Raw genomic sequence first — 56,875 nt, forward strand, 5'->3', positions numbered from 1 at the left:
GCAACCTGGCCGAGAGGCGCTACCCGTCCTGACGGACCCGGGGACCCTCCCGGACGACGGGCGCGTCCGTGACCGGACCGCCCGGTGCGTCGCGCGACGCACCGGGCGGTCCTGTCTGTCAGCGGGCGGCGGGCGACAGGGACGCGCCGAGCCGGACGAAGCCCTGCTCCCGCCCGTCGGCCGTCACCGTCAGCCGTGCCCCCTCGCGCAGCCGGTGCAGCTCGGCGCCGGTCGGGCCGGCGATCGCGCCGTGAACCGTGTAGGAACCCTCGCCGAGGTTGACCGCGGCCACCTCGAAGTCGAACGACGCACGTCCGGTGGTGGGGGGCATCGTGACACCCAGCATCTCGCTGTTGGTGCCGAAGAGGTTCTGGCCGACCGAGGACTCGAAGCCGAAGCCCAGCACCCAGCTCTCGAGGCGCTGCTGCGCGTCCACCGTGACCCGCACCGTCACCGGGGCGCCGGCCGCGACGCTGCCGACGGGACGACCCTGCTGGAGCAGTTCGACGGCCTCGACCTCTGCCTCGGGCCGGCTCTCGGGGACGGTGGTCGCCTGCTGCCGTTCGATGTCGGCGGCGCGGATCTGGTCGAACTCCGAACGCAGGACCCGCAGCGCGTCGCGCGGCTCGCCGTCGGCCTTGATCTGGCCGTGCTCCAGCACCACGGCGCGGTCGCAGACGTCGGCGACCTGGTCGAGCCCGTGGGTCACGAGGACGATCGTGCGGCCCTCGTGCTGGAACGTGCGGATGCGGTCCATGCACTTGCGCTGGAACGGTTCGTCACCCACTGCGAGCACCTCGTCGACCAGCAGGACGTCCGGGTCCACGTGCACGGCGACCGCGAACGCCAGCCGGACGTACATGCCCGACGAGTAGAACTTCACCTGCGTGTCGATGAACGGCTCGATGCCCGAGAAGTCGACGATCGCGTCGAAGTAGCGCTGGGTCTCGGCGTTCGTCAGCCCGAGGATCGAGGCGTTGAGGAAGACGTTCTCGCGGCCCGTCAGGTCCGGGTGGAAGCCGGCGCCGAGCTCGAGCAGCGCCGCCATCCGCCCGCGGGTCCGGACGCTGCCCGTCGTCGGCTGCAGGATGCCTCCGATGGTCTTGAGCAACGTGCTCTTGCCCGAGCCGTTGGGGCCGATGAGGCCGACCGACGTCCCGGTCTCGATCTCGAGGTCGATGTCCCGCAGCGCCCAGAAGTCCTCCTTGTGGAGGTTGGAGCGGCCGAAGTTGACGATGCGCTCCTTGAGCGACTTCTCCTTGCGGATCACGAAGCGCTTGGACACGCCCTTGACCTCGACGACGGTGGGCTTGCCCATCAGAGCTCCTGCGCGAAGTTGCCCTGGAGGCGCGCGAACACGCGCTGCCCGATCAGGGTGAAGAGGACGCCGATACCCAGCCAGATCCACAGACGGGTGTCGATGTCGGGCGGGTACGGCTGGTCGCTGCCCGCGACCCAGAACGTCTTCTGGAACCCCATGATCGCGATCGTGACCGGGTTCGTCAGGTACAGCTGCTTGAGCGCCTCGTTGCCGACCTCGCCGCTGACCAGAGCCCACGAGTACGCGATCGGGGACGCCCAGAAGAAGATCATCATCGCGATCTCGACCAGGTACTGGATGTCGCGCAGGTAGACGTTGACCGCGGACAGCAGCAGGGCCCAGCCCAGCGCGGTCACGATGATCACGGCCAGCGACAGCGGGAGGTAGCCCCAGCGCGTCCCGGTGGGCACCTTGCCGACCGCGACGGTGGCGGCGAAGAGGATGACCAGCTGGATCGCGAAGTTGAACAGCGCGGAGCCCAGCGCGGCGAGCGGGAAGATCTCGCGCGGCAGGTACACCTTCTTGATCAGCCCGGCATTGCCCACGATCGAGCCCGTCCCGGTGCTCACGGCCTCGGAGAACAGACCCCAGGCGGTCAGGCCGGTGTAGATGTAGATCGCGAAGTCGGGGATCGCCCGCGCCGCACCCAGGAACTTGCCCAGAGCGATGTAGTAGATGAGCAGCATCGCGATCGGCCGCATGAGGCTCCACAGGAAGCCCAGGGCGCTGTCCTTGTAGCGCGCTTTGAGCTCTCGGCGGATCAGCATGTCGAGCAGCTCGCGGTGGGACCAGATGTCCTTGACCTGTCCGGCGAGGCCCCGGGCGATGCCCGGCTTCGGCCCGGTCGTGCGCAGCGGCTCCTGCTCGAGGCGCGCGGCCCGCGCGTCACTGATGGTGGTCATGCGATGCAAGCTCCCGGTGTCGACGGCCGACCGCTGGATCGGCCCGGACAGACTACTCGTGCGAGGTGGGCGACCCTGCGCCCGGGTCGCCGGCGCCGTGCAGCACCGACCAGACCCGGCGGGCGTAGTCGTCCCAGCCGGTCTCCGGGACCGCGGCCGCCTCGGCGGCGAGACGCGCGTGGAGGGCGTCGTCCACGAGCAGACGGGCGAGCCCGTCGGCGATCGCGTGGTCGTCCCGCGGGTCGACCAGCAGGACCCCGCCGTGGGCGGCGATCTCACGCATGCTGCCGAAGTCCGAGGCGAGCGCGGGCGTGCCGGCGGAGACCGACTCCGCGACCGGCAGGCCGTAGCCCTCGTTGAGCGACGGGAACACGGTGCACCGCGCGACGCGGTACGCCGCCCAGAGCAGGCGGTCGTCCAGCCGGCTGACGGACTCGACGGGACGGCCGGAGGCCGCGAGCTCCTCCAGGCGGCGGGTGAACGCCGCGCCGTTCCACGAGTTCCCGCCGACGAACGTCAGGCTGAACTGCAGCCCACGGCGCCAGAGCAGCTCGGCCGCGTGCAGCACCGCCAGGTGGTTCTTCCGTGGCTCGTGGCTGCCCACGCAGAGCACGAGCGGCAGGCCGCCGACCTCGAACCGGTCCCGGGCCTCGGCCAGGTCGTCGGGCGTGGCGGCCGGGGCGTGCGCGGGGAGCGGCACCTCCTCGATGGCCGGGCCGGTCAGCCCCGTCCCGCCGAGCATCCGCCGCCAGCCTGCGTACTCCGTCGCGGCGGCCCGTGAGATGGGGGCGACCGTGTCGAAGTGCGCGACGGCCGCGAGGTTGAGGGCGAACACGGCGGCGAACCCCTCGGCGGACGTCTCCGCGGACGTGACGGGCACCAGGTCGAACCCGATCACGCCGCAGCGCGTCGGGGCGAACCGCGCGAGCGCGTTCAGCGCCGAGCATCGCCGGGGCTGGATCGCGAGCTCGGGCAGCAGGTACGTCCCGCCCCAGGGGACCACCACCGTGCTGCGGGCGTCGGCCCGGGCCTCCAGGACGGACACCGTCGGCGTCGCCGTGGTCCCGGCGAGGGCGTGGTCGCGCTCGGCGTCGTCGAGGAGGCGCAGGGCGTCCAGCTCGGCGGTCCAGGCGACGGCCGTCGCGTCGTGCGTGTCCCGCCACGCGCGTCCGACGTGGCGCGCGACCCGCTGGATGCCGGTGCCGAGCGGGTAGAGCACGAGGTCGCCCATGTCCACGAGGTCGCTGCCTCGCAGCACGCGGACCTCCCGGAGCGCGGACGCGTCCGTGCCGGCGCTCCGTGCCGCGGCCAGAACCGCCCCGGGCCCCTCCCGCCGGGCGGCCCGTCGCGCGGCGACGACCTCCCCGGGCTCGGGGAGCCGGGCGGACAGCACCGCGAGAGCGAGCCACACGACAGCGTCCGGCGCGTCCGCGAGCAGGGCGAGCGCGCGATCCTCGACGGTGACGCCGGCGACCTGCACCGGGCGGGGCGCGTCGCCCGCGTCCTCCTCGAGCGTCGTGACGAGCGTCCGCATCCGACGCTCCCACGTCTCGGCGGGAAGGCCGGTCTCCGTGACCTGGGCGATCGCCCGGCGCGTGCGCCCCAGCACCCTGTCGACCAGCTGTGTCATGCCGTCCCCTCCACGAGAGCCACCCAGAGCTCGGCGGCGTAGTCGTCCCAGTCGCGCGCCGGCCGGCGGGACGCCTCGGCCCGGAGCTCTTCGCGCAGCCCGGGCTCGGTCACGATGCGCCGGAGCCCGTCGAGCACGTCGTCGTCGTCGCGCGGGTCCACGACGACGCAACCGCCGTCCCGCGCGATCTGGCCCTGGCTGCCGTACCGCGTCGTCAGGACCGGGGTGCCGCAGGCCAGCGACTCCGCGACCGGCAGGCCGTAGCCCTCGTGCAGCGAGACGAACGCCGTGCACGACGCGCTGCGGATCAGGTCCCACATCTCCGCGTCACCGACCCCACGGCGCCAGGTCAGCGGCCGGCCGGCGGCCTGCAGCCGTGCCATGTCGGCCTCCACGGCGGACGAGTCCCAGCCGGGTCCACCGACCAGGCACAGCTCGAAGTCGGCGCCCTCGGACCACAGTCGCTCGGCCGCCTGGAGCAGCGCCCCGTGGTTCTTGTGCGGCTCGAGCCTGCCGACGCTGAGCACGAGGGGCCGGGCCGGCTCCCGCCGCACCCACCCCTCCGGTGCGGGGGGCACGGTGGTGGGCAGCACCACCTCCGTGACGACGGGACCCGCGAGCCCCTGGGCGTCGAGGGCCCCGGAGAACCCGCGGAACTCCTCCGCGGCCGACTCGCTGATGCCCGCGACCCGGCGGACGTGCTTCACGGCGGTGAGGTAGGTGACGAACCCGTTCGGCTCGCCGAGCGGCCGGATGTCCGCGCTGATGAGCGGGATCGCGTCGTAGCCGATCGCCGAGACGGCGGAGCCCGACAGCTCGGCCAGAGTCGCGAGCCGGCTGCTGCGCAGGTCAGGGAGCGGCACCTCGAGCAGCACCACGCGGGACCGCCACGGGATCACGAGCGGCTGCCGCGCGGCGTCCCCGTCCTCCTCCTCGACGAGCCCGAGCGCCGCCGCGCCGGTGTCCCGCCACCGCGTCGCGCGTTCGGTCTCCCGCGCGGTGAGGGCGCGCGTCGCGCCGGCCGACTCGGTCCAGGCCACGAACGTCACGGCCCGGTCCGCCCAGCGCCGCGCGACCTCGCGGGCGACCCGCTGGATCCCGTTGTGGAAGTCGAACCGCGCGCACATGTCCACGTCGACCACGACGTCCGAGGTGACGACGGCCTCGCGGTCGTGACCTCGGTGCGCCGCGGCGATCGCGTGGGCGCGCTCGAGCAGCCGGAGCGTGAGTCCGTCCCCGTCCTCCAGATCCGCCGCCCGGCGGATCTCCCGGACGTCGTCCGCGCCGGGGTACGCACCGGCGAGCAGGGTGAGGACGAGCCAGGCCACCTCCGGGGCGCGCGACCCGACGAGGAGCCCGACCAGGGCCTGCAGGCACGCGTCCGCGTCGCGCGCCGCGTCCGCCTCGCGCGCCGGGGGGTCGGCCAGGGCGGCCTCGGCGCCGGCGCGCAGCCGCTGGGCGAGCAGGCGCGTGACCTCGGCGTCCCGATCCGCGGCGGGGGCCGTCACCGGCCCGCCCGGGCGGACCGGCGGACGGCACGCAGGGGCGCCGTGATCCGCCAGGAGAGCGTGCGGCGGGTGGCGTCCAGCTCCTGCTCCAGGTGCGCCGCGCGTGCCGCGGCCGCGGGGTCCACGTGGCTGGTGACGACGGGTGCGGCAGCCGCGGCCCAGCGGGTGAGCGCGGTCGTGCGCCACCGCACGGTCTCGGCGCGGGTGCGCTCCACCAGCTGCTCGGCGTCCTCGAGCGCGCGCTGCTGCCGGTCGATCTGCTCTCGGCGCTGCCGGTCCAGGTCGGTGTCGAACTCGTCGAGCGGGCAGGCCGGGTACGACAGGAGCTCGACGAGCTCGGGGTGGTCGGGCGACGCGTAGAACCGCGACAGCCCGTCGAACAGGCAGGGGACGTAGCCCGCCTCGAGCAGCCTGGGCTCCCAGGCGTGATGCGTCTGCTCGGTGCTGCGCGGCGCGGTCGACTCGACGACGAGGATCCAGGGTCGCCAGCGCGTGAGGTCGAACGAGCGCAGGACCTCCGGCTCGGCGCCCTCCACGTCCACCGAGACGAAGTGGATGTCGCGGCCCTCCCAGCCCGCGCTCTCCAGGATCTCGTCCAGCGTCCGGGCCGGGACGGCCACGTCCCGGCTCTCCCAGCCGTCCTGGCGGTGCCGCTCGCTGACGTCGTCGACGAGCGTGGACAGGCCGGTGTCGCCGATGACGTGCAGCGTGACGCTGTCGATCGGCTGGTCGGTGACCGCCGCCTCGACGAGGGTGTCGCGGGGGCGCTCCCGGCGGTGCGCCTCGGCGAAGACCGGGACGGGCTCGACCGTGATGCCGCTCCAGCCCTGGTCGTAGAACCCGCGCGTCAGCGAGTAGAGCCTGGGGTCGTTCGCGCCGACGTCCACGTACGAGCCGGCGGTCACGTCCCGGAGCGCCCGGCGGAGGACGACGTCCTCGCGGTTCTGTCCGTACGACACGAAGGTCTGCGCAGTCACCCCGGCATCGTAGGCGACCACGCCCTGGGCCAGGGCGCCCCCGCGGTTCGGGTGCCGATATGCTCGACCGACCGCATCCCGACCGTCGACAGGAACCCGAGAGCCATGCCCCGCGCACTCATCACCGGCATCACCGGCCAGGACGGCCTCTACCTCAGCGAGCTCCTCCTCTCCAAGGGCTACGAGGTGTACGGCCTGATCCGGGGTCAGAACAACCCGAAGCTGGACCTCGTCCGTCGCACGGTGCCGGATGTGAAGCTGCTGACCGGTGACCTGACCGACATGTCGAGCCTGATCCGTGCTCTCAACGCGTCCCAGCCCGACGAGGTGTACAACCTCGGCGCCATCTCGTTCGTCGCCTACTCCTGGGAGAACGCCGCGCTCACGAGCGACGTGACCGGCAAGGGCGTGCTGAACATCCTGGAGGCCGTGCGCCTGTACGCCGGTGACGACGTGAGCAAGGTGCGCTTCTACCAGGCGTCCTCCTCGGAGATGTTCGGCAAGGTGCAGGAGGTCCCGCAGCGCGAGTCGACGCTGCTGTGGCCCCGGTCGCCGTACGGCGTGGCCAAGGTCTTCGGCCACTACATGACGATCAACTACCGCGAGTCCTACGGGATGCACGCGTCCTCCGGCATCCTGTTCAACCACGAGTCGCCGCGCCGCGGTCCGGAGTTCGTCACGCGCAAGGTCTCCCAGGCCGTGGCGCGCATCTCGCTGGGCCTGCAGGACCACGTGACGCTGGGCAACCTCGACGCGAAGCGCGACTGGGGCTTCGCCGGCGACTACGTCGAGGCGATGTGGCGGATGCTGCAGCAGGACCAGGCGGACGACTACGTCGTCGCCACGGGCGAGACCCACTCGATCGGCGAGCTGCTCGACGCGGCGTTCGCGCACGTCGGCATCACCGACTGGGCGCCGTACGTGAAGCAGGACCCGGCGTTCATGCGCCCGGCCGAGGTCGACCTGCTCATCGGCGACCCCGCGAAGGCCAAGGACGAGCTCGGCTGGGAGCCGCAGGTCGGCTTCGCCCAGCTCGTCGGGATGATGGTCGAGAACGACCTCGCGGAGCAGCGCGCGCTCGACGGGCGGTGAGCCGGTGACGACGACGTTCGTCACCGGCATCACGGGGCAGGACGGGACCTACCTGGTCGAGCGGCTGCTCGACGAGGGCACCGAGGTGCACGGGCTCGTCCGCCCCGGTGACGGCGGGCAGTCGGCGCTCCGCGCCCGGCACCCCGGCGTCGTGCTGCACGAGGGCGACCTCGGCGACCCCGACCGGCTGGCCGCGATCGTCGCCGACGTGGCGCCGGACGAGGTGGTCAACCTCGCGGGGATCAGCTCGGTCGCGCTGTCGTGGCAGGAGCCGGTCCTGACGGCGCGCCTGTCGGGCCTGGCCGTCGCGGTCCTGCTCGAGGCCGCGCACGAGGTGCAGGAGTCGGCGGGCCGCCCGGTGCGGTTCCTGCAGGCGTCGAGCTCGGAGATCTTCGGCCAGCCCGAGTCGGAGCCGCAGGACGAGCGCACCCCCGTCCGGCCGGTCTCGCCCTACGGCTCGGCGAAGGCGTTCGCGCACCACCAGGTGGGCGTGTACCGGGGCCGTGGCCTGCACGCGGCGACGGCGATCCTGTTCAACCACGAGTCGCCGCTGCGTCCGACCACGTTCGTCACGCGGAAGATCACGGCCGCCGCGGCGGCGATCGGCCGGACCGGGACCGGAACGATCGCCCTCGGCAACCTCGACGCGCGGCGCGACTGGGGCTGGGCGCCGGACTACGTCGACGCCATGCTGCGCGCGCTGCGGCACGGCGTCCCGGACGACTTCGTCGTGGCCACCGGCCGGACCCGCTCGGTCCGCGACTTCGCGGAGGCTGCCCTGCGCCGCGCCGGGGTCGGGGACGACTGGGAGCGTTTCGTCGAGGTGGACCCGCGGTTCTTCCGGCCGGCGGACGCCGCGGTCATGGTCGGCGACCCGTCCAAGGCGGAGCGCGAGCTGGGGTGGCGCCGCACGGTGGAGTTCGAGGAGGTCGTCGGTCGCATGGTCGACCACGACCTGGAGCTGGCGGAGAGGGGAGCCGGGGCGTGAGCAGCGGCAAGGAGAAGCGGCCGCAGGTCCGGCCGGGCGTCGTGTCGGTGGTCCTCGTGAACTACCGCGGGGCGGACGACACGATCACCTGCCTCCGCGCGTTCGACGACGTGGACTGGCCCGCTGCCGACCTCGAGCTGATCGTGGTGGACAACGACTCGGGCGACGAGAGCGTGGAGCGGATCCGCGCTGCGGTGCCCGGCGCGGTCGTCGTGGACGCCGGCTCGAACACCGGTTTCGCCGGCGGCTGCAACCTGGGCGTCGCGCACGCGACCGGCGAGTTCGTCGCGTTCATCAACAACGACGCGCGGCCGGACCGCGACTGGGTGCGCGCCGCGGTCGAGGCCATGCGCGCCGACCCGGAGGTCGGCTCCGTCGCATCCAAGGTGCTGGACTGGGAGGGCGGCCTGATCGACTACGTCGACGGCTCCCTCACCTGGTTCGGGATGGGCTACAAGCGCGAGGTGGAGAAGCCCGACACCGGGCAGTGGGACACCGCGCACGACGTGCTCTTCGGCACCGGCGCGGCCATGTTCGTGCGTGCTGAGCTGTACCGCGAGGTCGGTGGGTTCGACGAGCGGTTCTTCATGTTCTACGAGGACGTGGACCTCGGCTGGCGGCTCAACCTGCTCGGCCACCGGGTGCGGTACGTCCCCGGCTCGGTCGCGTTCCACAAGCACCACGTGACCATGAAGAAGTTCGGCAACTTCCGCGAGAGCTACCTGCTCGAGCGCAACGCGTTGCTCGCGATGTACAAGAACTACGACGACGAGTCGCTGGCGCGGGCGCTGCCCGCGGCGATGGCCCTGGCCGTGCGCCGGTCGCTCGCCCGGGCGGACGTCGACGCCACGTCGCTGGACCTGCAGCGGTCGCCCGGCGGGGACGACGTGGGCACGCTCGAGCTGCCCAAGATGGCGCTCACCGGCACCTACGCCATCGACTACTTCGTGGAGCAGCTCCCGACGCTGCTCGAGACCCGCCGCGAGCTGCAGGCGACCCGCCGGCGCAGCGACCGCGACCTGTTCCCGCTGTTCCGGAAGGCGCTCGAGCCGGCCTACGGCATGCCGTCCTACCTGGCTGCGCACGACGTGCTGGTCGAGGCGTTCGGCATCGCGGAGCACGTCAACAGCCGGCACCGCGTGCTCGTGGTGACGGGGGAGCCGCTGCTCGAGCGGATGGCCGGCCCGGCGATCCGCGCCTGGGAGGTCGCCAGCGCGCTGTCGGCCGAGCACGACGTGCGGCTGGTCTCGACGGGCGGGGCGCGGCGGACGTCGTCGGCGTTCGCGGTGGAGTACCTGCACGGGGCCGCGCTGGTCGAGGTCACGCGGTGGGCCGACGTGATCATCTTCCAGGGCTTCCTGCTGGAGCAGGCGCCCTGGCTGAAGGACAGCGACAAGATCGTCGTCGCGGACATCTACGACCCGATGCACCTCGAGCAGCTGGAGCAGGCGAAGGACCTCGGCCCCGACGGGCGCGAGCGCGCCGTCCGCGCGACCACGGAGCTCCTCAACGCGCAGATCCGTCGTGCGGACTTCCTGCTCTGCGCGTCCGAGAAGCAGCGCGACTTCTGGCTCGGCCACCTGGCCGCGCAGGGCCGCGTCAACCCGTCGGTCTACGACGAGCACGCGAACCTGGACAACCTGCTCGCGGTCGTCCCCTTCGGCGTCGCGGACGAGGCGCCGGTCCAGCGCCGGCACGGGATCAAGGGCGCCGTCGACGGGATCGGGCCGGACGACAAGGTCATCCTGTGGGGCGGCGGCGTCTACAACTGGTTCGACCCGCTGACCCTGGTACGAGCGGTGGCCCGGCTCGCCGAGCGGCACCCGGAGGTGCGGCTCTACTTCCTCGGGATGAAGCACCCCAACCCCGGGGTCCCGGACATGGAGGTCGCCTGGCGCACGCAGGAGCTGGCTCGCGAGCTCGGCCTCACCGGCCGGCACGTGTTCTTCAACGAGGGCTGGGTGCCCTACGAGGAGCGTGCGGACTACCTGCTCGACGCGGACGTGGGCGTGTCCACCCACTTCCAGCACGTCGAGACCGCGTTCAGCTTCCGGACACGGATCCTCGACTACCTGTGGGCGTCGCTGCCGATCGTCGCGACCGACGGCGACACCTTCGGGACGCTGATCCGGGAGCACGGCCTCGGCCGGGTCGTCCCGGCCGAGGACGTCGAGGCGCTCGAGGCGGCGCTCGAGGAGATGCTGTTCGACGACGCCGCGGCCGATGCCGCCCGGTCCGCCGTGCGCGCGTTCGCCGGGGACTACGCCTGGTCGCGCGTGCTCGCCCCGCTCGTCGAGTTCTGCCGCGCGCCCCGGCGGGCGGTGGACGTCGCGCTGCGCGGACCCGCGGAGCGGTCGGAGCGCCTGCCCGACATCCGGCCCCGCACGAGCGTCCGGGCGGACCTGGCCCTCGCGCGGGACTACCTGCGTGCGGGTGGCCTCGGGGAGGTCACCCGGCGCGCTGCGGGCCGGGTGCGCCGGATCGCCGGCGGCGCCTGACCGCGTACCGGCACGACCACGGACCCGGTCCGGGCACCAGCCCGGGCCGGGTCGCGTCGACTCAGCCGCGCCCGGACCGCAGCCGCCCGAGCAGCCGGCGCGGTGCCGACGCGGGCGCGGCCACGGGGCGGTCCGCGATCTCGGCCAGCCGGGCGGCGATCGCCGCCCCGGCGGCGGCGGGGGAGTGCAGCTCCGCGATGTCCCGGGCGGCCCGGGCGCCGCGCGCCGCGGCGCCGGCCGGGTCCGCGACGACCTCGCGCATCAGCCGAACGGCGTGCGCCAGGTCGGGGTCGGCCCAGGTCGAGCCGGCCGGGTACGGCGCGGCGTCCGCGGGGACGGGCGCGGGGGTCCAGTCCACCAGATAGCTGTTCGCGTCCGTCATGAACTGCAGGTTCCCGCTGTACCGCGTCGCGATCACCGGCTTCCCCCACGCCATCGCCTCCGCCATCGTGAGCCCGAGGCCCTCGCTGCGGTGGAGCGACACGTAGCAGTCGCACGCGGCGACGAGGGCGTCTCGCGCGTCGGCGTCCAGGTACTCCTCGACGAGGCGGACGTGCGGGAGCCCGGCGACCCGCAGCCGCAGCCGCTCGGCCTCCGAGGGGCGCCGGTCGGCGTTGATCGACTTCACGACGAGCACCGGGCCGTCCTCGGGTCCGAACGCGGCGCAGAACGCGTCGACCAGGCCGAGCGGGTTCTTGCGCTCCGCGGTGCTGAGGAAGTCGAAGGCGAACAGGAACACGGGTGCGTCGGGGAGCCCGAGCTCCGCGCGCGTCCGGGCCGGGCCGGACGCCGGCCGCTGCGGCAGCGGCGGCGTGAGGGTGCGCACGGGCAGCGCGGTGTGCGGCGCGATCGCGGCGCGGACGAAGTCGGTGGCGACCCACACCTCGTCGACGGTCGCGAGGCCGCCGTGCTGGGAGGCCGGGAAGTCCTCCACCTCCCAGTACCACATGCCGATCCGGTAGGTCCCGTCGTACGCCACGGGGAGGGCGGACGCGACGGTCGGCGTCAGGTCGGAGTTGACGCACAGCACCGTGGTGGCCAACGGCGGCCTGCGGACCGCCGGGGCGTCGTCGGCGGGCCGCTGGCGGCTGCTCAGGTGGGTGTCCACCGGCACCGTCGACCGGGGCACCCCCGCGGCGTCCAGGGCCTGGACGAGCAGCCGCGCGGACTCCCCGATGCCGAGCTCGCCCCGCAGGAAGCCGACGACGTTCACGCCGGGCTCGTAGGCCGCGGGCGGCGCCGGCGGGACCGTCCACCGGCGGACGGACTCCGCCACCAGGTCGCCGTCGAAGCCCTCCGCGACCGCGTGCTCCACCGCCCAGGAGACGTACGCCTCCTCGTCGCGCCCGGGCACGCCGGCGAAGACCCCGGCCAGGTCCGGGCGGCCGGCGCGCACGGCGCGCAGGTACCGGCTCAGGCCGCCGTCCGGAGCCGGCTCCGTGAGCCAGTCGAGCAGCGCGGTGCGCTCCGCCGGGTCGAACGGGTCGGGGGCGTCCGGCGTGGCGGCGTACAGCGTGCGCAGCGGCGCGTCGACCAGGCCGCCGAGCGACGTGCGCGCCCAGGTCTCGCCGCTGGTCGGCAGGCCGGCCTCGTCCTCGGCGAGCGTCTCCAGCGCGGCGGCGACCCGCGCGGCGAGGACGGGGTGGTCGCTCAGCCGGGCCCGCGGGTCGCCCGTGGCACCCGCGTCGAGCAGCCACGGCACCGCGGGGTCCGCACGGGTCAGGTCCAGGGCGACCACGGGTCGACCGTCCAGCAGCAGGGCTCCCGGCTCGTCTGCCGGCGTCAGGGCGTGCCCCGGCGCGAGCGACCACGCGGAGACCAGGACGGCCGGGTCGCGCAGCAGGGCGTGCGGGACCGTGCCGGCGAGCAACGTCGTCCACCCGGTGGCGTCCTCGGTCGCGCGCAGCCCCGTCGCCCAGGCGGTGAGGGCGTCGGCGCGGTCGGCGCGCACCGCGAGGAGCGCGGGGCTGACGGCGCCCGACCGGAGCAGGTCGGCGGGGGTCGGGTCACGCCGGTCGTCGGCGACCACGCCGGTGCGGGAGACGAGGGCCAGCCCGGCCTCCGCCGCGGCGGCCACGAGGCCGTCCAGGGCGGACAGCAGCAGCACGCCCGGCTCGACCACCACGACCGGCCCGTCGGAGTCCCGGTGCGCGAGGTGGTGCTGCGCCGCCAGGGACCGCACCACGGCCAGCGGGTACCGCACCGCCCACCGGTGCAGCCGCGTCGTGGCGAGCGGGATCCCGGCCGGGGCGAGGACCCGCTCGGTCCCGACGGGCCGGTACCCGGCGTCGAGGTCCAGCACGGTGACGGTGCCGAACGGCAGCGCGGACCGCACGGTGGACCGTGCGCGTGCGGCGGTGCCGGAGGTCGTGACGACGAGGATGTCCATGGGCGCTCGCTCTCGTGCCGGGGTCGGGTCGGGCCGGTGCGTCGGGGTCAGCGGGCGGCGTCCCGGTAGACGGCGGCGTGCTGCTCGGCCGCATCGGCCCAACGGAACTGCGCGGACCGGGCGCGCCCGGCCGCACCGAGCGTCGTCCCGTCCGACGACAGGGCGCGCTCGAGCCCGTCGGCCACGTCCGCCGGGTCCGCCGGGTCCACGAGGACTCCGGCGGCTCCGACGACCTCGGCCATCGACGTGCCGCGCGACGTGACCACCGGGGTGCCGACCGACATCGCCTCCAGCACCGGCAGGCCGAACCCCTCCCAGGTCGACGGGAAGCAGAACGCGGACGCGGCGGCGTAGGCGGCGTGCAGATCGGCCGCACTCAGCCTGCCGAGCGACACGACCCGGGACTCCCACGGCCCGGCGGGCGGGCGGGTCGGCAGCTCGCCCCAGCCGGGCGGGCCGACGAGCACCAGGTGCACGTCCGGGTCCCGCGCCGCCAGCTCCGCGAACGCCGCGAGCAGCCCGCCGACGTTCTTGCGCGGCTCCAGGGTGCCGCACCACAGCACGAACCGCTCCGGGAGGCCGAACCGGGCGCGGAACGCCGCCACGTCGTCCGGGCCGACGGTCCAGCGCGGGGCGCCGTGCGGGACGACGTGCACGCGGTCGACCTCGATCCCGGCGGCGACGCAGTCGTCGGCGGTGGCCCGGGACGGCACGACCACGGCGGCGGCCTCGCGGCGGGTCCGCTCGAGCGCCCGGGTGAAGAAGGAGACCCCGCGGGGCGTGAAGTGCGCGGGGTCGCGGAGGAACGCCACGTCGTGCACGGTCACGACCAGCGGGCGCGAGGTCGGGGGGATGGCCCAGGTGGAGGCGTGCACGACGTCGAGCCCCCGCACCGCCCACTCGGGACGCGGGGCGCCGAGCCAGTTCCAGGCCCGGTAGAGGGGGTACCGGGGTAGGCCCATCGACCGGACGGGGACCGGGGGCCGGTACTCCTGGGGCGCGGGGTGCCGGTGGGCGGCCGCGAGCCCGGTCAGGGTCACGTCGTCGCGCGCGCGGAGCGCCTCGAGGAGCTCCGTCGTGTACGCGGCCGACCCACCGGGCACCCGCTGCCACGACTGCTCGACGGTGACGCCGACGTGCACGGCTGCGGTCACGGTCGCACCCCGTCCGGGACCAGGAGCGCCGCGACCTCGGAGCGGGGGACGCGCGCGGCGCGGTCCACGGCGCGGCGCCGACGCAGCGCGCCCGGTGCGCGGCGCAGCACGGTCGCGAGCGCGGCCGCGCGGCGGCGTCGCTCCGGGCCGAGGCAGGCGCGGACCGCGGAGCGCGCGAGGGCTCGCGCGACGACCGTCGCGGGTGCGTGCACCAGCGCGACGACGAGGCGGTTGCGCTCGTTGTGGTCACGGAAGAACGCGGACCCCGCGTCGGACGACCCCGCGTGGTCGTGGACGGTGACGGCGTCGTGGACGTGGGCCACGGTCCAGCCCCGGCGGCGCAGCCGCCACGACAGCTCGGTGTCCTCGTAGTACATGAACAGGGACTCGTCGAGCGGCCCGACGTCCTCGAGCGCGGCGCGCGCGAGCGCTGCGCTGCCTCCGTTGAAACCGAACACGTCCGCCGCCGCGGCGGGTCCGGCCGCGTCCGCCAGCCAGTCCCGGTCGCGGCCGTTCCCGGAGCGGGTGACCTCGTTGCCGGTGCTGTTGAGCAGGCGCGCGCCCGCCTCGTCGTCGGTGCGCGCCCAGGTGCGTCCGGCGTGGTCGACCAGTCCCTGCTCCCCGGGGAGCGCGGGCCGGAACCGCCCGCTGAGGACGACCCGCCCGGTGGTGGCGCCCAGGCGTGGGCCCGCCGGTCCCGGATCCGCGTCGAACGGCGCGACGAGGCGGTCGAGGAACCCGGGCTCGGCGACGGCGTCGTTGTTCAGCAGGACGACGACGTCCCCGGAGGAGGCGGCGACGCCGGCGTTCACCCCGCCGGCGAACCCCGTGTTGCGACCCAGCGCGACGACCCGCACGTCGGCGCGCCCGCGCAGCGCGGCGACGGTGCCGTCCGTGGAGCCGTTGTCCACCACGACCACCTCGACGTCCCGGCCGCCCGCGTCCTGGCGCGCGAGCGAGTCCAGGCACCGCCGGGTCAGCTCGAGACCGTTCCAGGTCACCACGACGACGCTGACGGAGCGCACGGTCACCTGCGGGTGCCGACGGGTCCCACCGCGGTGCGGCCGGGGCCCGCGGTCCCGGACTCGCCGGCTGCGGCGGACCCGACGCCGCCGTCGCCCCGCGCGTGGTCGCCGTCGCCCGTGTCGGCCGGCGCGGGCGTGGCCAGCCACGCGCTCCAGGCGATGACAGCGCCGTAGGCGACCGTCGCGACCAGTCCGAGCGGCAGCAGGAGCGCGAGCGGGACCGGCGGCAGCCACGCGTCGGGGGCGAGGGAGAACCAGCCGCCGCGCTCGCCGTTGACGTACCGGTGCAGGTTCTCCAGGAACGCGGCGAGCTGGACGAACGCGAGCAGGGAGCCCAGGACGACGGCGACCTTGGCACCGATCCGGCGGACGGCCGCCGCCCAGGCAGCCGGCACGTCGTGCGAGCGGCGGTGCAGCACGTAGGCGGCGACCACGGGCACGCCGATCGCGACCGGCAGGATGTAGCGGCCCTGCCAGATGAAGCCGAGGAAGTGCGCCTGCGAGGCGTGCACGACGACCGGCAGCGCGAAGGTCGCGGCGGCGACGGCGACGATGCCGGCCCGCTCGCGCCACCGGCCCACGGCCAGCGCCGCCAGCACGACGAACGCGGACCCGGCGGCGAAGGCCATCAGCACCCAGCCCTCGAGCGGCGTGTCCATCCAGCCGAACTGGCCCACCATGTTGAGCACGAACCCGTCCCACGCGAAGAACGTCAGCTTGGCGGCGGGGACGAAGGTCAGGTCGGGGTGGTTGACGGCGTCCCCGGACCCCAGCGAGTTGGTGCCGAACACCCAGCCGGCGGCGGCGACGCACGCGAGCACGACGACCGCGAGCGGCGGCCAGGCGGCACGGGTGCGCACCACGTCGAGGAACGACCGCCACGGCGAGACCAGCAGGACGACGGCGACCAGCACGGCGCAGTACAGCAGCGACAGCCCGCGGGCGTTGACGAAGAACGTCGTCGCGAGCGCGACCCACCACATCCGGCTCCGCACCAGAGCGGGGTCCGGGTGGCGCAGCAGCGCGAGCAGCAGGCTCCACAGGGCGAAGGCCGCGGTGATCTCGATGGCGGCGGGGTTCACGGTGGAGGTGAGGAACACCACCATCGGGGTCAGCGCGCCCGCCAGGCCCGGCACCGCCCACGGCGCGGGCCCCGTCTGGGCGAGAGCGCGCAGGCCGAGGGCGACGAAGAAGGTGGTCAGCGCGGCGGAGAGGAGGCGCATGGCGTACAGCGCGCCGTCGCCCTCCGGGAGCAGCGTGGGCAGCCCGACGATCGAGTAGTAGAGCGGGTTGTACCGGCCGGCCGGCGTGACGGCGCCCGTCGGCGCGTCGAGCTCCTCCGTCGGCACGAGGTCGCAGCCGGCGGGCTCGTCGGGGACGAACATGTAGCACGTGGGGTAGGCCGTGACGAGGTTGTAGAAGTACGGGACGTCGACGGCCGTGCCACCCGGGGTGTCCTCGCCGAGCAGCTGGCCGCGCGCGACCGCGGCGGCCTTGACGGTGTGCGCGGGCTCGTCCGGCGACGCCATGAGCGGATTCGCCAGCGCCCAGAGGGACGACAGCAGGAACAGGACGGCCCACCAGCCCCAGAAGACCTTGTCGTGCGACCTCACCGGGCGTCCTCCTGGCGTGGCTGGTCGCCGGGCCGCTCGGCCGGCGGGGTGGTGTCCGCGCGCGGAAGCTGCTCTTGGACCCGGACCAGGTGCTGACGGACGTCCAGGCGGAGCAGGGCGACCTCCTCGGCGAGCGTGCGGGTCTCCTCCTCCAGCGACGAGACCTCGGTGCTCAGCTGGATGCACACGGCGAGCAGCACGAGGCACGCCATGGCGAACAGGAGGTTGGCCGGCGTCTGGACGCCCACGAGGTCCGACAGCCAGAACGCCAGACCCGGGAAGACGCCGATCGCCACCACCGCGAGGGTCAGCAGGATCCAGACGGCGGCGTACTTCTCGCGGATGCGGCGCGTGCGGAGCAGGTGGAGCAGCGCGACGACGAGTGCGAGGCACACGACGATCGCGGCGATGGTGAGCCTCATGCGGGTGCCTCGATGTCGAGCGCGGGCTGGGCGGGGACCGTCGGCCGGGACAGGGCGATGACGAGCGCCAGCGCCGCGCGGCCCAGGAAGACCGCGGCCCGCACAGGGGAGTGCGAGGGCGTCCCGCCCGCGCGCGGCCGCATCGCGACGCCCACCTGGCGCACGACGAGGCCGGCGCGCGCGGCGATGACGAGCGACTCGACGGTGTCGCCCAGGTACTCCGCCGGGTAGTTGCCGGAGAACAGGGTGATCGCGCGGCGGTTGCTCAGCTTGAACCCCGACGTGGCGTCGGTCAGCCGGGTGCGGCAGACGCGGGACAGTACCGCGGCGAGCATCCGCATCGACCAGCGTCGGGGGCCGCGGGCCTCGTAGCTCCCGACGCCCGCGAAGCGGGCGCCGATGACGATGTCCGCCTGCTCCTCGTCCATCCGCGCGAGCAGGTTCGGGATCTCCCGCGGGTCGTGCTGCCCGTCGGCGTCCACCTGGACGGCGAGGTCGTACCCGTGCCGCATGGCGTAGGTGTAGCCGGCGCGCATCGCGCCGCCCACGCCGAGGTTGATCGGCAGCTCGAGCACCAGGGCGCCGGCGCGGTCGGCCTCCTCGGCGGTGCGGTCGGCCGATCCGTCGTCGACGACCAGGACGTCGGCGCCCGGGACGGCGGATCGGAGCTCGGACACGACGCCGGCCACGGTCTCCTGCTCGTTCCAGGCCGGCACGATGACGAGCATCCGCGCGCTGCTGGCGGAAAGCATGGCCGTCATCCTAGCGGTGCCCGGCGGTCGAACGGCGCACCGCCACGGCGTGCACGACCACGCCGACCAGCGGGCCCGCCGCGAGGCTGGCGACCGCACGCGCCTCGAGCGACCAGGGTGCGAGCAGGACGGCGGCGGACACCGCGGTCGCGACGAGCCAGCCCGCGGCATACGCCCGGTGCCGGCCCAGGGCGAGCACCGCAGCGCCGGTCAGCGTGAGCAGTGCCAGCGCGCACGCGCTCGCCGTGAGGCCGGCGAGGACCGCACCGGGCACGCGGTAGTCCGGCCCGAGCACGACGACCATGAGCCACGGCCCCACGAGCGCCGCGGCGCCCGCGCCGACCGCGCCGACCGCCAGCACGACGGCGGAGACCTGCAGCAGCGGACGCGCGCCCCGGTCCCGGTGCGCGAGGAAGTGCGTGATCGCCACGCCCTGGTAGGCGTTGAGCGGGATCAGCAGGGGGGCCCGGGTGAGCGTGACCGCCATCAGCAGCGGGGCCGCGAGGGCGTACACGTCGGCCGGGGTGGTGACCCGGAGCAGGACGGGGAACCCGACGACCAGGGCGGCGCTGGCCGCGGTACCGGCCATCGCCTGCACGGTGGCGCCGGCGAACGCCCGCCCGGGGACGCCCACCCGCCGGCTGCGCGCCGCGCGCACCGCCGGGGCGGCGGAGAACCCGAGCCACGTCGCGGCCGCGAGGCCGGCGCCGGCGGCCAGGCCGGCGGTGCCGAGCCCCACGGCCGCCGCGGCTCCGGTGAGGGCGAGCCGCACCACCGACTCGGTGCCGACCAGCCGGGCGTAGGCCGGCCACGCGCCGCCGCCCGCGAGCGAGCCGGCGACCGCGGCGTGCCCGGCGAACGCGAGAACGGAGAACGCGACCACGGCGACCAGCAGCCAGGGCTCGGGCCCGAGCACGGCCCGGCCCCACAGCGGTGCCGTCACGACCAGCGCGAGCGCGAGCGCCGCGCCGACCAGCAGCCCGGCGCGGAGCGCGCGGGGACCGCGTGCCGGGATGTCGCCGGGCGTGGCGAGGGCCACGTGCACCGCGCGCGTCGTCTCGTTCTGCAGCCCGCCCAGGACCCCGAAGAAGAAGAACAGCAGGCCCCAGAACGCCAGGAAGTCGGCGTTCTGCGCCGGGGTCAGCACCCGTGCCGCCACCAGCAGGACCAGGTACCCCGCCGCGGCGGCCACCAGGGACGCCAGCCCCACGCCGCCGATCCGCGCCGCGCGCCCGGTCGTCGGGCCCGCCCCGGCGTCGGCGGTCACGCCCGGCCCCGGGCCGCGGCGAGGTAGGCGTCCTCGTGCGCGGCCGCGCAGGCGGACCAGGTGAACAGCCGGGCGCGCTCCAGCCCGCGGCGCTGGAGGGCCGCCGCGTCGGCGAGCGCGGCGCGCACGCCGTCCGCGATCGCCCGCGGGTCGGTCGGGTCGAACACCACGGCCGCGTCGCCGCACACCTCGGCCAGGGCCCCCGCCGAGGACGAGGCGACCGGGCAGCCCGAGGCCATCGCCTCGATCGGCGGCATGCCGAAGCCCTCGTACAGGCTCGGGAAGACCAGGGCGGCCGCCGTCCGGTAGAGCTCGAGCAGCTCGGCGCGGGGGACGTTGCCCCGCGACTCCACGCCGTCCGGGAGCGGGCCGAGCGTCTCGTGCCCGCCGCCGGTCAGGACCAGCCGCAGGTCCGGGTCGGCCCGCCGCAGCAGCGCGAACGCCTCCAGCAGCCGGGCGTGGTTCTTGTGCGCCCACCCCCGCGCCGGGTAGAGCAGGAAGTTCTCGCGCGGCCCGAGCTGCGGCGTGAAGGCGGACGTGTCGACCGCGAGGTGCGCGACGGTGATCCGTTCCGCCGGGACGCCCAGGTGGTGCACGATCCGCTGCTTCGTGAACTCGCTGATCGTGATGACGTGGTCGGCACGGCGGGCGGCGCGGTCGTAGTAGAGCCGCCGGTACAGCCGCTCAGCCCGCGGGAACAGGTGCGGCATGTCGAGGTGCTGGACGTCGTGCAGCGACTGCACGACGCGGTCACCGCGGCGGGGCAGCGGGACGGTCGCGGTGAACGGGTAGTGCACGACGGAGCCCGCGGGCGCCCGGCCCAGCAGCCGGTCGCGGTGCCGCAGCGAGGTCGCGAGCGTCCGGACCCGCGCCGCGGTCGACGGCCCCGGCGTGATCTCCGGCGCGAGCGACTCCGGCAGGTCCGGGACGAAGCCCGCGGCCGCGGCCGGCAGCAGGACGGACGCCCGCACCCGGGTCGAGCCCGCCAGCTCGCGACCGAGCTCGCGCGCGTACGTCTCCGTTCCGCCCATCCCCCCGGGGACCAGCGTCAGCATCGAGAGCGCGACGCGCGGCAGCGCGGTGGACGAGTCGGTCACGGGGGTGTTCCTCCGGGTCGGGGTCGGCCGCCGGGCGCGGCGGCTCTAGTCTGGCCCATGTCACCCGCCCGACCCGGAAGGTCATGCATGCCGCTCGACATCTTCGTCCCGTACTGGGGCGACCCCGCCCTCCTCCGCGAGACGGTGGCGAGCGTGCTGGCCCAGCGCAACGGCGACTGGCTGCTCACCGTGGTCGACGACGCCTACCCGGACGAGTCCGTCCCGGCGTGGTTCGCGACGATCGACGACCCGCGGGTCACGTACGTGCGCAAGCCGGTGAACGAGGGGATCACGGCGAACTACCGCACCTGCGTGTCGATGGCGACCCAGGAGTCCGTGGTGATCCTCGGCTGCGACGACGTGCTGCTGCCGAACTTCGTCGACGTGGTGACCGCCGCCCGCGACCGGTTCCCGGACGCGGCGATCATCCAGCCCGGCGTCGAGGTGATCGACGAGCACGGGCGGCTGGTGCGGCCGCTCGCGGACCGTGTGAAGCAGGACGTCGTCCGGCCGCGTGCGTCCGGGACCCGGGTCCTGCAGGGCGAGCCGCTGGCCGCCAACCTCATGCACGGGGACTGGCTCTACTGGCCGTCGCTCGTGTTCCGGCGCGACGTGCTGGTGCGCACGCCGTTCCTCGACGACCTGCCGCTGATCCAGGACCTGGCCCTGGTGATGGACATGGTGCTGGACGGCGAGCAGCTCGTGCTCGAGCCCGCCGTCTGCTTCCGGTACCGCCGGCACGGGCACAGCGCCTCGTCGGCGTCGCTGCTCGACGGCCGCCGGTTCAGCGGGGAGCGGGCGTACTTCGCGCACGTGGCCGCCCGGTGCGACGCCCAGGGCTGGCACCGGGCCGCGCGCGCGGCCCGCCTGGCGGTCACCTCGCGCCTGCACGCCCTCACGCTGCTGCCGCGCGCGGCGCGGACCGGCCGCGCGGGCGTGACGACCATGCTCCGGCACGCCTTCGGGCCCATGCGCCCGTGACCGCCGCCCCGACCCCGACCCCCGGCGGACGTCCCGCCGGCACCCGACGAGAGGACCCCGCAGTGAACGCGCCCACGGCCGCCCGCACGCCCCAGGAGGAGACCGTCCTCGTCACGGGCGGGGCGGGCTTCATCGGCACGACGATGTCCGCGGATCTCGTGCGGACGTTCGGGCGGGTGGTCGCGCTCGACAACCTGCACCCCCAGGTGCACGCGCGCCCCGAGCGCCCGGCGGACCTCGCCGAGGGCGTCGAGCTGGTCGTCGGCGACGTGACCGACCCGGCCGCGTGGGACGCCCTGCTCGCCGACGTCCGTCCCGACGTCGTGATCCACCTGGCGGCCGAGACGGGCACCGGGCAGTCGCTCACCGAGTCGACCCGGCACGCGGAGGTTAACGTCGTCGGCACGACGCAGATGCTCGACGGGCTCCGCCGCGCCGGCGTCCGGCCCCGGCGCATCGTGCTGTCCAGCAGCCGCGCCGTCTACGGCGAGGGTGCCTGGCGCCGGGCGGACGGCTCGCTGTTCCTGCCCGGGCAGCGCACGGCGGAGATCCTCGAGCGGCACGAGTGGGACTTCCCGGGCGCGGAGCCGGTCGCGATGTCGGCCGCCACGACCCGTCCGGCCCCGGTGAGCGTCTACGGCGCCACCAAGCTGGCGCAGGAGCACATCATCACCTCGTGGGCGAACTCCGAGGGCGTCGAGGCGGTCGTCCTGCGGCTGCAGAACGTCTACGGCCCCGGCCAGTCGCTGACGAACTCCTACACCGGGATCATGGCGCTGTTCTGCCGGCTGGCCCGCGAGGGCGCCTCGATCCCGCTGTACGAGGACGGCGCCGTGCGCCGCGACTTCGTGCTGGTCGACGACGTCGCCCGCGCGCTCCTGGCCGCCGCCACCGCGCCCGCGCCGGGCAGCGACCCCATCGACATCGGGTCGGGGGAGCACCAGACGATCGCCGACGCCGCTCGGCTCATCGCGCAGTTCTACGGCGCGCCCGAGCCGCACGTGACCGGCCAGTACCGGCAGGGCGACGTCCGGCACGCGTGGGCCGACGTCACCCGCGCGTCCGAGGTCCTGGGGTGGTCCCCGCAGGTGTCGCTCGCCGAGGGCGTCGACCGGCTCGCGCGCTGGGTCGACGAGCAGCAGGGCGCCTGACCGGACGCCCGCCCCCGGGCCGCGCCGGAGCGGGGGTGGGCGCCCGTCGTCAGAGCAGGGCGGGGGCGGGCCTCGCCGTGGCGCTGGTGGACCGCCGCGCCCAGCGCATCGCCGGCCGCTCGACGAGCAGCCAGCTCGCGATCGCCAGGGGCGCGGTCGCCGCCAGCGCCAGCAGGTCGTACACCGCGATCGGCAGCTCGTGCGCGCCGGCGAGCACCAGCAGCTGCTGCACCGGGAAGGCGTAGATGTACACGCCGTACGACACGTCGTGCCGGCGGAGCAGCCCCGGGATCGGCAGCACCGAGCCGACCCAGATCAGCGCGTAGGCGAGGAACGGCGCGGTCAGCTGCGCGCCCCAGCCGTCCAGCAGCCAGACGGCCAAGGCCACCAGCGCGAGGCTGCCGGCCGCCGCGAGCACGTGCATCGGGAGCCGGTGGCGCAGGCGCTCCACCAGGGCGCCGCCGAGGAACAGCGGCAGCAGCTTGGCGAGCAGCTGCGCGTCGACGTTGCCGCCGAGGAGCGTCCCCACGCCGTGCGGCCAGCCCGCGTGCACCAGGACCGACAGCAGCCAGGCGCCGGCCAGCGCCCACGTCGAGCGGCGGACGAAGCCGACCAGCGCGAGGACGCCGACCACGAGGTAGCAGAGGAACTCGTAGTACAGGCTCCACAGCGAGCCGTTCCACGCGAGCGGGTAGGGCACGCCCGTCGGGGTGCCGGCGATGTCGTAGGCGTTCACCCGCAGGAAGAGGTTGCTCCAGACGAAGTTCGCCGGCGTGGTGCCGGTCGTCAGGTAGCCGTCGAGCGTGCCGTGCGCCGCGAGGAACCCGATCGGGCCGAACACGGCGACCATGACGACGAGGCACACCACGAAGGCGGGGAAGATGCGCGCCACGCGGTGCACGAGGTACGTGGACAGCGGGTTGCGCCACCGGCTGCCGGTGATGAGGTAGCCGCTCACGGCGAAGAAGCCGAACACCGCCCAGCCGCCGAGGTTCTCGCCGTCGACGTGCGGGCCGACGCCGCGTCCGGCGATGTAGTAGGCGTGCGCGTGCAGGACGAGCGCCGCGAGGCCGAGCCGGACCACGTTGAGGCCGTTGCGCCGCGGGTCGAGCTGGCGGCCGTGCCACCGGCCGAGCCGGGCCGCCGGCGCCGTGCGGTCGTCGGTGCGCGCGGGCGCCAGCTCCTGCGGGGTGGCCGCCGTCATGCGCGGGAGCCCGTGGGGATGTGCATGGCGGACATCCTCGCGCATCCGGGGGCCGGCGCGGCGCACCTACGATGAGCCGGTGCGAGTTCTGTTCGATGCGACGGCCATCCCCGCCGACCGGGGCGGCGTCGGCCGCTACGTCGACGCCCTGCTCCCGGCGCTCGCGGCCGAGGGGGTGGACCTCCGCGTGGTGTGCCAGGCGCGGGACGCCGAGCAGACCGCGGCGCTGGTCCCCGCGGCGGACGTGGTGACGGTGCCCCCGGTCCTGGAGCGCCGTCCCGCGCGGCTCGCGTGGGAGCAGACCGGGCTGCCGCTCCTCGCGCGCTCCGGCCGCGCCGCCCTTCTGCACAGCCCGCACTACACGCTGCCGCTGGCCGCGCGGGTCCCGGTGGTCGCGACGCTGCACGACGCCACGTTCTTCAGCCACCCGCAGCTGCACTCGCCGGTCAAGGCCCGGTTCTTCCGGGCCTGGACCCGGCTGGCGGTGCGGCGTGCGGCCGCGCTGGTCGTGCCCTCCCGCGCGACGCGGGACGAGGTCGTCCGGTACGCGCACGCCGACCCGGCGCGGTTCGCGGTGGCCTACCACGGGGTGGACGCCGCGGTGTTCCACCCGGTCGACGCCGACGAGCGGGCTCGGGTCCGCCGCGCCGTGGGCCTCGGCGACGACGAGCCGTACGTCGCGTTCCTCGGCACGCTGGAGCCCCGCAAGAACGTCCCCGCGCTGATCGAGGCGTGGGTGCGGGCGTGCGCGGGCCGGGCGACGCCCCCGGCGCTGGTGCTGGCGGGCGGCGCCGGGTGGGACACCGGGGTGGACGCCGCGGCGGCGGCCGTGCCGGCGGGGCTGCGGCTGCTGCGCACGGGCTACCTGCCGCTCGGCGATCTCGCCGGGCTGCTGTCCGGCGCCGCGGTGCTCGCGTACCCGAGCCTCGGCGAGGGCTTCGGGCTGCCGGTGCTCGAGGCGATGGCGTGCGGGGCGGCCGTCCTCACCACGCGGGAGCTCTCGCTGCCCGAGGTCGGCGGCGACGCCGTGGCGTACACCGGGACGGCGGCGGGGGAGATCGCGGTCGCGCTGGGCGCGCTGCTCGACGACGACCCGCGCCGGCGGCGGCTCGCGGAGGCGGCGGTCGAGCGCGCCGGGTCGTTCACCTGGCGGGCGGCCGCGCAGGCGCACGTCGCCGCCTACGAACAGGCGCTGGCCGCCCGCCGCTGAGGGGCGGGCGGCCGCGCCCGGGACGGCTCAGGCCAGGCCGGCCACGTACGCCTGCACGGCGGCGTGGTCGGGCAGCAGGCCGGCCGCGCGCGCCTCGGCGAGCGTCGGGGCGGCCAGGTCCTTCTCGGACAGCTGCGGCGTGAGCGGCGAGCCGTCGCGGCCCTGCGTGGGCCAGTCGATCCCGATCTCGGGGTCCAGCGGGTGGATGCCGTGCTCGCGGCCCGGGGAGTAGCCGGTCGAGCACAGGTACATCACCGTCGAGTCGTCCTCGAGCGAGAGGAACGCGTGGCCCAGGCCCTCGCCGAGGTAGATCGCGCGGCGGTCGACGTCGTCCAGCAGCACGGTGTCCCACGCGCCGAAGGTCGGCGAGCCGACGCGGATGTCGACCACGACGTCCAGCACGGCGCCCTTCGGGCAGGTCACGTACTTGGCCTGCCCCGGCGGCACGTCGGCGAAGTGGATGCCGCGGAGCACGCCCGCCGCGGACACCGAGATGTTCGCCTGCTGCAGGTCGAACCGGTGGCCGACGGCCTCCGCGAACGGGCCGCCCTGGAACGCCTCCAGGAACACGCCCCGCGGGTCGCCGTGCTGGACCGGGGTGATCTCCCAGGCGCCGGGGACGCTGAGCGGGCGGTAGGTCATGGTTCTCCTTCGGTGCGGCGGGTAGGCGGCCCAGCCTATCCAGGCAGGTAGATTGGCGACGGTCCGTCCCGTCCGGGGGCGGCGGCGACGGACGGGAGACGACGTGCGGTGGTTGGTGGTCGGCGCGACCGGCATGCTCGGCAAGGACCTGCTGCGGGTGCTCGGTGAGCACGGGCGGGACGCCGACGGCCTGGGCAGCGCCGGGCTCGACGTCACGGACGCCGCCGCCACGTCGGCCGCGGTGCGCGGCTACGACGTCGTGGTGAACTCCGCCGCGTACACGGCCGTCGACGCCGCCGAGACGGACGAGGCCGCGGCGTTCGCCGTGAACGCCGTCGGGCCCGCCAACCTCGCCCGCGCCTGCGCGGCCGCGGGCAGCCGGCTCGTGCAGATCTCCACCGACTACGTCTTCGACGGGTCCGCGACGACGCCGTACCCCGACGACGCGCCGGTCGCCCCGCGCTCGGCGTACGGCCGCACCAAGCTGGCCGGCGAGTGGGCGGCCCGCGCCGGGTCGGACGACGTGCTGGTCGTCCGGACCGCGTGGCTGTACGGCGCGCACGGCGGCTGCTTCCCGAAGACCATCGCGCGGGTCGCGCGCGAGCGCGGCGGCCTGGACGTCGTCGACGACCAGGTCGGCCAGCCCACCTGGACGGTCGACCTGGCGGAGCTGGTCGTCCGGCTCGTGCTGGCGCAGGCGCCGGCGGGCACGTACCACGGGACGGCGTCGGGCCAGGTGAGCTGGCACGGCTTCGCGCAGGCGGTCGTCGCCGCCGCGGGCCTGGACGAGCAGATCGTCCGGCCCACGACCAGCGAGGCGTTCACCCGGCCCGCGCCGCGGCCCGCCTACTCGGTGCTCGACCACGGCAGCGTGCGGAGCGCCGGCGTGGAGCCGATCGGCGACTGGCGCGAGCGCTGGGACGCCGCCGCGGCCTCCGTCCTGGCCTGAGCACGGCCCCGGGCACGGTGCCCGGGGCCGCCCCGGTCAGTCCCGGCCGTCGGCGAGCAGGCCGAGCAGGTACGTCCCGTAGCCCGACTTCACGAGCTTCTCGGCGCGCTCGCGGAGCTCGTCGTCGCTCAGGAACCCGCGGCGCCAGGCGACCTCCTCGGGGGCGCCGACCTTCAGGCCCTGCCGGTGCTCGATGGTCCGGACGTAGTCGGACGCCTCGACCAGCGAGTCGAAGGTGCCGGTGTCGAGCCACGCCGTGCCGCGGGGGAGGACCTCGACCTGCAGGCGGCCCTGCTCGAGGTAGACCCGGTTGACGTCCGTGATCTCGTACTCGCCGCGGGCGGACGGCTCCAGGTCGCGGGCGATCGCGACCACGTCGTTGTCGTAGAAGTACAGGCCGGGGACGGCGTAGCTGCTCTTCGGCCGCGCCGGCTTCTCCTCCAGCGACAGCGCCCGGAAGCTCTCGTCGAACTCCACGACGCCGTACGCGGTGGGGTCGGCGACGCGGTACGCGAACACGGCGCCGCCGTCGATGTCCTCGAACCGCTGCAGCCGCGACCCGAGGCCCGGACCGTAGAAGATGTTGTCGCCCAGGACCAGGGCCGCCGAGTCGTCGCCGACGAAGTCCGCGCCCAGCACGAACGCCTGGGCCAGGCCGTTGGGCTCGGCCTGCACCGTGTAGCTGATCGCGATGCCGAACTGCGAGCCGTCGCCCAGCAGCCGCCGGAACTGCTCCGCGTCGTGCGGCGTCGTGATGATCAGGACGTCCTTGATGCCCGCCAGGATCAGCGTGGACAGCGGGTAGTAGATCATCGGCTTGTCGTAGACCGGGACCAGCTGCTTGCTGACGCCGAGGGTGATCGGGTGCAGGCGGGTGCCGGAGCCTCCCGCGAGGATGATGCCGCGCATGAGCACACAGTGTGGCGCATCCGCGGTGGTCGCGGGGGCGGGGACGGGCGTGGCGAGGGGTGAGGTAGCCTCGACCCTCGCCCGAACCCGGCATCCCCCCGCCTCGAAACAGGAACGTGATGAAGGTCTTCGTCCAGATCCCCTGCCTCAACGAGGAGGAGACGCTGCCCGCGGTGCTGGCGTCGATCCCGCGGGAGATCGAGGGCGTGGACGAGCTCGAGATCCTCGTGATCGACGACGGGTCGTCGGACCGCACCGTGGAGATCGCGCGCGAGCTCGGCGTGACCCACGTCGTGCGGCACGCGCGCAACATGGGGCTCGCGCGGTCGTTCCGCGACGGGGTCGACTACGCGCTCGCGCACGGGGCCGACGTCGTGGTCAACACCGACGGGGACAACCAGTACCCGCAGGACCGGATCCCGGATCTGGTGCGACCGGTGATCGAGGGCGTCGCCGACATCGTCATCGCCGACCGCCAGACCGCGACGATCGCGCACTTCTCCCCGTTCAAGAAGCTGATGCAGCGGGTCGGCAGCGCGGTCGTCAACAAGGCGGCCGACACGCGGCTCCCGGACGCCCCGAGCGGCTTCCGCGCGTACTCCCGGGCGTCGCTCTACCGGCTCAACGTGGTGACCGAGTTCTCCTACACGATGGAGACGATCATCCAGGCGGGCCACAAGCGGCTGCGCATCGCCTCGCTGCCCGTGACCACGAACGCGAAGACGCGCGAGTCGCGGCTGTTCAAGAACATCTTCCACCACATGGTGAAGTCCGCGTCGGCGATCGTGCGCAGCTACCTGATGTTCAAGCCGTACATGATCTTCGCGACGCTGACCGCCGTGTTCGGCGTGCTGGCGCTCATCCCGATGGTCCGGTTCCTGGTGCTGTGGCTGGTCCACGGGGACAGCTCGGGCAACATCCAGTCGCTGATCTTCGCGGCCATCATGTCGGTCGCGGCCCTGCTGTCCGCGGCGCTCGGCGTGCTCTCGGATCTGCAGCGCACCAACCGCGTGCTGCTCGAGGACCAGCTCGAGCGGATCAAGGAGATCCAGTTCCGGCGGTGACGCGCGTGCGGCGACCCGCGAGCGCCGCGACGCCGGCGGCCCCGGCGTCCGCCACGACCATCACGACCCGGCTCACCAGGGCGACGAGCAGCGCGTCCGAGCTGTCGACGACGGTCGCGAGACCCAGGACCAGGGCGGCCTCGCGCGGCCCGGTGCCGGCCGGGGCGATGACCACGAGGAACCCGACGACCCACGCCAGCGCGAACGCGCCGGTCGAGACCAGGGCGGTCGCCGCCACGTCGTCCGGGTGGAGGTCGCGGACGAGCACGAACGCGTGCAGGCCGAACAGCACCCACATCGCCGCGGCCCAAGTGGCGCTCCCCAGCACGCCGGCGCCGGAGACCCGCACCGGCTCGTCCCCCCGGCGGAGCGCCCGGAGCAGCCACGCGATCACGCGGTTGAACACCGGCGGCAGCAGACCCAGGACCCCGAGCGGGACGACCGCGACCGCCCACCAGTAGGTGGTGAGCGAACCGGGCGCGGCGGCGGCGAGGGTCACCACGGCGATCGCGCCCCCGACGACGAGCAGCACCGCCAGCGCCCCGAGCGCCACCACGGCGCTGCGCGCGCGCGACACGCGGTACGCCCGGCCGAGCTCCGCCTGCGCCACCACGGCCCACACGCTGCCGGGGACGTACTTGCCGAGCTGGCCGTGGTAGTAGATCCGCGCCGTGGCCGCGAGCGGCGGCGTCGGCCCGGTCCCCGCCAGCAGCGCGCGCCACGACAGCATCTGCGCGACGAGGCCGGCGCAGGCCAGGACCGTGGCGACCGCCACGCTGGCGGGGGACAACCGGGTGAGCGCGTCGGCGAGCTCGTCCCGCCGCGACGACACCGAGACCACCAGGAGCGCGATCGCGATGGCGAAGAAGCCGGTGCCGAGGACCTTCCGCCGAGATGTCACCGCACGAGGATAGGGGCATCGCCTAGGCTGTCCGACCGACGAACCCCCGAGGAGAGGATCCGCTGTGCCTGGAGCTGGAGAGGTCGCGCGCTCGGCCTACGTGGCCACGTCCCGCGCGGCCCGGACGCTCGCCGACCGCACCGGCCTGCTCGGGCGGCTCGACCGGTCGTACCGCGAGCACCCGGTCAGCGTGCCCGGCCACCTGCGCACGCTGTTCGCCATCCACGACGTCGAGGACCTCGTCGCGCTCGACGTGCCGTGGTGGACGTACAGCGCCATCGACACGGTGCGGGACCACCTCGACCGGCTCGGCGGCTCGGCCCGCGTCTTCGAGTACGGCTCGGGGGCGAGCTCGGTCTGGCTCGGTCGCCGCGTGGCCGAGGTGCACTCGGTCGAGCACCACGCCGGGTTCGCGGGCGTGATGCGCGACGTGCTGCGCGAGACGGGTCTGCAGGACGTGGTCGACCTGATCGAGGTCGCCCCCGAGGAGAGCGCGCACCCGGTGGTGCCCTCGACCCGCCGCGGCGAGGAGGGGCGCGACTACCGGCGGTACGTGCACAGCATCGACGAGGTGCCCGGCGAGTTCGACCTCGTCGTGGTGGACGGCCGGGCACGCGTGGCCTGCATGCAGCACGCCGTGCGCCGGCTCGCCCCGAACGGGATCGTGCTGTTCGACGACACCCAGCGCCCCCGGTACCAGAGCGGACTCGCCTCCTCCGGGATGGTCGTCGAGCGGCACCGCGGCTGGGTCCCCTCGCTGCCGTACCCGCGCGAGAGCGCGGTGCTCCGGCTCGGGCGCGCCTGAGCGCGCGAGGCGACGAGACGAGAGCGAGGACCGGGCACCCGTGTACCGACTGACGACCGCGATCCAGAACTACGCCTGGGGGTCGGCGACCGCCATCCCTTCCCTGCTCGGGCTCGAGCCCGACGGCGCCCCCGTCGCGGAGGCGTGGTTCGGGGCGCACGCCAGCGCCCCGTCGCACTGCGTGACCGCCGACGGCGAGCCGGGGGTGCCGATGACCGAGGTCATCGCCGCCGACGCCGAGGCGGTGCTGGGCGAGCACGTCCGCGCCCGCTTCGGTCCCGCGCTGCCGTACCTGCTCAAGCTCATCGCCGCCGAGCAGCCCCTGTCGCTGCAGGTGCACCCGCACGTCGACGCGGCCCGGGCGGGCTACGACGACGAGGAGTCGCGGGGGGTGCCGCGGGACGCCCCGCACCGCAGCTACCGGGACCGCAACCACAAGCCGGAGCTCGTGTACGCCCTGACGCGCTTCGAGGCGCTCTGCGGCTTCCGGGCCCCGCGCCGCGCCGCGGAGCTTCTCGACGGCCTGGGGTCGACCCTGGCGGACGAGCTGCGGACCGTGCTGGCCTCGCAGCCGACGGCCCGCGGCATCGAGGAGGCGTTCACGCGGCTGCTGCGGCCCGAGACCCGGCCGAGCGCCGCCGAGGTCGACGAGGTCGTCGCGGCGTGCGCGGCGCGCCTCGAGGCGGGGTCGCCGTCGGCCCGTGCGGACCGCACGGTGGTCCGGCTCGGGGCCGCGTACCCCGGTGACCCCGGGGTGGTCACCTCGCTGCTGCTCAACCCGGTCACGCTGCAGCCGGGGGAGGCGCTCTTCGTGCCCGCGGGCGGCGTGCACGCCTACCTCCAGGGGCTGGGCGTCGAGATCATGGCGAGCTCGGACAACGTCCTGCGTGCCGGCCTCACGCCGAAGCACGTCGACGTCGACGAGCTGCTCCGCAACGTCGACTACGTCGCGGCCCCGCCGATCCGGATCGCGCCGGAGCGGTTCTACGGCGCGACCCGGGTGTACTACGCCCCGGTGGACGACTTCGAGCTCTCGGTCACCCGGGTGGAGGACGGGCAGACGCACCCGCTCCCGGGGCGTGGTCCGCGGATTCTGCTGTGCATCGAGGGCCGGATGGTCGTGTCCTCCCGGGACGACGGCGAGATCGAGCTGACGCGCGGTACCGCGGCGTTCGCGCCCGCGACGGACGGCCCGCTGTCCGTCCGCGGCGCCGGCACGCTGGTGCAGGCCGACGTCCCCTGACCGGACGGCGCGCCCGGCGGGCGGCCCGCGCGGCGGGCGGTCGCCGCGCTGGGTGACGGCGGCCCTCGCCGTCCCCGACCGGCTCCCGGTGCTGCTGCTGGCGGTCGCGGTCGCCGCCGTGCCCGCGGTGCTGCTCGGTCAGCTCCGGCCCGCGGTCGTGGTCCCGGTCGCGGCCGTGGTCGCCGCCGCGACGTGGCGGCTGGTGCCACCGCCCCCGCGGGCGGACGCCCGGCACGTCACCGCGGTCGCGGCGCTGGTGGTGCTGTGCGCCGCGTGGGTCGTCGTCGGGTGGCGCACCGCGGCGGAGTACGTCGTCGTGAACCGCGACCCCGGCTTCCTCACGCTGCGCGCGCTCTGGCTGGCCGAGCACCCGTCGGCGCTGATCGGCGTCGGCGACGCGGCCGCGGCAGCCGCCGCCGTCCCGGGCGCCGCCGCGGGCACCGAGGCGTTCTGGCTGGACGGCGGCTCCCTGCACGTGCAGGGCAACGTCCTGCTGCCCGCGCTGCTGGCCGTGCAGGGCTGGCTCGGCGGCGAGCAGGCCGTGCTCGCGGGCAACCTGGGGATCGGCGTCGTCGCTCTGGCGGCGGTGTACGCGCTGGCCCGGCGCCTGGTCGGCCCCGTGTGGGCGCTGGTGCCGACGGCCGGGCTCGCCGTGTCCCTGCCGTTCCTCACCTTCACGCGCGCCGCGTACACCGAGCCGCTCACCGTGGCGTTCCTGTGCGGCGGGCTCGCGCTCGCGCACGGTGCCTGGACGGCGCGGGGCTCGCGCCCGGCACGCCGGCACCTCCTGGTCGGGGCGCTGGTGGGGGCCGTCGCCACCGCGCGCATCGACGGCGCCGTCGCGGTCGTCGGTCTGGTGCTCGGCTACCTGCTGCTGGCCGCGGGGCCTCTCGGACGCGCCGACCGGCGGGGCGCGCGTCGCGCGGCGCTGGCCGCCGTCGGGGGTGCGACGGCCATGACGCTGCTGGGCCTCGCCGACGTGGTCGTGCTCAGCCCGGCCTACGTCCGGGAGCACGCGGGACAGCTCACGGCCCTCCTCGGCGCCGCCGCGCTGGTGGTCGTCGTCGCCGTCACCCTGCTGCTCGTGCCCCCCGCCTGGTCCGCCCGCACCCGGACGGTTGTGCACCGGCACCGCGCCGGGGTCGGTGCGGGCGCCGCGGCGGCGGTCCTGTGCCTCGCGGTGGCGCTCGCGTCCCGCCCGCTGTGGTGGCAGGGGAGGGCCACCGACCCCGCGACGGGCTACGGGCACGCGGTCCAGGTGCTCCAGGCAGCGGCGGGGCAGCCGCTCGACGCGGCCCGGTCCTACGACGAGCAGACGCTCACGTGGGTCGCCTGGTACCTCGGCGGCCCCGCGGTCGTGCTGGGGTTCGCGGGGCTCGCGCTCCTGGCGCACCGTGCCGTCGCCCGCCGGGACCCGGCCGCCACGCTGGTCGTCGCCGTCATCGGGGTCGCCGCCGTCTTCCCGCTCCTGCGGGTCAGCATCACGCCCGACCAGATCTGGGCCGTGCGGCGCCTGCTGCCGGCGACGTTCCCGGGTCTGCTCGTCGCCGGCGCGGTGGCCCTCGCGGCGCTGGCGGGCACCGGAGCCGGTCCCGCGAGGTGGGGTGGGGCGCGCCGGGCCGCGGCGGGGGTGCTGGCACTCACCGTCGTCGGGTTCCCGCTGACCACCTGGCGCCCGGGGGCGTCCGTCGTCGAGCTGTCCGGCCGCGCCACGCAGGCGCACGCCGTCTGCGACGCCCTGGACGACCTCGGCGTCGAGCGGGTGGTGTGGACGCACTCGAGCCCGTTCCGCTACCTCGCGACGCTGCGGGTGGTCTGCGACGTCGAGGTGGTCGAGTTCGTCGAGCCGCCGACGACGGCCGACCTCGCCGCGGTGCGGGCGGCGTGGGGCGGCGGTCCGGTCGCGGCGCTGAGCTTCGACGCGACCGACTACGCCTGGACGGCGCCGCCGACGGCCTCGGTCGGCGGCACCGCGTCGACCACGCTCGGGCGCACGCTGACGGGCGTGCCGCGGACGGTGGACACCACGTGGAGCGAGGTGTGGGTGGGCCTCGTTCAGGGCGACGGCTCGGTGGCGCCGGCGGGGTGACGCGGGCGCGGCGTCAGAGCCGCGCCGTGACCCGCTCCGACGCCGCGATCCGCTCCGCGCGGGCGTCCTGCTCGGCGGCGTCGCCCGGCTCCGGCCGGAGCAGCACCACCGACCCGCCGCCCGCCAGCACGCCGAGCGCGGACAGCAGCACCGGCGCCGTGGCGGCCCGCTCGTCGCCGACCGGCAGCAGGGCGCGCGAACCGGCGGGCACCGGCGCGGCCCCCGCCGCCGCGGCGACCAGCCCGGCGTGCGGGAGGGGGGTCGCCCCGACCTCCAGCGCGGGCTCGTCCGGCTCGACGGCCGGCGCCCAGCCGACGACGTCGCCGTACGTCATCACCGACTGCGCGGCGTCCAGCGCCCCCGCGGGCAGGTCGCCGTCGAACCGGCGGGCCAGCGCGGGCAGCGCCACCGCGACGACGCCCGCGCCGCGCGGGACGTCGAGCGCGGCCGGCCGGTCGGAGACGACGACGTCGGCGGCCGCCGCCGCGGCGTGCGCGTCGGTCGCCACGGTCGCGCCGACCCGCCACGCCGCCAGGGCCCAGACGACCGTCCGCCAGTGCGGCGGCAGGTCCAGGAGCACCCGCGTCCCGGGGCCGGCGTCGAGCTCCTCGACGAGCAGGTTGGTGGTCTTGCTCACCCAGTTGTCGAGGACCGCGCCGGACAGCTCGATGCGCTCGCCGGCGGGGCCGTACCAGGTCAGCCGGGGGCGCCCCGGGTCGCTGATCAGGGCCGACAGGACGTCCGCGACGGAGGCGGCGGGGCGGGGCCGGGAGGGGTGCACGGGAGCAGCCTAGGCGCCCGTGTTATCGCGGATCCGGACATATCGCCCGGGAAGCGCTTCAGTACCAGTCTTCCGCTTGACTACGCGGAACGACACGCGTGTAATTCCCTGGAACGGGGCGGCGCGCGAGGCATCGCGGGCGACCGGCGGACGATCGACACGAGCACGACGGGGGTGGCACACATGTGGAGTCTGCTCGACGACGAGGGACCCTTCCCGTCCGAGGCGCGCACGCCCCAGGCCGAGACGGTGGCGCCCGTGCTGCCGCTGTTCGGCACGCCCGAGGACGACGGCATCATGGGCTGGCAGGAGCGCGCGCTGTGCGCCCAGACCGACCCCGAGGCCTTCTTCCCCGAGAAGGGCGGCTCGACCCGCGAGGCCAAGAAGGTCTGCACCGGCTGCGAGGTCCGGGCGGAGTGCCTCGAGTACGCGCTCGCCAACGACGAGCGGTTCGGCATCTGGGGCGGCCTGTCCGAGCGTGAGCGCCGCAAGCTCAAGCGGCGTGTGGTCTGATCGCGCCCGCCGGGGCGCCTGACGTCGTGACCGCCAGCACGCTGCACCCCGGCGCGCCCACCACGGGCTCGCTCCCCGCCGCCGCGCCCGCGACGGCGGTCGTGGTGACCCGCGGCGTGACGCCCTTCCTCGCGACGACGCTCCGTGCGATCGCCGCCCAGACCCGCGCCCCGGCGCGGGTGCTGCTGGTGGACGCGGGCGACCGCCCCGACCCCGGCCTGGCCGCGGTGCTGCGCGACGCGGGGCTGCCGGCGGGCACGACCACGCTCCTCACGGCCCCCGGCGCCCGGTCGTTCGGCGAAGCCGTCCGCACCGCCGTCGCCGCCGAGGCCGAGCTGCCCGGCGGCGGCACCCGCTGGCTGTGGCTGCTGCACGACGACGCCGCGCCGGCCCCGACGGCCCTCGCCGAGCTCGTCCGCGCGGTGCAGGCCGCGCCCTCCGTCGGCGTCGCCGGCGTGAAGCAGCGGACCTGGACCGCGCCGGCGCGGCTGCTCGAGGTCGGGGTCCGCACCTCGCGCTCCGGGCGCCGGATGACCGACATGGAGCCCGGCGAGGTCGACCAGGGCCAGCACGACGGGCGCGAGGACGTGCTCGGCGTCGGCGTGGTGGGCGCGCTGGTGCGCCGGGACGTGTGGACGGAGCTCGGCGGCACCGACCCCGCGCTCGGCCCGTTCGGCGACGGGCTCGACCTGTCCCGCCGCGCGCGGCTCGCCGGGCACCGGGTGCTCGTCGTGCCGTCGGCGGTCGTCCGGCACGCCCAGGCGGCGTACCACGGCCTGCGCGACCCGGGCACGGACCCGGCCTCGATCGTCGACCTGGACGCCGACGGCGAGCCCGACGGCGCCGACCCGCGTCGGTCGTTCGCCGCGCGCCGCGCCGCCCTGCTGCACCAGCGCCTGGTCTGGGCGCCGCTCCCGCTGCTGCCGCTGGTCGCCGTCATGGCCGTGCTGGCCGGCCTGGTGCGCGTGCTCGTCCGCGTCGCCACCAAGGAGCCCGGCCTCGCCGGGGCCGAGCTCGTCGCGCCCCTGCGCGCGCTGGGCCGCCCCGCCGCCGTCGCCCGCGCCCGCGCGCAGGCCCGCCGCACCCGCGCCGTGCCGCGCCGCGCCCTCCGGCCGCTGCAGGCCGACGGGCGCACCGTCTGGCGCCAGTGGCGCGACCGCCGCCTGACCCGCGCGGAGGCCCGCCGCGTCGTCCGCGCGCCGAGCGAGCTCGAGCTCCGGGAGCTCGCCGCGCTGGCGCTGCGCCGCCGCGTCGGGCTGGCCGTCGTGGCGGTCGCGCTCGTCGTCGTCACCGCGGCCGCGTTCGGCCCGCTCGTGCTGGGGACGCTGTCCGGCGAGTCGCTGGTCGGGGGCGCGCTGGTCGCCTCCTCCTCCGGTCTCGGCGACGTGTGGGCCGCGGCGACCAGCGGCTGGGTCCCGGGCGGGCTCGGCTCGCCGGGGCCTGCGGACGCGCTGGTCGCGGCGCTGCTGCCCGGCACCGCCCTCGCCGGGGGCAGCCTCGGCACCGCGCTCGCCGTCCTGGTGCTCGGCTCCGTGCTGCTGTCCGGGCTGGGCGCGTGGTTCGCCGCCGGCGCCGCCACCCGCTCCGTCGGCGTGCGCGCGTGGGCGGCCGTGGTGTGGGCCGCGCTGCCGAGCCTGCTGCTCGCCGCGGGCCAGGGCCGCGCGGGCGCGGTGCTCGTGCACGCCGCGCTGCCGTGGCTCGCGCTCGCGCTCGCCCGCGCCGTGGGGGCGCAGCAGGCCGACGTGGTGCTGCCGGGCGTCGCGACCGCGGCGCGCGGGGCGGACGCGGAGGCGCCCGGGCGGGATCCGGGCGTCGAGGAGTGGCCCGACCCCGAGGCGTGGGCGCGCGCGGGCGAGACGACCAGGCGGCGGCGCGGGCGACGGGCCGCGGGGCGCGGCGGGCCGACCGCGACGGGGGCGACCCCGGTGGTCGAGGGCCGGGCGGACGCCGACCCCGGCCCGGGCGCCGAGGACGCGCCGGCGCGCGACGAGGCGGCCGACGTCACGCCGGTGCGCGGCACCCGGGTCGTCGCCGCCGAGGACCGGGACGGCACCGCCGGCGCCGTGACCGAGCGCGTGCCGGGCGGCGAGGGGGAGACAGGCGAGCGGGCCGCGAGCGAGCCGGGACCCGACGCGGACGCCGGGACCGCCGCCGTCGACCACGGCGGGGCCGGTGAGTCCGGCGAGGTGGCCGGCGCCGACTGGGACGCCGACCCTGCCCACGATGCCGCCGCCGACCCCGCACCCGACGCCGACGCCCTGCCCGCCGCCCCCGAGCGCCCGTCCGGCTCGGTCGCCGCGGCCGCCGCCGCGTCGCTGGCCTTCGCCGCCGTCGCCGCGGGCGCCCCCGTGCTCCTGCTGCCCGGCGTGCTCCTGCTCCTCGTCGTCGCCGCGTGCGCCCCGCGCGGCCGCCGGCTCCGCGTCGTGCTCGCCGCCGTGCCGGCCCTGGTGCTGCTCGGCCCGACGCTCGCCGAGGCCGCGTCGCGCGGCGTCGAGGGCCTGCGGCTGCTCGTGGCCGACCCGGGCGCGCCGCTGGCGTCCGACCCCGTCTCGCCGCTCGCCGTGCTGCTCGGCGTGCCGGCCGACGCCGTCGCGCTCGTCCCGTCCTGGCTGCCCGGCTGGGTGCCGGACGCGGTCGTGACGTGGTGGCCCGCGGCGGCCGGCGCGGCCGTGCTGCTGCTCGCCCTGCTGGCGCTGCTGCGCGGGGCACCCGTGGCCCGCGTCGTCCGGCTGGGCTGGTTCGTCGCCGCCGTCGGGCTCGCCGTCGCGCTGGTCGCCAGCCGGGTCGGCGTCGGCGAGGACGGGGGCGCGGTCGTCGTCGGCTGGGCGGGCTCTGGGGTGTCGCTGGCCATGGCCGGGCTGCTCGCGGCCGCGGTGGCCGGCACCCGCGGGGCGCGCGCGTGGCTGGACCGGGCGTCGTTCGGGTGGCGCCAGGTGACGGCGGCGGTCGTCGCCGCCCTGGTCGTGGTGCTGCCCGCGGCCGCCTGGGCGGGCTGGGCGTGGCAGGCGCGGGACGGTGCCGCCACCGACCTCACGACGATGGGGCGCGCCGTGGTGCCCGCCATCGGCCGGCAGACCCAGGAGTCGGCGGACGCGCCCCGCGTGCTCGCGCTGGCGCCGTCGGCGGGGGAGCCCGCCGCCGGGTCGGCCGGCGCGGTCGAGTGGCAGCTGCTGCGCGGCGACGGGCCGCAGGTGGTCGAGGACGCCGCGGCCGTGCGGAGCGCGCGGCTCGAGGGCCGGCTCGCCGACCCGGCACCGACCGAGGCCGACGACGCGACGGCGGAGGTGCAGGCGGTCGTCGGCACGCTGGCGGTCGGCTCGACCACCGACGTCGCCGCCGACCTTGCCGCGCTCGCGATCGCGGACGTCCTCGTGCCGCCACTGCCCGCCGACCAGGACGGCGACGTGGTGCTCGAGCAGGCGCGCACCGCGCTCGTCGGGCGGCTGGACGCGACGCCCGGGCTCGAGCGGATCACCGAGGGCGACGCCGGCGTCATCTGGCGCGTGCAGCCCTCGGGCGCGTCCGTCGGCGAGCAGGCCGACGACGCCGCGGGCATGGCGGTCGTCACCGCGTGGGCGCGCCTGGTGCCGGACGCGTCGGCCACCCAGGACGCGGCGGGGCTCGCCTCGGCCGACGCGGTCGCGGTGCCCGCGCTCGCCGGCGTCGTCACGCGCGTGGACACCGCCATCGCCGCCGGCGACGCGGGCCGGCTGCTGGTGCTCGCCGAGCGCGCGGACGCGGGCTGGCGGGCGACGCTGGACGGCCGGCCGCTGCGCGCGGTGACCGACGGCTGGCGGCAGACGTTCGAGGTCGGGGCGGAGGGCGGCCGGCTGGTCGTCACGCACGCCGCCGGCGACCGCACGGCGTGGACGGTGGCGCAGGGGACGGTGGGTCTGCTGGCCGTCCTGCTCGCGCTGCCCGTCCGGCGCCGCCGGGCCGGGAGGCGCTGACATGGACCCCACCACCCCTCAGCCGTCCGGCGAGCGCCGCACCGGCCGCGGCCGCGCCGCGCGCGTGCTGTCCGGTGCGCTGGTGCTCGCCCTGACCGGCGGGGTCGTGACGCTGGCCGCGGTCGCGCCCGCCGACGAGCCGGGCCGGGTGCCCGCTGCGGCCGTCGACGTCGACCCCACCGCCACGACGCTGGTGTGCCCCGGGCCGCTGCAGCTCCCCGACGACTCGGTGTCGGGGGACGCGGCGTTCGACCGGGTGCCCGTCGCCCCGGTGGAGTCCGTGTCCGCGTTCGGCACGGCGCCGTCCGGGCCGGGGTCCCTGACGGTGCTGGGCGGGGAGCCCGTCGCGCTCGCGGACGGGACCGGCGTGGTCGAGCAGCCCGCCGCGGCGACGATCCTGCGGGCCGAGCCCGTCGACGGCGCGCCGGCGCTGGTGGCGGGCGCCACGTCGTCCGTCGTCACCGACGGCGACCTCCGCGGCCTGTCGGCGGCGTCCTGCGCCCGCCCGGCCGCCGACGTCTGGCTGGTCGGCGGCTCGACGGAGCTGGAGAGCACCGCGGACCTGGTCGTCGTGAACCCGGGCGCCACCGCCGCCGACGTCACCGTGGAGGCGTGGGGCCCGTCGGGCGCCGTGGACCTCGCGAGCGGCGGCAGCTTCCTGGTCGCCCCGGGCGCCGAGCGCGTCGTCTCCCTGCCGGGCGTCGCCGCCGAGCAGCGCCGGCTCGTCGCGCGGGTGACCGCCGCGGGCGGCCAGGTCTCGGCGTACCTGCAGGACTCGCTGCTCGACGGCTTCACGCCGCGGGGCACCGACCTGGTCACCGCGGGGACCGCGCCGGCGACGACGCAGGTGGTGCCGGGCCTGTCCCTGCTCGACACCGACGTGGACGCGGCAGACGCCGGCGCGCTCCGGCTGCTGGTGCCCGGTGACGAGGACGCGACGGTCTCGGTGCGGCTGCTCGGCCCGGACGGCGAGGTCGCGCTCCCGGGGGCCGACGACCTGGGTCTGCCGGCTGGCGACGTCACCGACCTCTCCCTGGGCGGCCTCGCCGCGGGCACCTACACCGCCGTCGTCGAGTCGTCGGAGCCGGTCGTCGCCGGGGCGGTGCTCGCACGAGAGGTCGACCCGGGCGAGCTCGACCAGGGGCCGCGCCTCGAGCGGGCCTGGGCGGCGTCGAGCGCCACCGGCGGCGGCCTGGTGGCCGTGCCGGACAGGACGCGAGGGCGGCTGTCGCTGACGGCCGTGCCGACGGGGGAGCCGGTCGCGCCGGTCCCGACCGCGACGCCCAGCCCCGAGCCGACCGAGGGCCAGCGCCCCGACCCCGACGCCGAGGACGAGCCCGCCGGCCCGACGGTGACGGTCGCCGTGCGCGGCTACGGCCCGGCCGGCGTCGCCGGCGAGGAGGACGTCGAGGTGCCCCTCGGCGCGACCGTCGCGCTCGACGTGCGGAGCCTCGGTGACGACGTGGTCGGCGTCGAGGTCGTGGCGCCCGACGACGGGACCGCGGAGCTCGCGTGGTCGCTGCTGGCGTCGGTGAACCGCCCGGACGGCCCGCTGTTCTCGGTGCTCTCGCCGCTCACGGACGCCGACGCGCAGGCGCAGGCGCGGGTGCGCGAGGGGTCGCGGCTCGGCCTCGACTGAGCTCGCCGGGCGGGCGCGGTCAGCGCGCCGCGCGCAGCTCCACGACCTCGCGGAGCCGGAGCCCGGCCGAGACCGCCGCGCGCACCGGCCACTGGTACCACCGGTGGTACCGCCGGTGCAGGTAGCGCTCGGCGGACCGGTGGTGCGCGGAGATCATCGCGGCGGGCCTCGCCTTCCACGACACCCCGCCGACGTGGGTCACCCGGGCGGACGGCACGTAGACGTTCGGCCGCCCGGCGAGCGCCAGGCGCTCGCCGAGGTCCACGTCCTCGAAGAACATGAAGTAGTCCTCGTCGAACCCGCCGACCGCCTCGAACGCGTCGCGGCGCAGCAGCAGGCACGCGCCGGACAGCCAGCCCGCGTACCGCTCGGTCCCGGCGGTCTCCTGGCGGCGCTGGTAGGCGCGGGTCCACGGGTTGCCCGGCCACACCTTGCCCAGCACGGCGTGCCCTGCGCCCTGGGTCAGCGAGGGCAGCTCGCGCGCCGACGGGTACACGGTGCCGTCCTCGTTGAGCAGCGCCGGGCCGAGCGCGCCGGCGTCCGGGTGCCGCGCCGCCGCGTCCAGCAGCGTGTCGAGCGACCCCGGCTCCCAGACGACGTCCGGGTTCGCCACCACGAGGAACGGCTGCGTCGCCCCGCGGGCCCCCGCGTTCGCCCCGCCGCCGTAGCCCAGGTTCTCGCCGGTGCGGACCACCCGGCCGCCGGCCTCGGCGGCGACGCGGTCGGCCACCTCCGGGTCGGTGCCGTTGTCGACCAGCACCAGCTCGACCGGGGCGGACGTCGCGGCGGCCAGCGAGCGGGTGAAGTCGGGCAGCTCCGCGCCGGGGTGGTAGACGACGCTGACGACCCGGACGGCCGGGCGGGCCGCGGGCTCCCGGACCTGGTCCGGGGCGGGGGAGGCGGGGGCGCGGCGCGGCTCGGGGGTGGTCGTCATGGCCGGGTCAGGCTACCGCCCGTCCCCGTGCTCCGGGTCGACCTCCTCGGGGGAGCGCCCGAGGAGGTGGGCGACCTGCTCCACGACCACCTCGTGCACCACGTCCGCCAGCTCGTCGGCGTCGACCGCCCGCGACTCGACCGGCCGCCGGTAGACCACGATGCGGGGGGGCAGGCCGGGCTGGGACGGGAAGGACCGGCCGAGCGGCACGCCCCCGGACTCCCACGGCGCGGGGTCGGACGGCGGCACGTCCTCCACGGCGAACTCGACGCCGTCCAGGTACTTGCCCCACCGGGCCTCGAGGCGCTCCACCGAGTCCAGCACGAGGTCGTCGAACCGCTCGGCGCGGGTGCGGTGGGCGGGCAGCGTCGACGGCAGCAGCGGGCCCCGGATGCCGCGTCCGCGGCGGTCGCGGCGCCGGACCGCGCCGACGCGGGGGGCGGGTCCGCCGGGGGTGCCGGGGACGGCGGGGACGTGCCGACGGGGTGCCACCCGCGCACTGTATCCGGGTGACAACGCGGGTCGCTCGCGCTGTCCCGGCCCTGGCGGCGGTAGGTTCTACCCCGTGAGACCCGTCCGCCAGTGCTCCCGCACCGCGTGCGGTCGTCCGGCGGTCGCGACCCTGACGTACGTGTACGCCGACTCGACGGCCGTCCTCGGCCCGCTCGCCAACCTCGCCGAGCCGCACTCCTACGACCTGTGCGCCGAGCACGCCTCGCGCCTCACCGCCCCCCGCGGGTGGGAGGTCGTCCGGCTGACGCCCGAGTTCGTCGAGACCGGCCCGAGCCACGACGACCTGCTCGCGCTCGCCGACGCGGTCCGCGAGGCCGGCCGCCCCGCGCCGCGGCACGCGGCCGCCGTGCCGGACGGGCTGCCGCCGGCGACCGAGCTCGGCGACACCGAGCGCCGCCGCGGGCACCTGCGGGTGCTCCGGGGCGAGGAGGGCTAGCCCGCGATGGCCGGAGCAGGGGGCGCCTCGGCGGGACGCCGCAAGGGGCGTCGGGGCGAGCCCGAGCCGACGCCCCTCGGCTCGCTGAGCCAGGCCGGGCAGGGGCACGCCCCCGGGACCGACGCGTGCGAGGTGTGCGGGTCGGCCCGGCTGACCCGGCTGCACCTGGCGCTCGCGGACGGGACGGACGTGACGTTCGTGTCGTGCCACGAGTGCGAGCACCGGGCGTGGTTCCCGCTGGACGGGGGCGGGACGTCGCTGAGCCGGGACGAGGTCGTGCGGCGGTCGAGCCGGGGCTGACGCGGGTCCCGTCCGGGCGGACGGTTCAGCCCCTGCGGGGCGGCCCTACGACACACCGATGGGATACCGTGACGCCGTGCCTGAGACCTCCGCGCTCCCCGACCTGACCGGCCTGATCAAGGCGTACGACGTCCGGGGCACCGTCCCGGACCAGCTGAACGCCGACGTCGCCCGCGCGATCGGCGCGGCCTTCGCCGACGTCGTCGTGCTGCCGGAGGCCGCGGACGGCGCGCGCCCGCGCGTCGTGATCGGCAACGACATGCGTCCGTCGGGGCCGGAGCTGGTCGGCGCGTTCGCCGAGGGCCTGGCGGCGCGGGGCGTCGACGTCATCACGATCGGGCTCTGCTCGACGGACGGGCTCTACTTCGCGTCGGGCAAGCTCGGCATCCCGGGCGCCATGTTCACGGCCAGCCACAACCCGGCCGAGTACAACGGCATCAAGCTGTGCCGCGCGGGCGCGCGGCCGGTCGGCCAGGACTCCGGCCTGTCGCGGGTGCGCGACCTCGCGGCCGAGTACCTGCGCGACGGCGTGCCGACCCCGGCCGAGGGCGCGGCGACCGGCGAGGTCACGGAGCAGGACCTGCTGGGCGACTACGCGTCGTTCCTGCGCGGCCTGGTCGACCTGTCCGGCATCCGCCCGTTGAAGGTCGTCGTCGACGCGGGCAACGGCATGGGCGGCTTCACCGCGCCGGCGGTGCTCGGCACCGACGCCGGCCTGCCCGCGCTGCCGCTCGAGGTCGTCCCGCTGTACTTCGAGCTCGACGGCACGTTCCCGAACCACGAGGCCAATCCGCTGGAGCCGGAGAACCTGCGCGACCTGCAGAAGGCGGTCGTCGAGCACGGCGCCGACATCGGCCTGGCGTTCGACGGCGACGCCGACCGCTGCTTCGTCGTGGACGAGAACGGCGACCCGGTCAGCCCCTCGGCGATCACCGCGCTGGTGGGCCTGCGCGAGATCGAGCGGGAGAAGGCGGAGGGCCGCACGCCCACCGTGATCCACAACCTCATCACCTCCATGGTGGTGCCCGACCTGGTGACGGCGGCCGGCGCGAGGGCCGTCCGGACCCGCGTCGGCCACTCGTTCATCAAGGCGCAGATGGCGGAGTCGGACGCGGTGTTCGGCGGCGAGCACTCGGCGCACTACTACTTCCGCGACTTCTTCTTCGCGGACACCGGCATGCTCGCCGCGCTGCACGTGCTGGCGGCGCTCGGCGGCCAGCCGCACCCGCTGTCGGCCCTCGCCGAGCAGTACCAGCCGTACGTCGCGTCGGGCGAGATCAACTCCCGGGTCACGGACGTCGCCGCCGCCCGCGCGCGGGTCGTCGAGGCGTACGTCGAGCAGCAGGGCGCCGGCCCGGTCACCGTCGACGAGCTCGACGGCCTGACGGTGTCGCACTGGGACGGCCACCCGCAGTGGTGGTTCAACCTCCGGGCCTCGAACACCGAGCCGCTGCTCCGCCTGAACGTCGAGGCGGCGGACGAGGACATCATGGAGAAGGTCCGCGACGACGTGCTCGCCCTCGTCCGGCAGGAGGGCGAGGCGTGAGCGCCGCGCAGCCCGCCGGCACCACCGGCCTCGCCCCCTGGGTGCGGGAGCTGCTGCGCTGCCCGGTGACCGGCGCCACGCTCGTCGACGGCGTCGGCCCGGGCGGCCAGCCCGAGCTCGTCTCGACGGACCCGGACCGCCCGCTCGCGTACCCCGTGCGGGACGGGATCCCCGTCCTGCTCGCCGACGAGGCACGCCCGGTCCCGCAGGTCTAGCATCACCGCTCGGGCCTGCTGCTGCGGCCCCCGCGCGCACGACCGCGCGGTGGCACGGGGGAGGGACCGGCATGGCACACGGAGGCGGGAACAAGGCGATCATCGCCGCGCTGTCCGCGAACCTGGGCATCGCGGTGACGAAGTTCATCGCCTTCCTGCTCACGCAGTCCAGCTCGATGCTCGCGGAGTCGGTGCACTCCGTCGCGGACTCCGGCAACCAGGTGCTGCTGCTGCTCGGCGGCAAGCGTGCCCGCCGGGCGGCGGACGAGCAGCACCCGTTCGGCTACGGGCGCGAGCGGTACATGTACGCGTTCATCGTGTCGATCGTGCTGTTCAGCCTCGGCGGCCTGTTCGCGCTGTACGAGGCGTGGCACAAGTTCTCGGACCCGCACCCGATCGAGTCCTGGCAGTGGGTGCCGATCGTGGTCCTGGTCGCGGCGATCGTCATGGAGTCCTTCTCGTTCCGCACGGCGATCGTCGAGGCGAACCACGTCCGCGGCGAGCAGGGCTGGGTGTCGTACATCCGCACGGCGAAGGCGCCCGAGCTGCCGGTCGTCCTGCTCGAGGACCTCGGCGCGCTCGTCGGCCTCGTGCTGGCGCTGTTCGGCGTGTCCATGACGCTGGTGACGCACGACGGCCGCTGGGACGCCGTCGGGTCGGCCGCGATCGGCGTGCTGCTCGTGCTCATCGCGATCGTGCTCGCCATGGAGACCAAGAGCCTGCTGCTCGGCGAGTCGGCGACCCGCAAGGACGTCGACGCCGTCAAGGCCGCGCTCGTGGGTCCGGGCGTGCCGTCGGTGATCCACCTGCGCACGCTGCACCTCGGCCCGGAGGAGCTGCTGGTGGCGGCCAAGATCGAGGTGCCGGCGGCGTCGACGGCGGCGGACGTGGCGGACGCGATCGACGCGGCGGAGCAGCGCGTGCGCGCGGCGGTGCCGATCGCCCGGGTGATCTACCTGGAGCCGGACCTGCGGCACGCGGTCGCCGGGGGCTGACGCCCGGCCGACCCGGGGGCCCGGACTGGAGCGTTCTGCCCGACACGCCGGCGCGTGTCGGGCAGAACGCTCCACCCGTCCCCACTCCCGGGCGCACGACGACGCCCCGGCCACCTGACGGTGACCGGGGCGTCGCGCGTAGGAGCGCAGCGGGCGTCAGACGCCCGCCTCCTCCTTGAGGTCGGTGACGAAGTCCGGGTTCTCGTCGAGCCACGCGGCGGCCGACGCGGCCGGGTCCGAGCCGCCGTCCTCGTTGAACATGAGGTTCTCGAGCGAGAACAGCTGCTCGTCGGTCAGCGTGAACGCCTCGATCAGCTTGGTCAGCGTCGGGTAGTCCTCGCTGAACCCGGTGCGGCCGACCGTGTGGATCTCCTCGGCCTCGCCCATGGCGCCCTCGGGGTCCTCGAGGTCGCGGACGGGGTAGGCGTCGTAGGCCCAGTGCGGGCGCCACAGGGTGACCGCGATGTTCTCGCCGGCGTCGGTCGCGCCCTTGAGCTCCGCGAGCATCGCCGGGGTCGAGGACACGACGAACTCCATGTCCTCCAGGCCGTAGGCCGGGATGGCCTCGTCCTGGGTGATGCGGGTGAGGCCGGCGCCGGACTCGATGCCGACGATCCGGTTGCCGAACGCGTCAGCGTTCTCGGCGAGCTCGGCCAGCGTGGTGATCGGGGCGTCCTCGTTCACCGCGATGGTGAGGCGGGCGTCGTCGTACCAGACGCCGAGCTGCTCCATCTCGTCGCCGTACTGCTCGAGGTAGTCGGCGTGCGTGGTCGGCAGCCACATGTCGAAGTTGACGTCGAAGTCGCCGCCGGTCAGGCCGGTGTACACGACGCCGGCGTCCGCCTCCTGCGACTCCACGGTGTAGCCGTCCTCCTCCAGCATGGTCTGGAACAGCGCCGACACGGCGATGCCCTCGTCCCAGCCGGAGTGCACGCCGATCGACACGGTCGACAGGTCGCCGTTGTCGAGGCGGTCGCCGTCGGCCGAGCCCGAGTCGCCCGAGGAGCAGGCGGTGAGGGCCAGGCCGGCCGCGAGGGCGGTGGCGGTGAGGGCGGTGCGGCGGGTGCGCGTGCGCATGGGCGTCCTTCCGTGGGCGCGCGGCATCGAGCCGCCGCCCGGGTGGGGGTGGGTGGGGTCGGGACCGCCGTGCGGGCCCGGTACAGGTGGGGTGCGTCAGGCCTTGCCGGCCGCGGCGACCGCGCGGGCGGTTTTCGACCGGGTGCCGAACGCGGAGGTCACGCGGTCCAGGAACATCGCCAGGATCACGACGGACAGGCCGGCCTCGAAGCCGAGCGACACGTTGACGCGCTGCAGGGCCTGGACGACGGCGCCGCCGAGGCCGGCCGCGCCGACCATGCCGGAGATGACCACCATCGACAGGGACAGCATGATCACCTGGTTGACGCCGGCCATGATGGTCGGCATCGCCAGCGGCAGCTGGATCTGGCGCAGGATGCGGCCCTCGGAGGAGCCGAACGCGTGGCCCGCCTCGACGACCTCGCGGTCGACCTGGCGCAGGCCGAGCTCGGTGAACCGGACGCCGGGCGCCATGGCGAAGATGACGGTCGCGACGATGCCGGGGACGACGCCGACGCGGAAGATGACGACGGTCGGGATCAGGTAGACGAAGGCGGGCATCGTCTGCATGAAGTCGAGCACCGGCCGCAGCACGCGGGACACGCCGTCGTTGCGGGCCGCCCAGATGCCGAGCGGGATCGCCAGGACGAGGGCCACGGCGCTGGCCAGGATGACGAGCGCGAGGGTGTCCATCGCGTTGCCCCACTGGTTCACGCCGGCGATCACGACGAGGCCGACGAGCGTGCCGACGGCGAGCTTCCAGCCCTTCGCGAACAGGGCGACGAGCGCGAGCGCCACGGCGACGAACCAGAACGGCGGGCCGCTGAGCACGGTGTCCAGGCCGTCGTAGGCGCCCTCGAGGACGCTCTTGACGGCGTCGAACAGGCCGCCGAACGTGCTGGTCACCCAGCTGATGGCCGAGTCCACCCAGTCGCCGAGCGGCAGCCGGGGGACGCCCTGGTCGGTGGACTGCAGGGCGAGGATCGGGGTGGTCACGCGCGCACCTCCTGGTCGGTGGCCCGGCCCGCGCTCGGCGCCGCGGTGGTCGCGTCCGCGGGGGTGCCGGGGGCGTCGGCCGGGTCGGTGTCGGTCGCAGCGGGCACGGCGGCCTGGTCGGCCGTCGGGGTGCCCTTCGGCGGGGTGCTGGTGTCGGCGGGCACCATCGCCTCGAGCAGGATCGCCCGGGGGATGACGCCGGCCAGGCGGCCCTTGTCGTCGGTCACCGGGACGGGCAGCGGCGACTCCGCGGCGGGCGCGAACACCTCGGCCAGCGGGGTGTCGACGGACACCGAGGTCAGGCTGTCGTCGATCAGGCCCTCGAGGGTCTCCTGGCCGGCGCGGGTCGCGGCGACGGCGTCGGCGTCCCGGACGATGCCGCGCAGCACGCGGCTCCGGTCCACGACGTAGGCCGCGGCGACCTGCGCGTCGCGCATGGTGCGGAGCGCGAGTCGGGGGCCGCCGCCGGCGAACGCCACCGCGGCGGGCCGGCGCATCACGGACGACGCGGTGAGCACGCGGGTGCGGTCCACGTCGGCGACGAACTGCGCCACGTAGTCGTCGGCCGGCGCGGACAGGATCTGCTCGCTGGTGCCGACCTGCACGACGCGGCCGTCGCGCATGACCGCGATCCGGTCGCCGAGGTACATCGCCTCGTTGAGGTCGTGCGTGATGAACACGATCGTCTTGCCGAGCGTCTGCTGGAGCTCGAGCAGCTGGTCCTGCATCTCGCGGCGGATCAGCGGGTCGAGCGCGGAGAACGCCTCGTCCATCAGCAGGATGTCGGTGTCGGCGGCCAGCGCGCGGGCGAGGCCGACGCGCTGGCGCATGCCGCCGGACAGCTCGTGGGGGAGCGAGTCGCCCCACTGGCCGAGGCCGACCATCTCGAGCGCCTCGTCGGCCTTCTGCCGGCGCTCCGCCTTGTCGACGCCCTGCAGCGCCAGCGGGTAGGCCGCGTTGTCGCGCACCGTGCGGTGCGGCAGCAGCGCGAAGTGCTGGAACACCATGCTGACCTTGCGCTGCCGGATCGAGCGCAGCTGGGACGCGCTGACCGCGCCCAGGTCGTCGTCGCCGAGCAGCACCCGGCCGGCCGTCGGCTTGAGCAGGCCGTTCAGCATCCGGATCAGGGTCGACTTGCCGGAGCCCGACAGGCCCATGACCACGAAGGTCTCGCCGCTCGCGATGTCGAGGTCGGCGTCGATCACCGCCGCCGTGCCCCACGGGCGCACGTCCTCGCGGCCGGCCCCGTCCCGGAGCCGCTTCACCGCCTCGTTCGGCCGGCGGCCGAACACCTTGTACACGCCTTCGACGCGCAGTCCTGTCACTCATCCACCTCGTCACGTCATGACGCGCGCCCCGTGCCCTCCGTGCGGAGGTCGGGTGCGCCCCGGGTGGGGCGCGCCGGGGGCGGCACGTCGGCCGGCGGGCGCCGCGCGGCCCGCCCTCGGGGCGGTCGCGCAGCGGCGGAACACACCTCGGCCCTCGCGGCGCACGCCCCGGGAGCGGGGCGCGGCGAGGGCCGGAAGCAGGCGTCGCACGCCGACCATTCGTCGATCTGGTCGTGCTCCACCGTGCCGCAGATCGCCGGCGATTGCGAAGTCGGTTCGTGCGGATCCGGTGTGTGATGGGACGATTTTACCTGGGTAAAGTCACGCTGACCTGCGACTTTACCTTGGCTTGATCGTTATGGCTTCGTGACCTACCGGTCGGGATCCGGGCGGGCCGCCGCGCGTCCGCGGCCGGGGGACAACCCCCGGGCGGGTGGGTGGCGGACCGGGTGCCGCGGGACCGACCCGGCACGGGACGATGGTGCCGTCCGACCGAACCGGCGCGCCACCCCGAGCGCCCGGACGCCGCCCGAGGAGCCCACCATGCCCGCCACCCACCCGGCCGCCGCCGGCCCCGTCGACCCGGCCGCGCCGCCCGCCGGCGGTGCGCCGTCCGCGGGGCAGCACGCGGCGCCGCACGCCGCGCCGCACGCCCCCGGGGCGCCCTGGGTGCCGGCGGCCACCGCGCCGGTGCACCACACGGCCGACCTGCCCCGCGGCGCGATCTGGGCCCCGGGGGTCATGGGGCGCACGTGGCGGGAGTACGGCTACCTGTTCCTCGTGCTGCTGCTCGCGCCGTTCGCCTTCGGCTACGCCGTGATCGCCACGGTGCTGCCGCCGTCGGTGGCCGTGACCGTCGTCGGGCTGTTCGTCGCCGGCTGGGTGATCGTCGGCGGGCGGATCTGGTCGGCCCTGTACCGGGGGATGGCCCGCGGGATGCTGGGCACCTCGATCGCGGCGCCGATGCCGCGCCGCCGGTCCCGAGGGTTCTGGCGCCGGCTGGGCTCGCTGCTCGGCGACGCCCCGGGCTGGCGCGGCGTCGCGTTCAACGCCCTGTCCCTGCCGCTGGCGATCCTCGGGTTCACCGTGCCGACCACGTTCCTGGCGGTCGCGCTCGGCGGGGTGACGCACTGGTACTGGTACCGGTTCCTGCCGCTCCAGGAGGCCTCCGACGGCTCGCTGCACCGCGGCGCGTCGTTCGGCACCGACTACTTCATCGACACCCCGCCGCGCCAGTGGATCCTCATCGGCGTCGGGCTGGTCGCGTTCCTCATCTGGCACCGGCTGACCCTCGGGTTCGCGCACCTGTTCCGCCTGCTGAGCACCAGCCTGCTCGGTCCCACGACGTCGAGCCTGCGGGTCGCGCACCTGGAGCAGACCCGCGGGACCGCGGTCACGGACGCCGACGCCCGGCTCCGCCGCATCGAGCGCGACCTGCACGACGGCACCCAGGCGCGGCTCGTGGCGGTCGCCATGCAGATCGGCGACGCGCGGGACCGGCTCGCGCACGCGCCCGACGCCGACCCGTCGACCGTCGGGCTGCTCGACGACGCGCACGGCGCCCTCAAGGAGACGCTCACCGAGCTGCGCGAGATCGCGCGGGGCATCCACCCGCCGGCGCTCGACGGCGGCATGGCGGTCGCGCTGGAGACGCTCGCCGCCCGCTCCTCCTTGCCGGTGACGGTCGACGTCGACCTGCCCGCCCGGCCCGCGCCGGAGGTCGAGACCATCGCGTACTTCGCGGTCGCCGAGCTGCTCACCAACGTGGTCCGGCACTCCGGCGCCAGCGGCGCGTACGTCCGCGTCGAGCAGGTCGACGGCGTGCTGCGCGTCCGGGTGCGCGACGACGGCCACGGCGGTGCGCGGCTGGGGCTGCCCGGCGCCTCCGGCGGCTCCGGCCTGCCCGGTCTGGCGGACCGGGTGGCGACCGTGGACGGGGCGCTCGACGTCGACAGCCCGGAGGGAGGCCCTACGGTGGTCACCGTGCACCTCCCGCTGAGCGCCACCACCCGATGAGCCGACCGCTCCCCGCCCGGCCCCGCCGCGCCCCCGGGGGTGCCGCGTGCGCGTCGTGATCGCCGAGGACTCCGTCATCCTGCGCGACGGCCTGGGCGCCCTGCTCGCGCGGCGGTCGCACGAGGTGGTCGCGGCGGTCGGCGACGGCGACGCCCTGGTGCGCGAGGTGGATGCGCTCGCGGCCGCCGACGCGCTGCCGGACATCGCGGTGGTCGACGTGCGGATGCCGCCCGGGTTCACCGACGAGGGGCTGCGCGCCGCGCTCACGCTGCGCGAGCGGCACCCCGGCCTGGGCGTGCTGCTGTTCTCGCAGTACGTCGAGACGTCCTACGCCGCGCAGCTGTTCGGCGGGGACGCCCGCGGCGTCGGCTACCTGCTCAAGGACCGCGTCGCCGACGTGTCCGACTTCCTGGACGCGCTGGAGCGGATCGCCGCCGGCCGCACGGTCCTCGACCCCGAGGTCGTCACGCAGCTGATGGGCGCCGCCCGGGTCGACCCCGGCATGACGCGGCTGACCCCGCGCGAGTCCGAGGTGCTGGAGCTCATGGCGCAGGGCCGGTCGAACGGGGCCATCGCCGAGGCGCTCGTGCTGACCTACGGCGCCGTGGAGAAGCACGTGACCTCGATCTTCGGGAAGCTCGACCTCGCGCCCGACGCCGGCGACCACCGCCGCGTCCTGGCGGTGCTCCGCTACCTCCGCCTGGAGGCCTGACCCGCTCGCCCGTGCCCGGAGGGGGCGCGCTAGCGTCGGGGGCACGCGCGTCCGATCGACCGGGGGGACACCGCCATGCCCAGGCTCACCGCACCGCAGCTGCTCTGGACGGGCGTCGCGCTCGTCGTCCTCGGGATCGTCGGCGGCTGGGTCGGGCAGGCGATCTTCCTCGAGCTGGTCTACCGCGCGTCGTGGCTGTGGGGGTTCGCGCAGACGGTCGGCAACGCGCTGACGGTCGTGGGCGCCGCGCTCATCGGCGCGGCGTGCGTGGTGGGCGCGCTGCAGGTGCCGCGCTCGGGGGCGTACCCGGCGGTGCCCGGCGAGCCGGAGGCGGCCCCGGCCCCGGGCGGGACGTGGGCGTACGGGCCGTACCCGCGGCAGCCGTCGGCCCAGCCGCCCGCCCAGCCGGGTGCGTACCCGGGCGGCCCGACGCCGCCGGCGCCCGGCGCGGTGCCCCCGGTGCCCCCGGGCTCCCCGGCGCCCCCGGGGTCCGGCGCGGCTCCCGAGCCACGGCAGCCCGGCGCGCCGGACGTCGGCGGCCCGCCGCACGCCGGCGACCGGTAGGGACAACCCCCCGCCAGGGTCGGGTCGTCCGCCGCGCAGGACGGGGGTCGCACCCGTTCTGACCTGCGGCTCCGCTCGACAGGGTGGTGGTGTGCCCGAGAGACGGGCGCCCGCGCGGCCCCCCGCGCGGTCTCCCCGGGAGCGCCGCCATGTCGACCGTCCTGCCCGCACCGTCCGACCCCGTCGACCGATCCCGCGCGGCGGCCCCGGCGACCGCCGAGCGCACCGGGCCGCCGGGCGGCGCGCGCCGCCCGCCCGCGGCGCCGGGGGAGACCAACACCCTCGCCCTGCGCACCGGACCCGTCTCGCCGGTCCCCGCCCCGCCGGCGCGGTCCCGCCGTGACCCGTTCGTCGACGCGGTGCGCGCGGTCGGCATCCTGCTGGTCGTCGCGCTGCACTGGCTGATGGTCGAGGCGACCTGGGACGGCGAGACGCTGGTCGTCGGCAACGCGCTGGCCCACGGCGGCGCGTGGCTGCTGACCTGGCTGCAGCCGCTGCCCCTGCTGTTCTTCGCCGCGGGCGCCGCCGCCCGGTACGACGTCGAGCGGCACCCCGGCGAGCCGGGCTGGCGGTTCGCCGGCGTCCGGCTGCTCCGGATGGCGCGGCCGGTGGCGGTGTTCGCCGGCGTCTGGGCGCTGCTGGTCGCCGCGCTGCCGTGGCTGGGCGTGCCCGAGGCCGCCGTCGACCGGGTGGCCAGGATCGTGCCGCAGCCGCTGTGGTTCCTCGGCGTGCAGCTCGGGCTGCTGGCGCTGACGCCGGTGCTGCTCGGCGCGCTGCGACGGTGGGGCTCGGCGCGGGTCCTGGTCGTCGCGGCCGCGCTGCCGCTGGTGGTCGACCTGCTGCGGTTCTCCGACGAGGTGGCGCTGCCCGGCGCGCCGAACGTGCTGCTCGTGTGGGCCGTGCCGTACCTGGGCGGCCTGGTGTACGCGTCGCGCCGGCTCGCTTCACCGGACGACCTCGTGGCGCGGGACCTGGTCCCCGAGCGCACCGTCCTGGCCCTGCTGGCGCTGGGCGGGCTGGCCGCGACCGTGCTGCTGCTCGCGGTGGGCCCGTACCCGCGGTCGCTGATCGGCATGCCCGGGGACGCGATCTCCAACCTCGCGCCGCCGACCGCGCCGGTCGTCGGGTTCGCGGTCGCGCAGGTCGCCGGCGCGCTGCTCGCCCGGGAGGTCGTCGCCAGATGGGCGGCGCGCTCGCGGCTGGTGCGCTGGGCGGGCGTCCGGTCGATGGGGCTGTACCTGTGGCACCTGACGGCGATGTTCGCGGTGTCCGGGGTCGTGCTGCTCGGCGTGGGGGAGACGCTCCCGGAGCCGTGGACGTGGGACTGGTGGGCGACGCGCGCGTCCTACCTCGGGGCGGCGGCCGCGGTGCTCGCGGTGCTGGTCGTGGTCAGCGCGGCGGCCGAGCGCCGGCTGCCGACGTGGCGCCGGCCGATGAGGGCGTGACCAGCCAGGCGGCGACCGGGCGCGCGCCGAAGCCCCGGTCCGGCCCGCCCTGCGCGGTCGAGTCGGCGCCGTCCACAGGGCGCCGACCGGGGGGTCGCTGCGCACGCGAGCCCTTGGCTAGCCTGGTCAGCATGGTCCAGCTCGACGACGTCCTGACGCAGGCGCTGGCCGAGTACTGCGCGCGCTACGGCTTCGCGAGGCTGGACGTGTTCGGCTCGGAGGCGCGCGACGAGGCGACCGACGGCTCGGACGTCGACGTGCTGTACGACCTCGCGCCGGGGCGGCACCTCACCTGGGAGGTGGTCGACGCGGCCGACGACCTGGCGCTCATCCTGGGACGGCCCGTCGACCTCGTGTCGCGGCGCGCGCTGCACCCGCTGCTGCGCGACCAGGTCGAGGCCGAGGCCCGGCCGCTGTATGCAGCGTGACCGCCTGTTCGTCACCGGGATGGTCGACGCCTGCGTCCGGATCGTCCACCTGACCGACGGCCGGGACGTCACAGAGCTGGAGCGCACGCCGACCGAGCGCGAGGCGCTGCTCTGGAACTTCACCGTGCCGGGGGAGGCGGCGAACCAGGTGTCGGACGACCTGCGTGCCGCTCACCCGGACGTCCCGTGGCGCCACGCGACCAGCCTGCGCAACCGCATCGTGCACGGGTACTGGGCGATCGAGCTCGACGTCCTGGTGTCGACCGCCCGGCAGGTCGTCCCGGACATGCTCGAGCGACTGCGACGGGCATTCGCCGCCCTGGACCGGTGATCCCGCCCGACGCTCGGCCGCGCGTGGCACCGCGGTCCCGCGCGGCCTCAGGCCGCGATCGCGACCGCGTACCCCGCGGCGTCCTCCTCGAGATCGCCCGTCTCGCCCTCGGCCACGGCCCGGCGGCCGAGCACGATCGTGTACGCCCAGAACGCCGCCAGCGCGATCGCCCCGATGACGATCTTCAGCCACCACGGCATCGTCGACCCGGTCACGAAGCCCTCGACGACGCCGGACAGGAGCAGCGCGCCCGCCAGGCCGATGACCACGGTGATCAGCGCCCGCCCCTCCTCGGCGAGCGCCCGCGCCCGCGGCCGGCCCTGCGGGTCGACCCAGGACCAGAACAGCCGCAGGCCCGCGGCGCCGGCGACGAAGATCGAGGTCAGCTCGAGCAGGCCGTGCGGCGTGATGAGCTGGAAGAACACGCCGAGGCTGTCGTGCGCGGCCATCATGCCGCCGGTCGCGCCGACGTTCACCGCGTTGTTCGCCAGGACGAACAGCGTCCCCACGCCCGAGATGCCGAGCGCGACGCAGAGCGCGGCCACCCAGGCGTTGTTGGTCCACACGACGGCGGCGAAGCCGGCGCCCGGGTCGTAGTAGGACGCGAACGCCTCGTCGACGTACTGCTGCCGCTCGCTGGGCGTGCCCATGGCGGCGAGGGCCTCGGGGTTCGTCGCCACCCACCAGCCCGCGACCGTCGCGACGGCGATGCAGGCGACCATGACGCCGACGGTCCACCAGCGCAGCCGGTAGAGCGCGGCGGGCAGGGACAGCACGACGAACCGGCGCACGTCCCGCCAGGCGGGCTCGTGCGTGCCGGCGATCCGGGCCCGCGCGCGGGCGAGCAGCTGGGACAGCCGCGCCACCGCGTCGGGGTCGGGCGCCGAGGACCGGATGGTCGACAGGTCGGTCGCGACCGCCTGGTACAGCCGGACGAGCTCGTCGGCCTCGGCGCCGTCCAGGCCCCGCCGCCGGGACAGCTCGTCCAGGCGCGCCCAGGAGGGCTCGCGCACGGCGGAGAAGGCGTCCAGGTCCACGCCCGATACCCTGCCACACGAGACCCGGTCGCGACCGGGTGACCTGGGGCGGGACGTCGGCGGAGGTGGGGCGTGCAGGACGAGGGCATCGTCATCGGCGAGGGCGTGCTGCTGGACGCGCGCCCGACGTCGTTCGCCAGCCGGCTGGCCGGCGCGATCATCGACCTGATCGCGCTCGGGCTCGTCGGGATCGCGGTCGCCTGGCTGATCACGCGGTTCGCGATCGCGGCCCCCTCGGACGACGTCGCGCAGATCGTGTTCGTCGTCGTCCTCGTGACGATCCTGATCGTCATCCCGACGACCGTCGACACGCTGACCCGCGGCCGGTCGCTGGGCAAGCTGGCCGTCGGCATCCGGGTGGTGCGCGACGACGGCGGCCCGATCCGGTTCCGCCAGGCGTTCGTCCGCGCGCTCGTCGGCATCCTCGAGCTGTGGCTCACGCTCGGCTCGGTCGCCCTCATCACGTCGCTGGTCAACCCGCAGGGCAAGCGGCTGGGCGACCTGCTCGCCGGCACGTACGCCGTGCGGGTGCGCGGGCGGACCGCGCCGCGCGCCGTGATCGTCATGCCGCCGTTCCTCGCCGGCTGGGCGCGGTCGGCGGACGTCGCGCGGCTGCCCGACGGCCTGGCGCTGAGCGTGCGGCAGTTCCTGGGCCGCGCCGCGCGGCTGCACCCCGGGTCGCGGCACGCGCTCGGCCAGCAGCTCGCGGGCGAGGTCGCCCGCTACGTGTCGCCCGGCCCGCCCGCCGGCACGCACCCCGAGGCGTTCCTCGCCGCGGTGCTCGCGACGCGCCGGGACCGCGAGTACGCCGCGACCACCCGCGCCGCCGAGCGGTCCGCGCAGGAGGCCGCCACGCTGCACCGCCTGCCGCACGGGGTGCCGGACCCGGCGCGCTGACCCGCGCCGCGCGGGGCTGGTCCGGCTAGTCCCGCGCGCACTCCCCGGGCGCCCCGTCCGGGTCGTCCACCAGCCGGTGGAGCAGCCGCAGCAGCGTTTCCTGCTCGCCGGGATCGAGCCGCGCCAGCAGCTCCTCGGCGTGCCGTCGCCGCTCCCGGTCGGCCTCGGCGAGCACCGCGCGGCCCTCGTCCGTCGCGGCGACCAGCGTCGCCCGCCGGTCCGTCGGGTCGGGCCGCCGCTCGACCAGGCCCGCGCGCTCCAGGTCGTCGACCAGCGACGTGATCGACCGCGGCACCACGTCGAGCGCGGCGGCCAGCGCCGTCTGCCGCTGCGGTTCGGCGCGGGCGACGACTCGCAGCAGCCGGTGCCGCGACGGGGTGAGGTCGACGCGCTCGCGCACGTCCCGCCGCATGGTGTGCAGCGCCCGGCGGAGCAGCCA

General features: G+C 75.9%; 51 protein-coding genes (1 of these 51 cut by a window edge). 26 read left to right on the top strand and 25 right to left on the bottom strand.

The window, feature by feature from the left end; all coding sequences use genetic code 11:
- Nucleotides 1–118: 118 nt before the first annotated feature.
- Genes Cpa01nite_RS07355 through Cpa01nite_RS07375 form a run of 5 tightly spaced genes read right to left on the bottom strand, consistent with a single transcriptional unit; the run spans nt 119 to nt 6,338 of the window.
- Nucleotides 119–1,318, bottom strand: a complete 1,200-nt coding sequence (locus Cpa01nite_RS07355) for an ABC transporter ATP-binding protein (RefSeq protein WP_203668106.1) — start codon at nt 1,316–1,318, stop codon at nt 119–121.
- Entirely contained in the window at nt 1,318–2,223 is a 906-nt protein-coding gene (locus Cpa01nite_RS07360) for an ABC transporter permease (protein WP_203668107.1), read from the bottom strand. The genes Cpa01nite_RS07355 and Cpa01nite_RS07360 overlap by 1 nt, the downstream gene beginning before the upstream one ends.
- A gap of 52 nt (nt 2,224–2,275) precedes the next feature.
- Nucleotides 2,276–3,853, bottom strand: coding sequence for a glycosyltransferase (locus Cpa01nite_RS07365; protein WP_203668108.1), 1,578 nt, complete (start codon nt 3,851–3,853; stop codon nt 2,276–2,278).
- Complete coding sequence (locus Cpa01nite_RS07370) at nt 3,850–5,361, bottom strand: glycosyltransferase (protein ID WP_203668109.1); 1,512 nt, start codon at nt 5,359–5,361, stop codon at nt 3,850–3,852. Before Cpa01nite_RS07370 ends, Cpa01nite_RS07365 begins: the two co-directional genes overlap by 4 nt.
- Nucleotides 5,358–6,338 (bottom strand): FkbM family methyltransferase, encoded by a 981-nt coding sequence (locus tag Cpa01nite_RS07375; protein ID WP_203668110.1) that lies wholly within the window; start codon nt 6,336–6,338, stop codon nt 5,358–5,360. The genes Cpa01nite_RS07370 and Cpa01nite_RS07375 overlap by 4 nt, the downstream gene beginning before the upstream one ends.
- 105 nt (nt 6,339–6,443) lie before the next feature.
- On the opposite strand from Cpa01nite_RS07375, the gene Cpa01nite_RS07380 reads away from it, so the two are divergent.
- From Cpa01nite_RS07380 to Cpa01nite_RS07390, 3 genes are read left to right on the top strand one after another with little or no spacing between them, the layout of a single operon-like run.
- A complete protein-coding gene (locus Cpa01nite_RS07380) occupies nt 6,444–7,430 on the top strand; it encodes a GDP-mannose 4,6-dehydratase (protein ID WP_203668111.1) in 987 nt (328 codons plus the stop codon).
- A gap of 4 nt (nt 7,431–7,434) precedes the next feature.
- The gene (locus Cpa01nite_RS07385) at nt 7,435–8,418 is read left to right on the top strand and encodes a GDP-mannose 4,6-dehydratase (RefSeq protein WP_203668112.1); all 984 of its coding nucleotides are present in this window, start codon (nt 7,435–7,437) and stop codon (nt 8,416–8,418) included.
- A complete protein-coding gene (locus tag Cpa01nite_RS07390; protein WP_203668113.1) occupies nt 8,415–10,916 on the top strand; it encodes a glycosyltransferase in 2,502 nt (833 codons plus the stop codon). Before Cpa01nite_RS07385 ends, Cpa01nite_RS07390 begins: the two co-directional genes overlap by 4 nt.
- Nucleotides 10,917–10,977: 61 nt before the next feature.
- On the opposite strand, the gene Cpa01nite_RS07395 is transcribed toward Cpa01nite_RS07390, so the two are convergent.
- From Cpa01nite_RS07395 to Cpa01nite_RS07430, 8 genes are read right to left on the bottom strand one after another with little or no spacing between them, the layout of a single operon-like run.
- A complete protein-coding gene (locus Cpa01nite_RS07395) occupies nt 10,978–13,305 on the bottom strand; it encodes a glycosyltransferase (RefSeq protein ID WP_203668114.1) in 2,328 nt (775 codons plus the stop codon).
- Between the two features lie 47 nt (nt 13,306–13,352).
- The gene (locus Cpa01nite_RS07400; RefSeq protein WP_203668115.1) at nt 13,353–14,459 is read right to left on the bottom strand and encodes a glycosyltransferase family 4 protein; all 1,107 of its coding nucleotides are present in this window, start codon (nt 14,457–14,459) and stop codon (nt 13,353–13,355) included.
- A complete protein-coding gene (locus tag Cpa01nite_RS07405) occupies nt 14,456–15,484 on the bottom strand; it encodes a glycosyltransferase family 2 protein (RefSeq protein ID WP_203668116.1) in 1,029 nt (342 codons plus the stop codon). Before Cpa01nite_RS07405 ends, Cpa01nite_RS07400 begins: the two co-directional genes overlap by 4 nt.
- A gap of 2 nt (nt 15,485–15,486) precedes the next feature.
- Nucleotides 15,487–17,097, bottom strand: a complete 1,611-nt coding sequence (locus tag Cpa01nite_RS07410) for a DUF2142 domain-containing protein (RefSeq protein WP_203668117.1) — start codon at nt 17,095–17,097, stop codon at nt 15,487–15,489.
- Nucleotides 17,094–17,519 carry a DUF2304 domain-containing protein gene (locus tag Cpa01nite_RS07415; RefSeq protein WP_203668118.1) on the bottom strand — a complete coding sequence of 142 codons (426 nt, stop codon included), beginning with the start codon at nt 17,517–17,519 and terminating at the stop codon, nt 17,094–17,096. The genes Cpa01nite_RS07410 and Cpa01nite_RS07415 overlap by 4 nt, the downstream gene beginning before the upstream one ends.
- Complete coding sequence (locus Cpa01nite_RS07420; RefSeq protein WP_239068611.1) at nt 17,516–18,271, bottom strand: glycosyltransferase family 2 protein; 756 nt, start codon at nt 18,269–18,271, stop codon at nt 17,516–17,518. Before Cpa01nite_RS07420 ends, Cpa01nite_RS07415 begins: the two co-directional genes overlap by 4 nt.
- Nucleotides 18,272–18,281: 10 nt before the next feature.
- A complete protein-coding gene (locus Cpa01nite_RS07425; RefSeq protein WP_203668120.1) occupies nt 18,282–19,538 on the bottom strand; it encodes a hypothetical protein in 1,257 nt (418 codons plus the stop codon).
- Nucleotides 19,535–20,635 (bottom strand): glycosyltransferase family 4 protein, encoded by a 1,101-nt coding sequence (locus Cpa01nite_RS07430; protein WP_203668121.1) that lies wholly within the window; start codon nt 20,633–20,635, stop codon nt 19,535–19,537. Before Cpa01nite_RS07430 ends, Cpa01nite_RS07425 begins: the two co-directional genes overlap by 4 nt.
- 87 nt (nt 20,636–20,722) lie before the next feature.
- Between Cpa01nite_RS07430 and Cpa01nite_RS07435 the strand changes: the two genes are divergently transcribed.
- Nucleotides 20,723–21,616, top strand: a complete 894-nt coding sequence (locus Cpa01nite_RS07435) for a glycosyltransferase (RefSeq protein ID WP_203668122.1) — start codon at nt 20,723–20,725, stop codon at nt 21,614–21,616.
- Nucleotides 21,617–21,678: 62 nt separating this feature from the next.
- Nucleotides 21,679–22,767 carry an NAD-dependent epimerase/dehydratase family protein gene (locus tag Cpa01nite_RS07440; protein WP_239068612.1) on the top strand — a complete coding sequence of 363 codons (1,089 nt, stop codon included), beginning with the start codon at nt 21,679–21,681 and terminating at the stop codon, nt 22,765–22,767.
- Between the two features lie 49 nt (nt 22,768–22,816).
- Here Cpa01nite_RS07440 and Cpa01nite_RS07445 read toward each other — a convergent pair whose 3' ends face one another.
- Nucleotides 22,817–23,971 carry an acyltransferase family protein gene (locus Cpa01nite_RS07445; protein WP_203668123.1) on the bottom strand — a complete coding sequence of 385 codons (1,155 nt, stop codon included), beginning with the start codon at nt 23,969–23,971 and terminating at the stop codon, nt 22,817–22,819.
- Nucleotides 23,972–24,050: 79 nt separating this feature from the next.
- Here Cpa01nite_RS07445 and Cpa01nite_RS07450 point away from each other — a divergent pair, with 79 nt between their 5' ends.
- Nucleotides 24,051–25,181 (top strand): glycosyltransferase family 4 protein, encoded by a 1,131-nt coding sequence (locus Cpa01nite_RS07450; RefSeq protein ID WP_203668124.1) that lies wholly within the window; start codon nt 24,051–24,053, stop codon nt 25,179–25,181.
- 27 nt (nt 25,182–25,208) lie between these two features.
- Here Cpa01nite_RS07450 and Cpa01nite_RS07455 read toward each other — a convergent pair whose 3' ends face one another.
- Nucleotides 25,209–25,823, bottom strand: a complete 615-nt coding sequence (locus Cpa01nite_RS07455; RefSeq protein WP_203668125.1) for a dTDP-4-dehydrorhamnose 3,5-epimerase family protein — start codon at nt 25,821–25,823, stop codon at nt 25,209–25,211.
- Nucleotides 25,824–25,926: 103 nt separating this feature from the next.
- Between Cpa01nite_RS07455 and rfbD the strand changes: the two genes are divergently transcribed.
- A complete protein-coding gene (gene rfbD / locus Cpa01nite_RS07460; protein ID WP_203668126.1) occupies nt 25,927–26,772 on the top strand; it encodes a dTDP-4-dehydrorhamnose reductase in 846 nt (281 codons plus the stop codon).
- A gap of 36 nt (nt 26,773–26,808) precedes the next feature.
- Here the strand turns inward: rfbD and rfbA are convergent, their stop codons facing one another.
- Nucleotides 26,809–27,681, bottom strand: a complete 873-nt coding sequence (gene rfbA, locus Cpa01nite_RS07465; RefSeq protein WP_203668127.1) for a glucose-1-phosphate thymidylyltransferase RfbA — start codon at nt 27,679–27,681, stop codon at nt 26,809–26,811.
- A gap of 119 nt (nt 27,682–27,800) precedes the next feature.
- Between rfbA and Cpa01nite_RS07470 the strand changes: the two genes are divergently transcribed.
- A complete protein-coding gene (locus Cpa01nite_RS07470; RefSeq protein ID WP_203668128.1) occupies nt 27,801–28,745 on the top strand; it encodes a glycosyltransferase family 2 protein in 945 nt (314 codons plus the stop codon).
- Here the strand turns inward: Cpa01nite_RS07470 and Cpa01nite_RS07475 are convergent.
- Nucleotides 28,720–29,646 carry a lysylphosphatidylglycerol synthase domain-containing protein gene (locus Cpa01nite_RS07475; protein WP_203668129.1) on the bottom strand — a complete coding sequence of 309 codons (927 nt, stop codon included), beginning with the start codon at nt 29,644–29,646 and terminating at the stop codon, nt 28,720–28,722. The genes Cpa01nite_RS07470 and Cpa01nite_RS07475 overlap by 26 nt on opposite strands.
- 64 nt (nt 29,647–29,710) lie before the next feature.
- Between Cpa01nite_RS07475 and Cpa01nite_RS07480 the strand changes: the two genes are divergently transcribed.
- From Cpa01nite_RS07480 to Cpa01nite_RS07490, 3 genes are read left to right on the top strand one after another with little or no spacing between them, the layout of a single operon-like run.
- A complete protein-coding gene (locus tag Cpa01nite_RS07480) occupies nt 29,711–30,451 on the top strand; it encodes a class I SAM-dependent methyltransferase (protein ID WP_203668130.1) in 741 nt (246 codons plus the stop codon).
- 40 nt (nt 30,452–30,491) lie between these two features.
- Nucleotides 30,492–31,694 (top strand): mannose-6-phosphate isomerase, class I, encoded by a 1,203-nt coding sequence (gene manA / locus Cpa01nite_RS07485; RefSeq protein ID WP_203668131.1) that lies wholly within the window; start codon nt 30,492–30,494, stop codon nt 31,692–31,694.
- 52 nt (nt 31,695–31,746) lie between these two features.
- A complete protein-coding gene (locus Cpa01nite_RS07490) occupies nt 31,747–33,783 on the top strand; it encodes a hypothetical protein (protein WP_203668132.1) in 2,037 nt (678 codons plus the stop codon).
- 13 nt (nt 33,784–33,796) lie between these two features.
- Here the strand turns inward: Cpa01nite_RS07490 and Cpa01nite_RS07495 are convergent, their stop codons facing one another.
- Nucleotides 33,797–34,564, bottom strand: a complete 768-nt coding sequence (locus tag Cpa01nite_RS07495) for a TIGR03089 family protein (RefSeq protein WP_239068613.1) — start codon at nt 34,562–34,564, stop codon at nt 33,797–33,799.
- Between the two features lie 183 nt (nt 34,565–34,747).
- Between Cpa01nite_RS07495 and Cpa01nite_RS07500 the strand changes: the two genes are divergently transcribed.
- The 3 genes from Cpa01nite_RS07500 to Cpa01nite_RS07510 are packed head-to-tail and all read left to right on the top strand — an operon-like array spanning nt 34,748 to nt 40,666.
- Nucleotides 34,748–35,077: a WhiB family transcriptional regulator gene (locus Cpa01nite_RS07500; protein ID WP_275406217.1), complete on the top strand. Its 330-nt coding sequence runs from the start codon at nt 34,748–34,750 to the stop codon at nt 35,075–35,077.
- Between the two features lie 26 nt (nt 35,078–35,103).
- Entirely contained in the window at nt 35,104–39,027 is a 3,924-nt protein-coding gene (locus Cpa01nite_RS07505) for a glycosyltransferase (RefSeq protein WP_203668133.1), read from the top strand.
- Nucleotide 39,028: 1 nt separating this feature from the next.
- A complete protein-coding gene (locus Cpa01nite_RS07510; protein WP_203668134.1) occupies nt 39,029–40,666 on the top strand; it encodes a DUF5719 family protein in 1,638 nt (545 codons plus the stop codon).
- Nucleotides 40,667–40,685: 19 nt separating this feature from the next.
- On the opposite strand, the gene Cpa01nite_RS07515 is transcribed toward Cpa01nite_RS07510, so the two are convergent.
- The gene (locus Cpa01nite_RS07515; protein ID WP_203668135.1) at nt 40,686–41,600 is read right to left on the bottom strand and encodes a glycosyltransferase family 2 protein; all 915 of its coding nucleotides are present in this window, start codon (nt 41,598–41,600) and stop codon (nt 40,686–40,688) included.
- Nucleotides 41,601–41,612: 12 nt separating this feature from the next.
- Nucleotides 41,613–42,092 carry a metallopeptidase family protein gene (locus Cpa01nite_RS07520; protein WP_239068614.1) on the bottom strand — a complete coding sequence of 160 codons (480 nt, stop codon included), beginning with the start codon at nt 42,090–42,092 and terminating at the stop codon, nt 41,613–41,615.
- Between the two features lie 73 nt (nt 42,093–42,165).
- On the opposite strand from Cpa01nite_RS07520, the gene Cpa01nite_RS07525 reads away from it, so the two are divergent.
- From Cpa01nite_RS07525 to Cpa01nite_RS07545, 5 genes are all read left to right on the top strand, one after another.
- A complete protein-coding gene (locus tag Cpa01nite_RS07525) occupies nt 42,166–42,549 on the top strand; it encodes a DUF3499 domain-containing protein (RefSeq protein WP_239068615.1) in 384 nt (127 codons plus the stop codon).
- A 6-nt stretch (nt 42,550–42,555) separates the two neighbouring features.
- A complete protein-coding gene (locus Cpa01nite_RS07530) occupies nt 42,556–42,849 on the top strand; it encodes a hypothetical protein (protein WP_203668137.1) in 294 nt (97 codons plus the stop codon).
- Between the two features lie 58 nt (nt 42,850–42,907).
- A complete protein-coding gene (locus Cpa01nite_RS07535) occupies nt 42,908–44,395 on the top strand; it encodes a phosphomannomutase/phosphoglucomutase (protein ID WP_203668138.1) in 1,488 nt (495 codons plus the stop codon).
- Nucleotides 44,392–44,610, top strand: coding sequence for a Trm112 family protein (locus Cpa01nite_RS07540; protein WP_203668139.1), 219 nt, complete (start codon nt 44,392–44,394; stop codon nt 44,608–44,610). Before Cpa01nite_RS07535 ends, Cpa01nite_RS07540 begins: the two co-directional genes overlap by 4 nt.
- 71 nt (nt 44,611–44,681) lie before the next feature.
- The gene (locus Cpa01nite_RS07545; protein WP_203668140.1) at nt 44,682–45,605 is read left to right on the top strand and encodes a cation diffusion facilitator family transporter; all 924 of its coding nucleotides are present in this window, start codon (nt 44,682–44,684) and stop codon (nt 45,603–45,605) included.
- A 156-nt stretch (nt 45,606–45,761) separates the two neighbouring features.
- On the opposite strand, the gene Cpa01nite_RS07550 is transcribed toward Cpa01nite_RS07545, so the two are convergent.
- The 3 genes from Cpa01nite_RS07550 to Cpa01nite_RS07560 all read right to left on the bottom strand — a co-directional run bounded on the left by Cpa01nite_RS07550 (nt 45,762) and on the right by Cpa01nite_RS07560 (nt 49,003).
- Nucleotides 45,762–46,682, bottom strand: a complete 921-nt coding sequence (locus Cpa01nite_RS07550) for a glycine betaine ABC transporter substrate-binding protein (RefSeq protein ID WP_203668141.1) — start codon at nt 46,680–46,682, stop codon at nt 45,762–45,764.
- Between the two features lie 96 nt (nt 46,683–46,778).
- On the bottom strand, nt 46,779–47,678 hold the full coding sequence (locus Cpa01nite_RS07555) for an ABC transporter permease (protein ID WP_239068617.1): 900 nt from the start codon (nt 47,676–47,678) through the stop codon (nt 46,779–46,781).
- Nucleotides 47,675–49,003, bottom strand: coding sequence for a quaternary amine ABC transporter ATP-binding protein (locus tag Cpa01nite_RS07560; RefSeq protein WP_203668142.1), 1,329 nt, complete (start codon nt 49,001–49,003; stop codon nt 47,675–47,677). Before Cpa01nite_RS07560 ends, Cpa01nite_RS07555 begins: the two co-directional genes overlap by 4 nt.
- A 546-nt stretch (nt 49,004–49,549) precedes the next feature.
- Here Cpa01nite_RS07560 and Cpa01nite_RS07565 point away from each other — a divergent pair.
- The 6 genes from Cpa01nite_RS07565 (at nt 49,550) to Cpa01nite_RS07590 (ending at nt 54,502) form a co-directional block, all read left to right on the top strand.
- Nucleotides 49,550–51,022: a sensor histidine kinase gene (locus Cpa01nite_RS07565; RefSeq protein ID WP_239068618.1), complete on the top strand. Its 1,473-nt coding sequence runs from the start codon at nt 49,550–49,552 to the stop codon at nt 51,020–51,022.
- Nucleotides 51,023–51,068: 46 nt separating this feature from the next.
- Nucleotides 51,069–51,734, top strand: coding sequence for a LuxR C-terminal-related transcriptional regulator (locus Cpa01nite_RS07570; protein ID WP_203668143.1), 666 nt, complete (start codon nt 51,069–51,071; stop codon nt 51,732–51,734).
- Nucleotides 51,735–51,809: 75 nt separating this feature from the next.
- Nucleotides 51,810–52,298 carry a hypothetical protein gene (locus Cpa01nite_RS07575; protein ID WP_203668144.1) on the top strand — a complete coding sequence of 163 codons (489 nt, stop codon included), beginning with the start codon at nt 51,810–51,812 and terminating at the stop codon, nt 52,296–52,298.
- A gap of 149 nt (nt 52,299–52,447) precedes the next feature.
- Nucleotides 52,448–53,743: an acyltransferase family protein gene (locus tag Cpa01nite_RS07580; protein ID WP_203668145.1), complete on the top strand. Its 1,296-nt coding sequence runs from the start codon at nt 52,448–52,450 to the stop codon at nt 53,741–53,743.
- 131 nt (nt 53,744–53,874) lie between these two features.
- Nucleotides 53,875–54,171: a nucleotidyltransferase family protein gene (locus Cpa01nite_RS07585; RefSeq protein WP_203668146.1), complete on the top strand. Its 297-nt coding sequence runs from the start codon at nt 53,875–53,877 to the stop codon at nt 54,169–54,171.
- The gene (locus tag Cpa01nite_RS07590; RefSeq protein ID WP_203668147.1) at nt 54,161–54,502 is read left to right on the top strand and encodes a HepT-like ribonuclease domain-containing protein; all 342 of its coding nucleotides are present in this window, start codon (nt 54,161–54,163) and stop codon (nt 54,500–54,502) included. The genes Cpa01nite_RS07585 and Cpa01nite_RS07590 overlap by 11 nt, the downstream gene beginning before the upstream one ends.
- Before the next feature lie 47 nt (nt 54,503–54,549).
- Here the strand turns inward: Cpa01nite_RS07590 and Cpa01nite_RS07595 are convergent, their stop codons facing one another.
- A complete protein-coding gene (locus tag Cpa01nite_RS07595; protein ID WP_203668148.1) occupies nt 54,550–55,539 on the bottom strand; it encodes a stage II sporulation protein M in 990 nt (329 codons plus the stop codon).
- Between the two features lie 72 nt (nt 55,540–55,611).
- Here Cpa01nite_RS07595 and Cpa01nite_RS07600 point away from each other — a divergent pair, with 72 nt between their 5' ends.
- Nucleotides 55,612–56,436, top strand: a complete 825-nt coding sequence (locus Cpa01nite_RS07600) for an RDD family protein (RefSeq protein ID WP_203668149.1) — start codon at nt 55,612–55,614, stop codon at nt 56,434–56,436.
- A 25-nt stretch (nt 56,437–56,461) separates the two neighbouring features.
- Here Cpa01nite_RS07600 and Cpa01nite_RS07605 read toward each other — a convergent pair whose 3' ends face one another.
- On the bottom strand, nt 56,462–56,875 hold the 3' portion of the coding sequence (locus Cpa01nite_RS07605) for a MarR family winged helix-turn-helix transcriptional regulator (RefSeq protein ID WP_203668150.1). 69 nt of this gene lie beyond the right edge of the window; the window shows 414 of its 483 coding nt (coding positions 70–483); the start codon falls outside the window, past its right edge; the stop codon is at nt 56,462–56,464.

Source organism: Cellulomonas pakistanensis, assembly GCF_016862755.1.
GTDB classification, from domain to species: domain Bacteria; phylum Actinomycetota; class Actinomycetes; order Actinomycetales; family Cellulomonadaceae; genus Cellulomonas; species Cellulomonas pakistanensis.

Excerpts from the sequence above, each read along its gene's own strand:
- Cpa01nite_RS07435 (WP_203668122.1), top strand. The coding sequence starts at position 20,723 with ATGCCGCTCGACATCTTCGTCCCGTACTGGGGCGACCCCGCCCTCCTC.
- Cpa01nite_RS07500 (WP_275406217.1), top strand. The coding sequence starts at position 34,748 with ATGTGGAGTCTGCTCGACGACGAGGGACCCTTCCCGTCCGAGGCGCGC.
- Cpa01nite_RS07360 (WP_203668107.1), bottom strand. The coding sequence starts at position 2,223 with ATGACCACCATCAGTGACGCGCGGGCCGCGCGCCTCGAGCAGGAGCCG.
- Cpa01nite_RS07580 (WP_203668145.1), top strand. The coding sequence starts at position 52,448 with ATGTCGACCGTCCTGCCCGCACCGTCCGACCCCGTCGACCGATCCCGC.
- Cpa01nite_RS07585 (WP_203668146.1), top strand. The coding sequence starts at position 53,875 with ATGGTCCAGCTCGACGACGTCCTGACGCAGGCGCTGGCCGAGTACTGC.
- Cpa01nite_RS07445 (WP_203668123.1), bottom strand. The coding sequence starts at position 23,971 with ATGACGGCGGCCACCCCGCAGGAGCTGGCGCCCGCGCGCACCGACGAC.
- rfbA (WP_203668127.1), bottom strand. The coding sequence starts at position 27,681 with ATGCGCGGCATCATCCTCGCGGGAGGCTCCGGCACCCGCCTGCACCCG.
- Cpa01nite_RS07535 (WP_203668138.1), top strand. The coding sequence starts at position 42,908 with ATGGGATACCGTGACGCCGTGCCTGAGACCTCCGCGCTCCCCGACCTG.
- Cpa01nite_RS07395 (WP_203668114.1), bottom strand. The coding sequence starts at position 13,305 with ATGGACATCCTCGTCGTCACGACCTCCGGCACCGCCGCACGCGCACGG.
- Cpa01nite_RS07530 (WP_203668137.1), top strand. The coding sequence starts at position 42,556 with ATGGCCGGAGCAGGGGGCGCCTCGGCGGGACGCCGCAAGGGGCGTCGG.
- Cpa01nite_RS07355 (WP_203668106.1), bottom strand. The coding sequence starts at position 1,318 with ATGGGCAAGCCCACCGTCGTCGAGGTCAAGGGCGTGTCCAAGCGCTTC.
- Cpa01nite_RS07455 (WP_203668125.1), bottom strand. The coding sequence starts at position 25,823 with ATGACCTACCGCCCGCTCAGCGTCCCCGGCGCCTGGGAGATCACCCCG.
- Cpa01nite_RS07380 (WP_203668111.1), top strand. The coding sequence starts at position 6,444 with ATGCCCCGCGCACTCATCACCGGCATCACCGGCCAGGACGGCCTCTAC.
- Cpa01nite_RS07365 (WP_203668108.1), bottom strand. The coding sequence starts at position 3,853 with ATGACACAGCTGGTCGACAGGGTGCTGGGGCGCACGCGCCGGGCGATC.
- Cpa01nite_RS07550 (WP_203668141.1), bottom strand. The coding sequence starts at position 46,682 with ATGCGCACGCGCACCCGCCGCACCGCCCTCACCGCCACCGCCCTCGCG.
- Cpa01nite_RS07515 (WP_203668135.1), bottom strand. The coding sequence starts at position 41,600 with ATGACGACCACCCCCGAGCCGCGCCGCGCCCCCGCCTCCCCCGCCCCG.
- Cpa01nite_RS07470 (WP_203668128.1), top strand. The coding sequence starts at position 27,801 with ATGAAGGTCTTCGTCCAGATCCCCTGCCTCAACGAGGAGGAGACGCTG.
- Cpa01nite_RS07510 (WP_203668134.1), top strand. The coding sequence starts at position 39,029 with ATGGACCCCACCACCCCTCAGCCGTCCGGCGAGCGCCGCACCGGCCGC.
- Cpa01nite_RS07415 (WP_203668118.1), bottom strand. The coding sequence starts at position 17,519 with ATGAGGCTCACCATCGCCGCGATCGTCGTGTGCCTCGCACTCGTCGTC.
- Cpa01nite_RS07565 (WP_239068618.1), top strand. The coding sequence starts at position 49,550 with ATGCCCGCCACCCACCCGGCCGCCGCCGGCCCCGTCGACCCGGCCGCG.
- Cpa01nite_RS07420 (WP_239068611.1), bottom strand. The coding sequence starts at position 18,271 with ATGCTTTCCGCCAGCAGCGCGCGGATGCTCGTCATCGTGCCGGCCTGG.
- Cpa01nite_RS07590 (WP_203668147.1), top strand. The coding sequence starts at position 54,161 with ATGCAGCGTGACCGCCTGTTCGTCACCGGGATGGTCGACGCCTGCGTC.
- Cpa01nite_RS07545 (WP_203668140.1), top strand. The coding sequence starts at position 44,682 with ATGGCACACGGAGGCGGGAACAAGGCGATCATCGCCGCGCTGTCCGCG.
- Cpa01nite_RS07575 (WP_203668144.1), top strand. The coding sequence starts at position 51,810 with ATGCCCAGGCTCACCGCACCGCAGCTGCTCTGGACGGGCGTCGCGCTC.